Source organism: Microcoleus sp. LAD1_D5, from assembly GCF_036702115.1.
Lineage (GTDB): Bacteria > Cyanobacteriota > Cyanobacteriia > Cyanobacteriales > Microcoleaceae > Microcoleus.
In genome coordinates, this window is sequence record NZ_JAUBSA010000015.1 from 1 (window position 1) to 57,671 (window position 57,671).

Consider the following 57,671-nt stretch of genomic DNA (forward strand, 5'->3'; position numbering starts at 1 on the left):
AGAAAAATCCCTGGCGAGTTTCTATCAATTTTAGAGAAAATAGCAATCAGGGCGCTGTTTTTGATTATACCCGACAATCCATCAAGTTATTTATTTTTCAGTCCTAATTAATACTGGTAATGGGAGAATGTACCTCATCGATATTGACAAAATGGAGATATCAGATGAACTTATTTTAATCGGTCACGAACCGCGTCCGTGTAAAGAACTTTATCCTACTCTTAAGGATCTTAAAGAACAGCTTTGCGGTGATTTGCACCATTTCTATCGTTTTGATTCAGATAGCATTGTGTCGGTTCACTCACAACTGCCGAGTCAAGAACCTGACTCTAAACAGAAGACATTAGTTATCTTCGGGGGAAAAGAGCTGTTTGGTTCGCTGGCGAAGGTACAACAATCCGCACCCTACAGTAAATTATTCATTCAATCTTTAGGCTTTTCTTAAGGATTTTCAATACAAAACGCTTCTTGTGCCGTGTTAGCTTTTCACTCGCTTTCCCACAATCCGACAGGGGTTTCAACCCCTGCCTCATAGCGAAAGTCGGTTAAAACCGACTGGAGATTTTGACGGGAAGTGCGATCGATTTTAGTCCTCTTTCAGAGGACTTTTGCTATGAGACAGGGAATTCATTCCCTGTCGGACTGTCGGACTCACAAACAATATCACTCCTCCATTTGATGTTAAGCTGACGCACCCTAATAAAATCAGCCAGTAAGGTGCATTTGACATCATCAATTATTGATGCTACAATATGTACTACACAGTAATAAGCAAAATAAATCTCCATAAAAATGCCCTACGAAAAATTAGACATATCAGCCCCAAAACCAGTCCTATCTTGGGCAAATCACGCCCTGGGCGAAAAAGAAACCAAGATGACCGCAAACGTAGCATCTTTGCCATTTGTATTCAAACACGTCGCACTAATGCCCGACGTACATTTAGGAAAAGGCGCTTTAGTCGGTTCAGTAATTGCTACAAAAGAAGCGATTATTCCGGCTGCTGTCGGAGTTGATATTGGTTGTGGCGTAATTGCTATCAAAATGCCTTTCACCGCCAACAAATTAGAAGGCAAACTCAAACAAATTCGCCTCGATATCGAAGCCGCAATCCCTGTGGGATTTTCAGAAAATAAAGAAGTAGAAAAAACTGTCACTAACTGGCAAAAATGGGGGGAGTTTAAGGAACTTCATCAAGGCGTGCAGCATCAAAACAATAAAGCCTTAAAACAAATGGGTTCCCTCGGCGGCGGTAATCATTTTATTGAGGTTTGCGTTGATACTGAAAACTTTGTTTGGCTGATGCTGCACTCTGGTTCTCGCGGCATTGGAAATTTGCTCGCACAGCAGCATATCGAGACTGCTAAAGATTTAGCTAAACTGGCAGAAATTAATCTGGCTGACAAAGATTTGGCTTATTTTGTAGCGGGTACGCGGGAGTTTGCGGCTTACTGGCACGATTTGCAGTGGGCCCAAGATTATGCTCGTTTTAATCGCGATGTGATGATGAATCGGTTTAAGCGAATTGTGGAAAAGCACGTCGCGGGCGGCAAATCTGTTAAGCCGTTATTAGAGGTGAATTGCCACCACAATTACGCGGAAAAAGAGGTGCATTTTGGCGAAAATGTGTATGTGACTCGCAAGGGTGCTGTACGCGCGGATGTAGAGGATTACGGGATTATTCCGGGTTCGATGGGGGCGAAGTCTTTCATTGTTAAGGGTAAAGGTAATGCGGAAAGTTACTGTTCCTGTTCTCACGGTGCGGGCCGCTTGATGTCTCGCACTCAAGCTAAAAATGTATTCACTCTCGATGATTTTGTGCGCCAGACTGAGGGGGTTGAGTGCCGCAAAGATGAGCAATTTTTAGATGAAATTCCGGGGGCTTATAAGTCGATTGATGAGGTGATGAGTCAGCAGTCGGATTTGGTGGAAGTTGTGGCGACTTTGAAGCAGGTGGTTTGTGTCAAGGGGTGACAGAAACTGGTTTATTTGTACTTCTACCTGGAAAGTGCTTTATGGGAAGAGGGGGAAAATCAAGTCGCTGTTGATTTCCCCCCTCTTTACAAACGCTTTGTTTTCTGAAGCTTTTTCTCTAACACACCATCTGTCTCGACTCAATTTCTAGCAAGCGCAGCAGTGTTTCATCGCCCTTGGCTTTGGCTGCTTGCTTTCTACGATCGAGAATATTGCAAATATTCGCCTGGTGGACTTGCGCCACTTCCACAACTGTTGGGTAATATTCCACCGTCGCTGAGGCGCTAGCTGCTGCGACATCCCGATCGCCAGCTTGAGCATCTCGCTTTTTGGTATAGTTTGTGCCGCCGTATTTTTTGGGGTTGGGAATGTGTCGCGGATACCGATAGTTCCAGTTTTGGCCCCGGTATTTGCCCGCGACTTCGCCTTCGATCATATCAACTGTCGGAATGTCGTACTCGTAGTTTGCGCCGCGATAAGTGAGTTTCATATTTTTTGATCCTTATATGTATGGAAATAAAAAGGGCAGTCAGGTCAGCTTGGGTTTTCTTGGCTAAAACTTTTTTAGTTTCTGTATTCAATTATACTGTTTTTTAAGATTAATCCGTTAAATTTACAAAAATTAATTTTTTGAGGGGGAAGCGGCAAGAAAAAACCCGCCGCAGCGGGTTTAATCGAGTTTTTGACTAATTCGAGCGGCACCCGGAGCGAAACTGCTTCGGTTCCGAAGAACTAGCCAACTGTCACCTGATCGGTTTGCACGCCTGCAGCACCTTCTTCAGCAGAAGCGATCGCCACCAACTTGTCGAGAATTTCCTGACTGGGAACTTGACCTTTGAGAACCACCGTGCCGCTGAGCTGAGCCACATAAACAGTCTCGATATCAGCAACTTCTGGATCGCCGTCAAAAGCTAAAGCAACCCGCTTCGCGAGGCCGCTTTCGTCAAAATTTCCGTCTGGGCCGACTTTAGCAGGAGCGATGGATTGCGCTTGGGCTGCTTGCTGTACTACTTGTGCCATCGGTTCAGCCTGGGGTGCAGGCTTTTCGAGTCCGAACAGTCTTTTAAACCAACCCATAGTATTTGAGTCTCCTGAAAATACACTTTTTACACAATAGCTCTAGAATTCCAAAAGACTTGTAATTGTTGCAAAACTCAGTGAAATTTCTCACAATGTTTTCCGGCAGACTTTCACAATCTCAAATCTCCTCTGATATCCAGATGTTGATTTGGCTATTTTATGTATAGGACGCTACGCCTTGGATTGCAGGCCAGTAGTGGAAATAGTTCCCACTTTTACCTTGAAAAAACTTCACAGCGCGCCGGAATACATTCCCGGTTTGTTTCACTACCGGGGACATCTCGTGCGGGTCATCGAAGTGTGATCACTGATACAGGGGACGCTAACCCGCGCTTAATTGGGGGTAGCCCTGCATATACGCTGTAAATCTAATTCTTAACTTTTTAGATAATATTGTTCTGCTTCCGACCAATTGAGTTTAAGCAACGAATCATCTCCCCATGTCAGCTTGAGACTCGGCTTAATGGCTGTCACGCCCAAAGCGCTAATAATCTGCGCTGCTACAGCTTTCGCCAGTAGTGGCGGTACAGAATTTCCGACTTGGCGAAAACCGTGCCATTTGGTGACGTGAAATCTAAACCAGTCAGGATAGGAATGCAGTCGCGCAGCTTCTCTGACTGTAATGCACCGAGGGGCGATCGGGTGAATTGGTCTCGGCGAAGTATAAGCCCCCCTCGCCCTGTCGGTTCCCGCCCTGAGAGTGTTGCAAACTCCGTCGGGGTGAAGCTTGTAAAAACGGCTGATCGGCTCTTTTTCGCCGTGTTTGGCAGCATGAAACCTTTCCATACATTCCTGAGAATGTTTAGTTCGCAAACTACAAGAGAGGATTTGTCGATCGTACTCGCGATCGTAGGAATAATCATCATCCAAACCATCAATTCCGCGCATTATACTCGCATAAGTGCTGCAGCAGTTTCCGTACTCCGCCATCACCCAATCTCGGTGCAATAACTCGCTGTACTTTTCCACATCCGGCAAATCTCCAATCGCATCCCAAACTGTCGGGACAGCAGGTAAATTAATTTTTTTATAGCGTTTAGGAATTTTAACTTTAGGCAGTATAGTAGTTTGATGAGGGTATTTGGGTAGCTCATAACCTTCTTTGCACCCAATCAAAAATAATCGTTTGCGAGCTTGCGGCACTCCATAGTGAACAGCGTTGAGAACTTGATAATTTTCTTCTACTTTATAGCCACGTTTCAGAAAAGAGCTAATTAAAACATTCAGGAGTTCTTTGTGTTCTCCTGATGCAATTCCCGGCACATTTTCCATTACAAAAAACTTGGGTTTTAGCTCCAAAACTAAGCGCTGAAAGTGAAAAATTAGAGAATTTCGTGGGTCGTCCACATCGCGCTTGCCCATCATCGAGAATCCTTGACAGGGCGAACCGCTGATTACTACGTCTATCTCGCGCCGCCCGATCGCCGATTTTTTCCGAATTTCTGAGCCCGTAAGCTGTGTGACATCTTTGCACAAAATAGAACACAGCGGGAAATTAAACTCGTGAGTGGCGCAGTGAATAGGGTCAATTTCGACTGATGCAAGTACATCAAACCCTGCTTGTTCAAAGCCCAGGGTCATGCCGCCCGCGCCTGCAAATAAATCAACAGCGATCGGTCGCTTTTTCCGATTGCTTGGCATAACATTTCAATAACAAAGTTGCTTTAATTTGCTGTATTTAATTTAACATTTTTCATTATTTCCGCAGCCGCCCGATCGCACACACCTACATCTCCGAGACTTTCGCGCATTTCCCGATAACCTGCCAAAGTTTGCTGGCGTCGATCGGCATTTTGCAGCAATTCCAGTGCGTGATTCACTATATTTTCCGCAGTAGCGTCGTCTTGCAGCAACTCCGGGACGATCGGCTTCATTTGCACCAAATTGGGCGGAGACATAAAAGGAATCGAAAATTTCAGGACGTGGCGAGCAATAATCGCCGTAATCGGACTGACGCGGTAGGCGACAACTTGCGGAACGTCGAGCAAAGCTAGCTCCAGATTAACAGTACCAGATTTAGCGATCGCCAGATCGGCAGCAGCCAAGATTTCCAGAGTTTGATTTTCTAACAAAGTAGCCCGCAAACCGTAATTCTCGATCGCCTGTTCAATTTTGCTGCGAAAAGCTTTGTTAGCAAGCGGAATCCAAAAATGAACTTCCGGCAATTTAGCTTGAATAATTTGAGCGGCCTCAAATATAACCGGCATCAGGTACTTCAGTTCTTGGTGTCTAGAAGCGGGAATTAGGGCGATCGACACCTGTTCCGGCACAATTCCCAAAGTTTTGCGGGCAACTTCCCGGCTGGGCGCAGATTGCATTCTATCCACCAAAGGATGACCAACCCAACTCACTTGAGCTCCTTTTTTTTGATAATAACAAGCTTCCTCTGGGAAAATTGCCAAAAGTTGGTCGCAAATATTGACAATCAGATCCGTATTGCGAGGAGAAATCGACCAAACCCATTCTTGAGGTGCGATGTACCAAACCACGGGCAAATCAGGCAAACAGCGCCGGATATAGCTGCCAATACCGAGATTTGGAGTCAAATAATCAATCAATACAACAGCATCGGGGCGGAAGTTTTTGAGATATTGTTTAGCTTTTTGCTGAACTTTGATGGTGGGCCAAATATACGGCACTGATTCTATCAAACCCATAGAACCAATGCCCACAGTATCGCCTAAAATAGTAGCCCCAGCTTCTGCCATACGAGGGCCACCCAATCCGGTTATTTCTAACTCAAAACCAGCGACGACAGCGTGACGTTTTAAGGCTGCAACTAACAAAGATCCTTGCAAATCGCCAGAAACCTCACCAGTGCTGATAAAAATTTTCATAAACTCCTCAATATCATCGGTAAGGTCGTCAGACTAAAAACTCTTTGAGTTACCTCTAGGTGGTGACTGACGCACCCTACAGATTCCTTCTTCTTCTTCTACTTCTTCCTTCGTGTCCTTCGCGTCTTCGCGGTTCAATAATACTAATTCTTCTTGCCCGAAAGAATTAATATAAGCCTGATTCACTTTTTGCCAGGAATCAAACCGCGCCGCCCTTTGGTTATAGACTGCTGCACAAATCTCTGCAGGTGCTGCAAGTGGGGGTTTTCGGGCAACAAATCCAACTGTTCCAAAGCTTGATTTAGAGTGTAGCCAGAATGGTATAGAATACGAAAAGTTTTCTTCAAAACTAGCAAATCTTCTGGGGTAAAACCGGCGCGTTCGAGGCCTATTTTGTTGATTGCTCGCACTCTCGAAGGATTCCCCTCGACTAGCATATAAGGAGGTACGTCTCGATCGATCCTGCTCAACCCGCCCACCATAGACAAGCGGCCGATGTGGACAAACTGGTGAACGCCCAAAACACCGCTCAATCGGGCTTGAGACTCGATTTTAACGTGTCCGGCTAAGGCTACAGCATTGGCGATAATTACTCGATCGGCGATCGCGCAATTGTGTCCCACATGAACATAAGCCATCAATAGATTATGATTGCCAATAGTCGTGCTTTCCCCGGCTCCAGTAGCGCGGTTAATTGTCACGTATTCCCGAATGAGATTGTTGTCGCCAATTTTCACCCTAGTCAGAGAACCCTCGTATTTCAAATCTTGAGGTTCCAAACCAATCGCCGCACCGGGGAAAATTTGATTGCGAGCGCCTATTTCTGTTAGCCCGTCGATAATTGCATGGGCGCCAATCTTAGTATCCGGCCCGATTTTCACTCTTTCCCCAATTACAGCATAAGCTCCCACTTCTACAGTCGGGTGAAGTTCGGCGCGGGGATGAATCACAGCAGTTGGGTGAATCAAAGTAAGCATTTTTTATTAGTCAGTTTTCAGTTTTCAGTTTTCAGTTTTCATACAAAATCAAGCTTAAATACCCCGTTTATTTCTTAGTCCGCGTCGGCCGACTTCGTTTGTGTAGTAGCGATTTTAATCGCCGAATCATCAGGGAGTAACAAACCAGGATTTAGTATCAGTAGTCCCTTGTCAATTGTCAATTGTCAGTTGTCATTAGGAATAGAGAGAAATTCCCAAATAACACATAACCAATCACCAATCACCAATCACCAATCACCAATCACCAATTTAATCTACCATCGAAAACGTCAATTCTCCTTCACAAACTTTTTGTCCGTCTACTTCAGCCAGAGCCTGCATTTTTGCGAAGCGGCGGCGTTTTACCCACAGCAATTCTACAGTCATCAGCAACTGATCGCCTGGTACAACCTGACGACGGAACTTGACTTGATCAATTCCGGTAAACATCCACAATCCTTGCTTAATGTCGGGCAACTGAGCCAGAACAATACCGCCCACTTGAGCCATCGCTTCGACAATTAATACTCCAGGCATAATCGGCCGTCCCGGAAAATGCCCTTGAAAATGCGGTTCGTTGAAAGTCACATTTTTAATTCCTACAGCCTTCTCGGAAGGCACGTAATCAACAATCTTGTCAACCAGTGCAAAAGGATAGCGATGAGGCAATAATTTCTGAACTTCTTCGAGAGTAAAAGTAGATTTAACCGCTGGAGAATCTTCACCGTTTTTGGTGGGGACGGATTCAGAATTAGCAGTATTGAGGGTGTTAACTTCAGTCAGCGTAGACATTGCTTGAAGACTTTTGAGTGTGGTATTGCAGAAGGCAGAAGGAAGATGCAATCTTAACAGAAGATCACCTGTTTTTTCCTAACTTTTATCTAGGGTAGCTAGAGCTTCCGATTTCAGGGCTTGGGCGAGTTGGACGTGCAGGTTGTGACTGGCTTTGTAAGCCAAGTAGTGAGCTTTTGGCCAAGTTCCGAGCAGACTGAGGTCGCCTGCTAGGTCTAGGATTTTATGGCGCACTGGTTCGTTGGCAAATCTCAAAGGCGGGTTGAGCCAGCCGGATCGATCGCAAACTAGGGCGTTTTCTAGGGTACCACCTTTGATCAAACCTGCTTGTCGCAATTGGTCAACTTGGCGAGCAAGTCCAAAAGTGCGGGCTGGGGCGATCGCCGTCGCAAAACTTTCTGCCTCTGGCGACCAACTGTACCATTGATTGCCGATCGCCTGTTCCTCAAAATCAATTCCGTAACTAAATCGAGTTTCGGCTGACGGTAAAGCCGCTGCAAAAGCATCCCCGTGACGCACCCAAATAGGCTGTTCTAGGACGAAGGAGGAAGTGGGGCCTTGCTTCGATTCTTGAGGAACTAAGCCGGTATGGGCGATCGCCTCTACCCAAACCTGGGCTGAACCGTCCAGCAGAGGCACTTCCGGCCCATCAACCTCAATTCGAGCATTATCCGCTCCCATCCCCGCCAAAGCGGCTAATAGATGCTCTACAGTGCGAATTTGAGCATCTATACCTGCGAGTTCCGTTGAAAGTGCCGTCTGACAAACCGCCTCAATTTTTGCAGGAATTCTCGGAGCACCAGGCAAGTCTATTCTGACAAAATAGCGGCCTTCCCCAACCTCCGCAGGCAAAACTCGGACGCGAGTTTGTGTGCCGCTGTGCAAACCGATTCCCGACAGTTCAAATTCAGATTTTAGGGTGTGAATAGTCATTAGTCATTAGTTAGTAGTCAACTCTCAACTGTCAACTCTCAACTGCCAACTGTCAACTGCCAACTGTCAACTGCCAACTCTCAACTCTCAACTCTCAACTGTCAACTTAGAATCGCTCACCAATCCCAAAGTGAATTTGATTGTCGCCAGTGTCGTTGATACCGTAATCGATCCGGATCGGCCCTAAAGGAGATTGAATCCGCACGCCGAGGCCGTAACCGTAACCGCTACCCGGCTTTCCGCGGATACCGGCAGGGTCGCCCGGGACATCTTCGCCCGTGCCCAAGTCGGTGCCAGCATCCAAAAATAGCGCTCCGCCGAGAAAGGAAATAATCGGGAAACGGTACTCAACGCTGGCTTCTAGGAAGCTGCGGCCGGCTCCCATGTCGCCTTCGTCGTATCCGCGCACCGAGTTGGCGCCGCCCAAGGCAAACGCTTCGTAGGGAGGCAAATCTCCGAATACGGTGCCGCCTCTAAAACTGAATGCCAGGGTTTGAGGGCCGGCGGCAAAGTTAGTGTACTGGACTGGTAGGTACAAGCTGTAGCTGGCCCGCAGGCGGTTTAACAGGATGCTGCCGGAACCTACAGGAATCGATTGTTCCATCCCAAACCGGAGCAGGGAACCGCTAGTCGGGCGGAGGGGGTCGTTGCGCCGATCGCGCACAACACCTGCTTGCAGTGTTGTCAAGTCGTCAGAGCCGGAATCGCTAAAACTTAACAGGTTGCCAAGTTCGTCCTCGGACTCGCGCCTGCCTTTGCGATCAGTAATTGAGACTCGCTGGTACTGCAAGCCGACTGAAGCAGTCCACTCAGAATCGGCAAAAGGATTGCGCGACAGGGGACGGGTGAAATTGATACCGGCACCGGTGCGGACGATGCGGGGTCGATCGTCGTTGGGCAATCTGACTTCCCGTTCCCCGCCGTCAAAAATCACGCTGATCGATCGTCTTCTAAACGCATTAATCGTGTAAGAAGTCCGGTAAGGATCGCCCGCAATCCAGGGGTCAGTAAAACTCAGGTCAAACAGCGTTTGGCGTTCCCCGATTTGTACTTCAGCCCCCAATTTCTGGTTCCTACCTCTCAAGTTTTGCTGCTGGTAACTCACCGTACCGAACAACCCCGTCGCGGAACTCAAACCCGCACCCGCCGCCAGAGAACCGGTATTTTTCTCGATGACGTTGACAATTACTCTTGCCTTGCGGGGGTCAGTCGTTCCCGGTTCCAAGGCAAGTCGCACGTCTTCAAAAATTCCCAAACCAAACACCCGCCTCAAGTCCCTTTCCGCCTTGGTGCGGTTAAAGATGTCTCCGGGCTTAAGTTCTACTTCGCGGGTGATGACAAACTGACGGGTGTTGCCTCCGATCGGCTGACCCGTGGCATCTGTTGCCTCTCCCTCCTTGTTCAGGAAGCGGACATCAACGGATTCGATCTGGCCTTCTGCCACTACCAGGGTGACAGTGCCGTCGTCTGCTACTTGCGGGGCATCAGTGATTTGGCCCAAAACATAGCCGTTCTCTTGATACCACGCATTAATTTTTTTCACTCCCTCCTCAAAGCGGCGGAGGTTGAGAATTTTGCCGTATTGATCGCGGAAGCTTTCGTCAATTACGCTTTGGGGCAGCACTTGCTGACCGGTGATTGTCACTCCCCGCAGCACTGGGTTTGGCTGCACAATAAAAGTCACCCGGACGCCCAACGGGGTGTCTTCGGGTACTGCGCGCACGTTTCTGAAAAAGCCCGTGGCAAAAATGGCGTTGATGTCTTGTTGCAGTTGGCTGCGGTTGGTCGTGCGTCCCGGTTGGGTGCTGATGACTCGGTAAATTTCGCTTTCCAGGTCTTCCGTCGCCCCGGTTACTGTAACTTCTGCAACTAGCACTTGCGGTTCGGCAGCCCCAGCGGGTGCGGGGGTTTGTCTCGGCTGCGGTGCTGGGGCAGAGGGCAATTGGGGAACGGTGTTAGCGGGCGGCCTGGTCGGGGCCGGTATTGTCGGAACTTGGGCGTTTTGAGCGATCGTCCCTGATTCCTCTGGTTTCCCTAGCTCTGCTGCGATCCAGGCGGGCGTTACAGCCGATACATCGGGGGGGAGCGAGCTGCCCTGTGGCGATCGCCCGTGCAGGGCGTTTTGGCTGCTAGAGGCGGGGGAGGGGTTGGATGCTAGCTCGGGTTTGAGTTGAAGGCTCGAAGGCGAAACCGGGGAGGGCGTGTCTGTGAATCGGTCTGGGGGTTCGTTGGGTGCTCCTCTGGCAGGGGCCGCAGCTATTGTTAGAGCTTCGGCTTTGCTGGTTTTAGGGGCTTTGCGATTTTGAGGAGGGTTTTGGGTTAATTCTGGAATGGGGCGATCGGGTAGTTCGATCGAATCAACGGGGGTAACGGCAGCCAAAGTTTCCTCTGCTGATTCAGAGTAGGATGTTTGGCCGCTTGCAGAATTTGATAACCCGAATGTTGCTGAGGCAGTAAAAACTGCCACCAATACAGCAGATAAACGCATTTTTGTTCACTTTTTTAGGCAATCCACACACCACATTAGCCATCAGTCATCAGTCATCAGTCATTAGTCATTAGTCATTAGTTATTGAGTCGGTTGAATTTGCCGCTGACTGCTAACTGTTGACTGCTGAGTGCTGAATGTCCGTGACAAACTGTGCAATTGTAGCGCATTACCAAGGCCTCTAGACTTTCTGAGCGAGAACCCGTTGGAGAACTTGCTGGTAAGCGGTTTCTACCGATCCTAAGTCGCGGCGGAATCGGTCTTTGTCCATCACACGGGCATCGGGGTCGGCTTCTGCGTTGTCCCAGAGGCGGCAAGTGTCGGGACTGATTTCGTCAGCGAGAATCAGATTTTGATGTTGGTCGATACCGAATTCTAGTTTGAAGTCTACTAGAGTGATGCCACACTGGCTGAAAAATTCCTTGAGTATTTCGTTAATTTCGCGGGCGGCGATTTCTAGTTGGTCTACTTGTTCGGGGGTGGCTAGCTGCATTAGCAGCAGTCGGTCGCGGGTCAGCAGTGGGTCTCCCAAATCGTCGTTTTTGTAATAAAACTCCACCAGCGGCGGATTGACAATTGTGCCGAGAGCGAGTCCCGTTTGCTTGCAAAGACTGCCGGCGGCAATGTTTCTGACTACGACTTCTAATGGCAAGATTTGGACGCGACAGACTCGCATTTGGTTGGGGGCCGGCGTGTCGATGAAGTGGGTGGCAATGCCTTTGGCTTCTAGCATCCGAAACAGGTGGGCGGATACGGCGCAGTTGATTTCGCCTTTGCCGACGATGCTGCCGCGTTTCTGGGCGTTAAAGGCTGTGGCGTCGTCTTTGAAGTGGGTCAGCAAAATTTCGCTGTCTTCGGTGGAGTAGAGGATTTTGGCTTTGCCTTCGTAGAGTTTGCGATCAGCTGACATGGCGATTAATAATAAGGTAGATGAGTTTTAGATTTTACAGTAGCTCGATCGGGCGTTATTGGCGAGTTTTTGGATCTCGGCTGCCCCGCTTATGTCCCTGACCGGCGAGTACCCCTACAGGTAGATACCGTGATGGGTGAGGCATAAATGATTCTTTACAAAGGAAAATAGAGATGAGACCTGCTGGGTTCGCGATCCGTGCTGCCTAAACCTCGCCAACGAGACGGGCGCTTAAAAAACATCTATAAAATGGCTGATTTATGCAAGACAAAAAAATTCATATTCTCTTGGTAGAAGATGATGAGGTTGATGTGATGAACGTCCGGCGAGCTTTCAAAAAAAATAACATCGTCAACCCCCTCTACATTGCTGCCAATGGATTAGAAGCTCTAGCCATATTGCGTGGGGAAGGAAAAATAGACCCTCCGATGCCTCAAGCGCGCCGGTTGATTTTGCTGGACTTGAATATGCCGAGAATGAGCGGGATCGAGTTTTTGCAAGAATTGCGACTGGATGAATGTTTGAGGTCGATTCCGGTAATCGTCCTCACAACTTCTAATGAAGATAGAGATAAAGTAAAAGCTTATAATTTGAATGTAGCGGGTTATATTCTTAAACCTGTGACTTTTTCTAATTTTGTGGAAGTGATGGCTACCCTAAACAGATACTGGATGCTGAGCGAAATTCCCTAAAACAGGGAAATTTTAATACAAAATTTTTTTTTATGTGGCTTTGGGATTTTTCAGCGATGCAGTTGTTTTAATTCCTTTTTTCAGACAGCAGATTTTTCGGAGTAATCCACAATTCGATTGTTATGGACAAAATTCTCACAATTCTGATAGTAGATGACGATGCAGTCGATCGAATGGCGATCAAACGCTCGCTCAAGTCCGCTGGTGTTTCGGCAGAAGTTACTGAAGCAGAAGACTGCGCGGATGCCCTGACCCAACTCTCGGTCAGCAAAAATTCTACTCAGGCTACCGCAACACTCTCCAAATACAATAAATCTCAACTTTTAAGCGAGGTTGAGGAGACAGAAAAGGGGCTGCTATTAAATCAAATATTTGAGTGCAAATTTGACTGCGTATTCCTCGACTACGGATTGCCCGACGGAGACGGGCTGAGTTTGGTAAAAAATCTACGAGAAGCTGGGCTGAAAGTTCCCTTAATTGTACTCACAGGTCAAGGCGACGAACAAATTGCTGTGGAATTGATGAAGGCCGGAGCTTCTGATTATATCGCTAAAAACAAGCTTTCTCCCGATAGTTTATCTCGCAGTTTGTACAATGCGATGCGCGTTTACAGCGCCGAATATCAAGCGTTTCATACCAGTCAAAAGCTCAAGGAAAGTGAGGAACGATACAGGTTAGTGTTAGAGGGAGTGAACGACGGAATTTGGGATTGGGATTTAAGTAAAAATGAGGTTTATTGGAACGATCGCCTTTTGGAAATTATTGGTTTGTCGCGGGAGGAATTTGGCAGCACGATGGAAGCTCTATACAACCGCCTGCACCCCGATGACAAGGAGGGAATCGTCGCGGCGCTCGCCGCTCACTTGGAACAAGAAATAAACTATAATGTAGAATTCCGGCTACTACACTCGAACGGTGTTTACCGCTACTGCACTTCTCAGGGAAAAGCTCAGCGCAATTCCCAAGGAAAAGCGCTGCGAATGGCCGGCATGATTAGCGACATTACTGAGCGGAAACAGGCAGAATATGCTCTGGAAAGGGAACGGCAGCAACTGAAACAAATTATTACTTGCGTGCCGGTAGCAATGGCGATGTTCGATACGGAAATGCGCTATTTAGCTAACTCGCACAAATGGCTGACTCAATTTAATTTTGAGTGGCAGTCGCTGACTAACCTCAGTCATTACGAATTGTTTCCAGATACCCCGAATCGCTGGAAAGTAATGTATCAACAAGTGCTGAGAGGTGAGGTAGTTTCTGTGAGCGAAGATGCTTGGGAACGAGCAGATGGCTCTGTTATTTACCTGCGCTGGGCCGCTCACCCTTGGTACAATCCCGACGGTAAAGTAGGGGGAATTGTGATGGTTGCCGACAAGATTAATGAGTTGGTGGAAGCGCGGGAAACTGCCTTAGAAGCTAGCCGGGTGAAGTCACAATTCTTGGCGAACATGAGTCACGAAATTCGCACTCCGATGAATGGGGTTTTGGCAATGGCTCAATTGCTGCTGCGCGCTCCACTGGAATCGAAACAACGGGACTGCGCTCAGACTATTTACCGCAGTGCTGAACATTTGCTGAACGTTATTAATGATATCCTCGATTTCTCTAAGATTGAAGCTGGAGAAATGCGGCTGGAAAAGTCTGATTTTGATTTGGATAACTGCGTTGAGTCGGTGATAGAAATCATAGCGCATTTGGCTGAAGAAAAAGGTATTGAATTGAATATTTTAGTGGACAGTTCAGTGCCCAGAAAGTTGGTGGGGGACTCAGGCAGATTGAAGCAAGTTTTGCTGAATTTGACGGGTAATGCCATAAAATTTACCGATCGCGGTCAAGTTCTAATTCACGTAACGGTGAAACAGGGCAACCGACTGGCAGAGGGTAGACAAGGGGCAAGATTGCTATTTTCGGTGCGGGATACTGGCATTGGAATTTCGGCCGAAGGGCAAACAAAGCTGTTCCAATCTTTTTCTCAGGTAGACGATTCTCCTACTAGACCTTACGGCGGGACGGGTTTGGGTTTGGCTATTTCCAAGCAGTTAGTGGAGATGATGGGAGGCGACATTGGAGTTCGTAGTTTGCTAGGCAGCGGTGCGACTTTTTGGTTTGCTGTACCTTTGGAAAAACAGTTACAAGTTGAGCCTAATGAACCCGAACTTGTGGGCAAGAAACTGTTAGTAGTCTCTGGAAGTGCTTTGAGGAGGGCAGCGGTGCGATCGATCGCTCAAAGTTGGGGCGCCCGCTGCGATGAGGCAGAAACTGCTGCTGAGGCTTTGAGGTGGTTAAAAAATGCCCAGGGCGGGATTTCTCAGCATTCAGGGCAGGCGGGAAAAAGCTGGGATGTGGTGCTTGTGGACTTGCAAATGCCGGAGTTGAATGGGGAGGAATTTGCTAGGAAAGTGCGATCGACCTCGACAGTTGGATTGTTAATCGCCATGACTGCTTTACGAGAACAGCCGAAGGCTGAAGCGCTTTGCAGTCGGGGTTTTAACGGATATTTGATCGAGCCGGTGCGGCCAAGCCGCCTGCTTAAAACTTTGCTGGCGCAGGTGAAGGGAACAGGAGATTTTGGGAGATTGGAGGCTGCTAATACTTGCAAGTTGCCAGCAGTTGATTCTCAATATATTACTCCCAATTCGCCGTCACCCCTGAAAATTTTGGTGGCGGAAGACCACCCGATCAATCAACAAGTTCTTGTCGAACAGTTGGCAGTTTTAGGCTATCAGGCTGACTGCGTGGTCAACGGTCAAGAAGCGCTGGATTTGCTGGCAAAAAAAAGCTATGATTTAGTGCTGATGGACTGTCAAATGCCGGTACTTGACGGTTATAAAACGGCACAAAAGTTAAGGCAAATCGAAGGAAGCGATCGGCATACTGTTGTGATGGCTTTAACTGCTCATGCTATGCCGGGGGAACGAGAAAAGTGTCTGGCGGCGGGGATGGACGATTATCTCAGCAAACCTGTAGATTTAGATGCTTTGGCGGCGGCTCTGAAAAAGTATGAAGCCCGAAACGTTGACGGTGAAAATAAGTATGGAGTTAAAAGTATTAATTCGGAAAATAAATCTCAATTAGCAACAAATTATACAGAAGTTGTGGAAAAAGCGCAGGTTGTGGCTGGGCCGGCACCAAGGGCGATCGCACTTCAAACTTGGGAACATAGAGACTACGACGGACTGTTCGACAAGAGCAGATTGGAGCAACTCGGACGAGTTAATATTAAATTGCCAGAACGACTTTTGCAAGCTTTTGTGGCAGACGCGCAAGCTGATGTAGCTGCTGCCAAAATAGCCGTAGAAGCTAAAGATTGGCAAGCTGTGGAATATCAAGCACACCGTCTCAAGGGAACTTCGGCTAATGTGGGAGTTGCTCTGATGTCGGATTTGGCAACACAATTGGAGCATCAAGCGCGAGGCTTTCAATCTGAAGCAACAGGGGTGGAATTGTCAAATATTGAGAGGATTGAAAACATATTAGTGAGTTTGTCAAGTCATTTAGCCCGGGTTCAAGAATTTGTGGAAACTCGAATGTTTGGTTAATATCTTACTCGCTCGGAGTCGATCGTAGTCGGCGATTTTAATCGCCCTTACAAAAACGAAGTCCCTCTCTAAGAGACTAAGAAATAAAGCGGTGCGGTACGGAGTGTGCATCCTAGATATAGAAATTTTAGGAAAATTTTGTTTTTTTATTTATTCACTCCGTGTCCTCTGCGTTCTCTGCGGTTAATTTAAAAAACAATTAATTTAGCTATGAATTACGATACCCGTACAAACACTATTTTAGATAGCACTTCATTAGAAAATGATGAAAAACTGCTAACGCCTTTGATGATTTTTGCTCAAGAAGTTTTATTATACGAAAACGAGGCTATCTCAGAGCAAGATTCTATAAAGGCTGTGCCGTACTCGCCCGATGAAATCAATAATTTATGTGTTGACAATTGGGTGGCAAAAGTGGCTCGCTGCTGTCGGGAAAGCAAGGTGGGAAAAAAATTACCGACGGCTTTTTACGTTCACGTTTCGGCTTTGCAGACACTCAACCCTGTCCTCGGAATTTACGAAAATTGTGCCAGACGCACTCTCGAAAATATTGATGAAGCAACTTTAGTTAAATTTTCACTCCATCAACCTAAAATATCTTATCTTTTTTACCCTGATTTCGATACAGATGCTCATCCTGCTTTGCAAACCAGCATCCAAATTAATCTAGCAACAGGGGAAGTTAAATGTTTCGATTACAGCAACAGCGAAAATCCTCCTGTTTTGCACCGCAAGGAAACTTTTGTAGCTGCGGATTATCCCCATTACGAAAAGTTTTCGAGGCTGACTCGCTGCGAGGAAGGATGGGGACTGCTTGACAACACTAGCGTTATCGGCACTCGTGAGGGTTGGCTCAAATACTTGGGATATTGCGGTGTGGAAATCCAAGATCATGCTGTTGTCGAGCGTTTGAAACAGGAGAATAGCGAGCTATCAATTCCCAAAATCGAGCGACACAAAGCTGCGATGGTACGCAACTCTCTTTCTAAACCTTTGCGTCTGGTTTTAGAAGCTGATTTAGCGATCGATGGGGCGACTTTTTTTGACTACGGTTGCGGTTACGGCGGGGATGTTAAATATATTGCACAAGAGGGTTATGCTATTTCTGGTTGGGATCCATACTATCAGCCGGATACTCCGCGAACTTGTGCAGATATTGTGAATATTGGTTATGTGATTAATGTAATTGAATCTTTGGCGGAACGCCGAGAGGCTTTACTGAATGCTTGGGAATTAACTAAGAGTTTATTAGTTGTAGCGGCTCAAGTTTTGATTGATGATAGCGACAGAGGTCAAATTGCTTATGGGGATGGGGTGATTACTTCTCGGAATACTTTTCAGAAGTATTACGAACAGGAAGAGTTGAAGGTTTATATTGACCAAGTTTTGAATGTTGATGCAATTCCTGTTGCTTTGGGGATTTATTTTGTGTTTCGGGATGCGGCGGAGGGTGAAAGTTTTCGTGCTTCTCGCTTTCGATCGCACTTATCGACTCCCAGAGTGCGATCGCAAGTTAAGCGGTTTGAGGATTATGCGGAAATGTTGGCTCCTTTGATGGCTTTTGTGAGCGATCGGGGCCGCCTTCCGGTAAAAGGCGAACTAGCGGAAGAATCGCCAATTAAGGAGGAATTTCACAGTTTTAATCGCGCTTGGAGGGTGATTTTGCAAGCAACCGACGCGGATGATTGGGAGAAAATCGCCGACAAGCGCCGCCAAGATTTGCTGGTGTATCTCGCTCTCAACGGTTTGGGCGATTCCCTACGGGATAGCTACGCTTCACGACCTTCAATGCGCCGACTCCCGGCTCAAATCCGCAACGACATCAAAGGTTTGTTTGACAATTATCAAAAAGCTTGCACTTTGGCAGATTTAATGCTATATAGTTTGGGCAAAGCTGATATTGTTGCGGATTGCTGCGAAGATAGTGCGATCGGCTACAAACAGCCCGGTTCCCTTTCCGTTCACGTCTCTGCATTAGAAGAACTTGACCCTTTGCTCAGGCTCTACGAAGGCTGCGCCAACCGCACAATTGGCAGGCTTGACGGCGCGACAATCATCAAATTTTACGCTGGCCAACCTCAAATTTCCTATTTATTTTATCCCGATTTTGACACTAACCCGCATCCAGCCCTCCACACGGCTATGCACATACATTTGCGCGACCTTTCTGTCAGCTATCAAGATTATTCCGATGTGTACAATCCGCCCATTTTAGTGAGAAAAGAAGCTTTTGTTAGTCCTAATTATCCCCATTACGAAAAGTTTGTGAAACTCACCCGCCAAGAAGAAAAGTTAGGGATTCTCGATGGTGGCGCAGTTAAAAAACATCGGGAATGGGTGAAGTGTTTGGAGGAAAATTGCGTAAAAATTAAGGGTCATAAGTTGTTTTGGCGATCGAATGCTGACCCCGAAAAGTTGAAGATGCTGAAAACAAATGCGTCGGAACGCCAGCAGAAAAAGATTGAGCTTAATGCGGGAAAGATTGAACAAACCGCAGAGGGCACAGAGGAGGGAAAAGAAGATGGACAAAAGGTTCAGATTTAAGGAGTTGAGCGTGGTTAGGATTGCTATAATGACCTGAGCGATCGTTAGAGTCAAAAAGTAGCAGGGAAAGAGAGTCAGCACCCCGCTTTAATTTTAGGCGGTTAAAACCGCTATCTCGCTTTCCTCTGAGTTCTCGTATAGACTGAGTTTCCAGCTTCCGAGGTTGTCTCATGAAAATAATTTGGGAAAGAATTGATAATTGGCTGGCAGCCAATGCACATCAAGTGCTGAAAAGTCTCAGACCGGGCGCTACTGATGAGGAGCTCGATCGGGCAGAAGCATTCTTTGGTGTAGAGTTTCCCGAAGATTTCAAGCTGTGTTACCGCGTGCATAACGGCCAGGATGAAGAATCTTATTCCCTGTTCCCCAACTTGGAGTTCCTCTCTCTCCAAAGCGCGATCGAAATATCTGAAAAATGGCAGGATTGTTCAGACGATAATTTTAGGTGCGATCGCGACGACATTTTTGAAGGAATCTGGAACGGTTGGTGGAACCCGAATTGGATTCCATTCACAAACGAAAGCAATGGTGCTTGCGAATGCGTAGATTTAGCCCCAGCAGCAGGCGGAAATGTTGGACAAGTCATTATTGTTGAGTGGCAGGAGCCTACTAGAGGGCTTATTGCACCTAATTTTCGAGTTTATCTGGAGATTTTTGCAGATGCACTAGAACGAGGAGAATATCGGTTCTCTGAGAATGGTTATGGGTTAGTCGATCTAGTTGACTTTGAAATACTCGATCGCGCAGTTGATACTGGTCGATACCGCCCATAAACTGCACCCAGCGCCTGAGCCGTTTGCTAAAGTGCTCGATACCTGTCTAGCAATCGTCTAACTAAAAAAACGTATTGACATTGTACATATATTTTACCTATACTAGGGAGCCTGAATGTATACTTCGTGCTCAATGGCATTACCTTCGTATGGGACGACTCAAAAGCGCGGATCAATCCCACAAATCATCATGGGGTTACTATTTACAACAAGCTGCTGAATCCTTCTTTGACCTATTTCTAGTTGTCGTTGATGCCAGCCGCAATCAGGAAGCGCGTGATGCTGTGATTGGGCTAGATAGTCGGTGGAATCTACTGTATGTGGTTCACATTGAGCGCGAAGAGAATGTCATTCTGATTATTTCAGCACATAAAGCAACTCGTCAGGAGAGGGTAGAGTATGAAGGTTGAAGCATTAAAGCAGCGATTAGACCGAAACCGTCCAATGACTAGCGTGACGATCCGTATGCCCGAAGATGTTGTGGAAGATCTAAAGAAAGTGGCACCATTGTTGGGTTTTTCGGGTTATCAGCCATTAATTCGTGCTTATATCGGTCAAGGTTTGCGCGTTGATTTAGAACGATTTGAGAGCGAGACAGTGACAGCCTTAGTAGCAAGTTTGAAGCGTCGAGGTGTCAGCGATGAAGTGATTGATGAGGCATTAAAGGAAGTCGTTAATGCTAAATCATGTTAATTGTATCTAGCCAGCAGTACAAAAAGGTGATCGATACCTGCACGCGAGGTCAAAAACCCGGTTTATGCCTCAATATCTCAAGGGAGAAACCGGGTTTTTTAGGTTGATAGTGCGTAAGTCTTGTTAAGCAAACTTAATCTTCAAATAATCATCCTCCATCTTCGCCCCCGAAGGTTGCAGCGCCGCTAAAGCTTGCGGCAACACCAAATTACGGCGGTGGTTCCCAATCCGAACATTCAACTCATCTCCCGTTTTGCTCAACTGAATTTGATCCTTAGCAATTCCTGGCAAATACAGTTCAAGACTATATTGATTGTTTTCCTGCACGATCTTAATCGTATTTTCTTTGTAATAAACTTGACTGGGGTCTTCGTCTTTGTAAAGAGTTTCTTTCAACCGTTCCAAAGCTGCCAAACCGCACATTTCTTCTGAATAAAGTGGCACCTCCTTAACTGGCAGTGGCATGAAATCTGAGTGAATTTCCTGACGGTACTGCTCCTGGCTTTCTTTCCAACGTTTGAAAAATGGGTCAGTTACTTCTGCGGGAATAATCCGGTTAGCTACTACTAAATCAGTGGCTACATTGTACAAACTCAAATAGGCATGAGCGCGCAGAGACTCTTTAATTACCATTTTTTCGGGATTAGTAACTAACCTTACCGAAGTGACAGTATTGTCAGTTAAAACCTTTTCCAAAGCTTCGATTTGTTCGTAAAATTCGTAAGGTGCATCCATCACCTCTTTGTCTGGTAAAGAAAAACCCGCAAGTGGTCTAAAAATAGGTTCAACTAAAGGCCGAAGGGCGGCTGATATGCCTTGCAGTGGCTTGTAAAATTTTCTCATGTACCAGCCGCCAACTTCCGGCAAACTTAGCAGTCTCAATGCAGTGCCAGTTGGGGCAGAATCGATAATTAAAACATCAAATTCGCCTTCGTCATAATGCCGCTTCATCCGCACTAAACCGAAGATTTCATCCATTCCTGGCAAGATGGCTAATTCTTCAGCTTGCACCCCTTCGAGTCCCTGCGCTCGCAACACTTGAGTAATGTAGCGCTTAACGGCTCCCCAATTGCCTTCTAATTCCCTGAGAGCGTCTAATTCGGCTCCCCACAAATTCGGTTTCACCAGCCGCGAATCGTGTCCGAGTTCCATGTCAAAGCTGTCGGCTAAGGAGTGAGCGGGATCTGTGCTCAGCACTAGGGTTTTGTATCCCAATTCGGCACACCGCAGCCCAGTCGCCGCGGCTACGGAGGTTTTGCCGACGCCGCCTTTTCCGGTCATTAATATTAAACGCATTGATTGTTTAGCTCGCCTGAAAATTCTTTACTTCTTTATTGTAACGTTCTGTAACAGATATTAATTTAGTGGGGGAATTAATTTTGGCGACAAGCAGCCGCCGGACACAGCACATTTTCGGTCATTCACGAAATTCCTGCCATGTCAAGATAAGTTAAAATTATTTATTTCAGATATCACTTGCGATACATAAAAATCCATCAGGGTTCATCTGTGTTTATCTGCGGTTAAAAAAGGGCTATCGCTCTTGAAACACTACTTTTTATTGCTAAAAAATCTAAGAACAATTCTCAAACATTAGTTTTCACGGGAAATACGAGTTGTTTGAGCACGTCCAACCGCGAACAGTTCCAGTAATCGACGTGCGAAACGATTAAACCGTCGTTGTTGACTTTCAGTTCGCTCCTACCGGCGATCGCCATTTTCGGTTTCCAAGGTAGCGGTGCGCTCCACCTCAAAGTCCAGCGAGTTTCTATAATATCGGACGATCGCGAAATGCCGTGCAAGTCTAGTTTAATTTCTTTAAAAAAAGTCCCCATAAACCCGATCATTTGGCGGTAGCGCTCGATTCCTGTAAATCGATTCACTGGGTCTTCAAAATAAACATCTTTGGCGTAAATGCTGTAAGTCTGATTTTGGGGAAATTTTTGATAATCGTCTTTGAGAATTTCAATAATATCCATTATGATTAGCTATTTGCCTTAAATTATTATAATATAGTTTATACCTGCTTGAGAAAAGGCGGACAACTTATGATCGACCTGTACACTTTTACCACACCGAACGGTCGCAAAGTCTCGATCATGCTTGAGGAAATAGGTTTACCCTACAACGTGCACGTCATCGACATCACAAAAAACGACCAATTTAGCCCAGAGTTCATAGCAATCAACCCCAACAGCAAAATTCCGGCGATAGTCGATCGAGATAACGGCATCACCGTCTTCGAGTCGGGCGCTATTCTGATGTATCTTGCCGAAAAAAGCGGTAGATTTCTGCCCACAGACAAACAAAAATACTTTCAAGTTATAGAGTGGCTGATGTTTCAAATGGCCAGCGTCGGCCCGATGTTTGGTCAGCTAAACCACTTCAAACGCTTTGCACCCGAACAAATTCCCTATGCGATTGGGCGTTACGAAAAAGAAACCTTGCGCCTCTACGGAGTATTAGATACTCAACTAGCAAAATCTGAATACATCTGCGGCGACTATTCTATAGCCGACATTGCTACCTATCCCTGGGTGGCTATTTACGAATTTCAAGGATTGAGCCTCGACAACCACCCCCACCTTAAACGTTGGGTAGAAACCTTACAGAAGCGTCCCGCTGTTGAGCAAGGCATGGCTGTTCCATCATTATAAACCCCGCATCTAAATTGTATTTTCGGGCGGGCGGGCCCCCCCACAAGCAAGTTGACTTTTGTGGAACGGCCTTCTAGCCCGTTCTTAAGAAATAGCGGGCGGGCTAGAAGCCCAACCCCCTACTCCCCACAAGCAAATTGACTTTTGTGGAACGGCCTTCTAGCCCGTTCAAAAAAAGCCCTCAAACTCAATCCGCGAAATGCTTAATAATCGCCTCACCAAACTCCGAACACTTCAACTCAGGCACCGGCGGTTCCATCAACCTCGCCAAATCGTAAGTAACTTCACCATTAGAAATTGCCGCTCCCAAACCCTTCTTAATTAAGTCTGCTGCTTTCTGCCATCCCATGTATTCTAACATCATCACCCCGGACAAAATCAGGGAACCGGGATTGACTTTATCCAAACCAGCGTGTTTCGGTGCAGTGCCGTGAGTCGCCTCAAAAACTGCACATTCATCACCAATATTCGCACCAGGGCCCATACCCAATCCACCCACAATGGCGGCGGCCGCATCGGATAAATAATCCCCGTTCAGATTCATGGTCGCCAAAATCGAATACTCGGCCGGTCGCGTTTGAATTTGTTGGAAAATACTGTCAGCAATTCGGTCGTTGACCATGATTTTTTCTTTCCACTGACCGCTGCCGTGAGTCTCCCAAATTGCAAACAGAACGTCGGCAACTTCTTGACGAATTTTGGCTTGTTTTTCTGGCGTCAAAGCATCGTATCCAGGGTCTATTTGACGAGCATTATCTTCTAAGCTAATGTCAGGATTTTTTTCTTTGTTGCCAAGAATCCAAGACTCTCTTTCAGTCACGCACTGAGCACGAAATTCGGTGGTTGCTAATTCATAACCCCAATCTCGAAAAGCTCCTTCGGTGTATTTCATGATGTTGCCTTTGTGTACCAAAGTTACTTGCTGCTTTTCTTTTGGTAACCGCAAAGCGTGGGTAATGGCGCGCCGTACTAAACGCTGAGAACCTGTTTTGCTAATGGGTTTAATTCCGATTCCAGAATCGAGGCGAATTTGTTTTTTGCCATGTTCTGGTGTTGCTGGGATTAACTCATTATTGAGGAATTCAATCAATTTTTTGCCGATTTCGCTGCCTTTTGCCCATTCAATTCCGAGGTAAATATCTTCTGTATTTTCCCGGTAAATAATTACATCTAGGAGTTCAGGAGTTTTGTGTAGCGATGGTGTTCCAGGATAATATTTGCAGGGCCGCACGCAGGCGTAAAGGTCAAAGATTTGCCGCAAAGCTACGTTTAGCGATCGAATTCCGCCACCTACGGGCGTTGTCAGCGGCCCTTTGATGGCGACTCCGTATTCTTTGATGGCGTCTAAGGAATCCTGGGGCAGATATTGGTAAGTACCGTAGACATCGCAAGCTTCGTCGCCTACATAGATTTTAAACCAGTTGATTTTTCGATCGCCACCGTAAGCCTTTTCTACCGCAGCATCCATGACTTTCTGGGATGCTGGCCACAAGTCAACGCCGGTACCGTCGCCGCGAATGAAGGGAATAATTGGGTCATTGGGGACGATCGGCGAACCGTCTTTGAAAGTAATTTTAGAACCTGTTGTTGGGGCTACAATCTTTTCGTACATATCTTAACCGTGGGGATAGGAATGTTCCCTATTTTGCCACGATTGTCTGCCTAAACCTCAATTAATCCTAAATATTTGTATAAATTTTTGATAAATTGATTTTTAAGCGCAGATAACAGCAGATAAACGCAGATAAACGCAGATGTTTTTGGGATGTCTGCATTTATCTAGCATTCTATTCTTTTTGCATATTCTTCTTCACAATCCACAAAATACACCAGATGACTATAATCACCGCAACTATTTTGGAAACCGGGCCCAGATAATCCTCTACAAGTGTATAATTTTCCCCTAGTTTATATCCGGCAAAAGTCAGAAAACTTACCCATAAAAGAGTGCCGCCTGTTGAGTAAATTAAAAAAGGAATTAAAGGCATATTATTGATGCCAGCGGGCAGGGAAATTAGGGTGCGAACTCCTGGTACTAGGCGACACAAAAACACGGCTTTGTTGCCGTGTCTGTTAAACCATCTATTTGCTTTGTCAATATCAGCCCCCGATACTGTGATCCACTTACCGTATTTGTCGGCTAAATTCCTCAAGCGTTCTTCGCTCAATAATTTACCGGCATAGTACCAGGGCAGAGCCCCCAGAACTGTACCGATTACTCCTGCTGCGATCGCCGGTGAAAACTCCATTCTGTTCTGGAATACCGTGAATCCTGCCAGCGGCATAATCAATTCTGAGGGGATGGGAGGGAAAAGATTTTCTAAAAACATCAACAGGCCAATTCCGAGATAGCCCATCGACTGCATTGTGTTAGTTATCCATTCAACCATTTTGATTTAATAATTGGTAAGAAGAAGTCATGACTCAGTAGTCATTAGTCAGTAGTCATTAGTCATTGCTCGTTCCCAGGCAGAACCCGGGAACGAGAATACTATGATTAAGTTCCCGAAGTCCAAGAGTTTGTGTACTCAATTTGCTCGGCCGTCAAGGTATCAATGTGAATACCCATTGCTTCCAATTTGAGACGGGCAATTTCTTTGTCAACTTCCACGGGGATTGAGTGAATACCAGGCTCTAGTTTGCCTTTGTTCGTAACCAGATATTCGCAGGCTAAAGCTTGGTTAGCAAAGCTCATATCCATCACGGCGCTGGGGTGTCCTTCGGCTGCTGCCAAGTTGATCAAACGACCTTCGCCCAACACAATAATCGACTTGCCATTATTGAGGTGATATTCTTGAGTGAAAGACCGGACTGTTTTCACGTCGGTGCTTTTTGCGCCGAGGGATTTGAGGTCAATCTCAATGTCGAAGTGACCGGAATTGCAAACAATTGCGCCGTCTTTCATGGTCTCGAAATGTTCGGCACGAATGACGTGTTTGTTGCCCGTAACGGTAATGAATATATCTCCGACTGTTGCTGCTTCGTCCATCGGCATGACGCGGAAACCGTCCATCACTGCTTCGATCGCCCGAATCGGATCGATTTCGGTGACAATTACGTTAGCACCCATACCACGGGCGCGCAGTGCCGTGCCTTTGCCGCACCAACCGTAACCTGCAACCACAATATTTTTACCGGCTAACAAAATATTGGTAGCGCGGATAATGCCGTCTAGGGTAGATTGACCGGTGCCGTAGCGGTTGTCAAAGAAGTGCTTGGTGTCGGCGTCGTTGACGTTCATTGCGGGGAAAGTCAGCACGCCGTCTTTCAACATGGCGCGCAGGCGCACGATGCCTGTGGTAGTTTCTTCGGTAGTTCCAATTAAGTCGGAAATTTGGTCCGGGCGGTGCTGGATCAGTGCGGCTACCACGTCGCTGCCGTCGTCGATGATAATATTGGGGCGGTGGTCTAGGGCTGTGTAGACGTGACGTTCGTAGGTAGCCGCGTCTTCTCCTTTGAGGGCGAAGACGGAAATGCCGTAGTCTTCAACTAAGCAAGCCGCTACGTCATCTTGAGTGCTCAAGGGGTTGCTGGCGATCAGTACGGCGTCGCCACCGCCGAGTTTGATGGCGATTGCCAAATGAGCGGTTTCTGTGGTTACGTGGCAGCAAGCAGCCAAGCGAATGCCAGCGAAAGGCTTTTCTTTAGCGAAGCGTTCTTGAATTTGCCGCAAAACGGGCATTTCCCGGCCGGCCCACTCGATGCGTTGCTTTCCCAAGGGGGCGAGGGACAAGTCTTTGACTTCGTGTTTAATCTTGACGGATGTAGCAACCATGTATGTTATTTCTCAGAAATCATCAAACTTTGTTAGTTTTAGCAGATTAAGTCATCGACGGGCAAGTGCTGTGATTTTACTCGATCGGCGTCGGCGGTGCTAATCTTAAATTTTGATTGTATTTTAACGATTAGCGAGCGAGTCAATGGAGTTACCCGCACAGCGAGAGTCAAACATTTCTGTCGGCCGATGGAGCTCAATCTTTTGTGTTAGCGTGGCGTTCTGGAATTATTTGACACTCTCACTTGGGCTGCTGGCAGTTTGAGCGCCTTCGTGATTGCGTTCCCGGCTTGGCGGCCTGCAGATATCATCAGTTGGTTAGGACTTGGTTCAGCAGGGATTAGTTTCGCGTTCCAAGACATCTTCAAATACTTTTTAGCGGAAATATTGTTGCTGTTGCACGAACCGTTTCTATTGGGCGAGCGGATAATTGTAGAAGGCTTTGAAGGTACTGTTGAAAAGATTTTGCTGCGTTCAACTCAAATTATTAGTGATCGGGGAGAGCGAGTTATCGTGCCGAAGGCGATCGTATTTACCAATTCAATGCGGGTACTAACAACCATTCCACACAGGCCAACCAACCTGCGTTTAATTTAAGCCTACGATACCGGCTTTCCTGAGCAATTGAAACCTTGGTTAAAGCTATTTCCGAAGTCGAAGGCGTTTTGTCCCAAACAACTCCAGAAGCTGATACTTCATCCATTAACCAAGATTCTTTGCATCTTATTGTCCCCTATTGGAAGCTGCTGGAACAAGCACCGGTGCGATGGACAAAAACCCTGGTTATGGTGGCGATTAAAGTAGTGTGCGTCTGGGCGGACATTAAAATTTTTCAACCGGTAGCGGTGACTTTGTACGATCGAACAATTTACCGTGAGTTTTGAATTTTGAGTTGGGAGAGGGAGAGAGTGGGAGAGGGCGAGAGTGGGAAAAATCCTCTTGCTTCAGGCTTGACTTCTTCACCCTTGAGTTCTTCCCTCAACACCCATCCGTTAAATCCCGTACACTGCGCGTTCCCGAACTTCACCCTGATATCAAATCCGCGCTTCATCGTCGGGCGTAAAATCGAGTCAATATCCAACACTCAACCATTATTCAGTTTGGCGACCCGGAGTCAACAGTCAGCAGTCAACAATTCCGGAGGAGTGTAACCAGAGTTGATATGACTTCTCCCTTCTGACTTTTCAAATCAAGCAAAAGGCGAGCCTCTTTCTCATTAGCGCGCCTCCTAATTGAATTTTATTTTGTTGTCAAACGTAATTGAAGAGAGGGTTCCGGTTGAAACAAATCATGAAGTCGTCTTGCTAGCACGGCGGCGACGGGCTGCAACCAAGCCACCTAAACCGAGAGCCAAACCAGTCATTGTCATCGGTTCGGGAACTGCTTCTGCGCTCACTGTGAAGTCTTGGAAGTCTGAGTCGTTGCTGTTACCGCGATCGTCGAAGCCAATTAGCGTGCCTCCGTTAAACAGAGAATCCAATCCGTTTGTGAATTGTCCGGCTGCTTGGAATGTGGCAGTTGTTTCTTTGTCGAGCGCGTTCCACAGTTGCGATTGCCCGCCAAACACCGCTTGCTGGCTGCCGCTGTTCAAGCTTGAGGTCGAGTAGACACTGCCACCCCAGCCACTGTCGAGCCCCAAAGTGTAAATTTGATTTGCCAGGAATGTGAATACTGCCGAGCCAGAGCCCACGACTGTATTGCCCAGAGTTCCTTTCCATTCGTTTTCCCACTCGTTGTCTGAGGATTTAGTTTCCGAAAACAGGGTGCTAACTAGAGAGACCGCCGAGTCCTTCACACTGTAGATTCCCACAGAGGATTGGTACATACCGTGAGATTGTTTGAAGTTAAACTTGACACTGGTATCTTGGCTGAATGTGATGCCGTTGGTACCAAAGGAGAAGGCTTGAGCTGGAGCTCCGGCGCCAAACAGAGCTGTGGCGGCTGCGGTAGCTGTGAGGGCGGATAATAGTTTGGTATTCATAACCTGTTCCTTTTGTGCGAGGGTCTTAATAATTTCATTATGCGATACTTTTTTGTATTTGGTTCACTTTAGGTAAAGTTTGACATATTCTTTATCAAGCCTTTACATAACCTTCACAAATGCTGTCTATCGCCTCGGCTCGCGGGCGATCACTCCCTAAAAATACCTCCTAAATAATTATAAAAACTGTGGATTGAAACCTTGCAGTAGCGGGCATGGGAGCGCGGATCAGCCAAACTGATTTGGATCTGGCTTATGCTAATTTTTTATTTGATTTTCAAGTCTAAATCCTCAATACCAAACACTTAAGTATAAATACGGTAATATTTGTGTGTACTGACAGTTAGAGTAGTTTTATATTAACCAGAAACTGGGAATATTTGTTTTTTGGGACTTTTGTAGGGGAGTTAAAGTAGTTTATCTATCGGGTAAATTACGTACAAAATGCGATCTTTGGGTTTACGTATTTTGGTTAAATTAAGTAGATACGGTGGCGTGAGATATCCCAAAGATGCGATCGACGAGATGCGATTTCTGCAGATTGAAGCGGTAAAAGAGCGGATTGCGCCTCCACAAAGATTGTATAGAGAAGCTCTGGCCCCGTCCTTGCTCCCGATCGCCCGCATCAAAACAGACCGCTGTAGCGTTCCTCGGCCCAAGGTTCGCCCCGCGGGTGGTAGCCGTTGCGTTCCCAAAAACCGAGTTCTTCGGTTTCTGTAAATTCCAGGCCGTTAATCCATTTAGCGCTTTTCCAAGCGTACAAGTGGGGAACTACGAGCCGCATTGGGCCACCGTGGTCTGCGGATAGAGGTTCGCCGAAGACGGTGTGGGCGAAAAAGTTTTCTTCTCGGAGGAAGTCGGCGATCGCAATGTTGGTAGTGTAGCCGCCATAGCAGTGTTCCAGGACGTGCAGAGCTTTTGGATCGACTTCTACATACTTCATAAAATCTGTGACTTTGACTCCCGTCCACTGCACGTCGAGTTTTGACCACCGAGTGACGCAGTGAAAATCCGCAGTAAAGTTACTTTGGGGCATGGCCTGGAAGTCCGACCAAGTGAAGGTTTTTGGTTGTGCCAATCCCCAGACTTTAAATTCCCAACTCTCAATGCTAACGGAGGGGGTATCCCCGTAGGTCAACACGGGAAAGCCGTTGGCGAGGTATTGACCTGGGGGGACGCGATCGCTGTTTTCTGATTCTGGCTTGCGAAAAAATTTGCCCAGCATTGATTCACGCTCTACAGTAACCGACTGCAATCCTGAGTATAACTTGCAGAGATGAGCGCATCGCAATTCATCTCAAGGTAGAAAGCTTTCATCACTTCTGCCGAAATAAAAATCCCACAATCCTGCCTGATGCCAACCTACTTATGCCTTCTGAGAGAGGCCAAGCTAAAAATTACAAAATATATCACCCCAGAGTATGAATTACCTAACCTTAAATTTTATCGCAATTAATGGTGCATTTCCGAACCTTTGATGTATGGTTACAATATGCTCAGATGCCATATGTAAAAAAATTGATGGGGTAAAAATCATGATCAGAAGTTGCTTGATTCCGTTGACGGTATGCTTGATTGCTTGGTGGGTGACTGCCGGGACTGACAACAGAACGCTAGACGGAATTCCGGCTCCCATAGCTGCAATTATTGGAATGTGTTCGTTAATTTGGTTGGTCGCAGTGTGTCCTTGGCCTGTTGAACTCGCTCTAGTCTTGGCAGTCGTGGTTTTGGGCAAAGCTTACCTGCAAAAAATCTTGAAAGTCGGCTGAATTTTCAGGGCGAGCGCTCCTATAGTTTGCGGGAGCGCGATGATCGAGTGCTGCTACTTTGTTGAAATTCTTCGCGATTTGTCTGGCTAATTTGTCAGATGGGGTCCCAAAGGCGGAACCAACCCTAGAATTAGTGAAATTCAATTTAGATATTTAGGTTAAAAATTAGAACATAAAGATCGACAGAGAAACCCGGTTGACTAAGATCAACCGGGTTTGTGAGGACCTGAAATTTTGACACATCCCGCACCACTTGCTGAGGGCTTCGACACTGGGAACCCAAGAAACCGGGTTTCTGAGTCCAGAAGTGTTGCTGTATGTGCATAAAATGGCGAGCTGTTAAATTGGCAAGCGATTGATATCTTTATTAGAACCAATTACTACCATCACCTCGCCTTTGCTCAAGCGTTCGCTGGGCTGCGGATTGATCTCGAACTTGTGGGCACGACCGACTGCTAGCAAGTTCAAACCATACCTGCGCCGGAGTTCCAATTCGGAGATGGTTTTGCCATCAAACTTTTCAGGAACGAGCAACTCAACAATGCTGTGATCTGGGTCGAGGTCAAAGCGTTCTAAAATGCTGGGTTTTGTAAGAAGGCGGGCTAAAGAGCAGCCCATTTCTCGTTCGGGAAAAACTACATGATCTGCGCCGACTTTTTTCAACAGTTTTAAGTGAGTTTCCGAAGAAGCTTTGGCGATTACGTTACTTACCCCGCCTTCCTTAAGATTTAGGGCGGTGGTAATGCTTTCTCCTAGGTAATTGCCGATCGCAACAATCACTGTTTCAAATTCAAATATACCGGCTTCCGCAAGAGCGCTAGGCTCAGTAGAATCTAACTGCACAACGTGAGCAGCAATGCGATCGTTCAAAGCTTGAGTCACTTTTTTTTCATCGGTGTCAATTCCCAGGACTTCGTAACCCAAACCGTGCAGAGTAGAACACACAGCTTTGCCGAAGCGTCCCAAACCAATAACTGCAAACTGCTTGTTTTCGGCGCGCAAAGTCCGAAAAAAATTTAAAGATGACAGGTTCACTGAATATCCAGCGCTAAGCGTCTTGCTGTTTAAATTTTAGCAGAGACAGCGCCGCCTCCTTTTGGTTTTTGGGTAAGTAGTAAAAGTTGATTTGGGTTGTCACCCATTGTTTAGATTATCAGCAACGAGGCAAGATTTTTTTATCCCACTAACAAACTTTCCTCAGCATACTTAAAAGACCTGGGTTTTGGGTCGCCGAATGCAGCACTCATCAGCAGCAGCACGCCAACACGACCTATGTACATTGTAGCAATCAAAACCAGCTTACCGATCGCTGAAAGCGTGGGTGTAATCCCAGTGGAAAGACCGACCGTGGCAAAAGCTGAAACTGCTTCATACAGCGCTGCGATAAATTCTACTTGGGGATTGGTTAGCTCGATTAAAATTGCAGATGTGAACGCGACCAACAGGGAACCGAAGACTACGCTAATGGTTTTCAGAATCATTGCTGGCGGGATTTGACGCTGATAGCATTCCACATCTTCCTGGCCTTCGATAACTGCTGTGGTACAGCAAAACAATATCCTAAAAGTTGTGGTTTTGATTCCGCCACCGGTGCTGCCAGGACTGGCGCCGATAAACATCAGCGCGATAGTCAGAAATAGCGAGGATTCGGTCATTTGGCCAATGCTAATGGTATTGAACCCCGCCGTGCGGGGGGTAACAGATTGAAACCAAGCTGCCATCACCTTTTGAGGAAAATTTAGAGCACCGAAAGTGTTTGGGTTGTCGTATTCCAGCACCAAAAAGGCTAGCGTTCCTAAAATTAAAAGGACAGCGGTTGTAGTGGTAACAACTTTGAAGTTCAGGGAAAAAACTGTGCAGATAGGGCTTTTGTTGAAGCGATCACGCAGCCACAGGTACATTTCCATAATTACTTGATAGCCGATTCCCCCAAATATGATTAAACCGCTGACGGTGAAGTTAACCATAGGCGAACTGATGTAGCCGATCAAATTATCTGAATAGATGCTAAAACCCGCGTTGTTAAAGGAATTAACGCTGTGAAATATAGCAGACCACACACCCTCTTTAAATCCGTATTGGGGGACGAAAACCGTCATAAGCAAAAACACTCCTGTTAATTCAAACAAAAGCGTTGTTGCTAGAATTGACTGCACGAGTTGTACTACGCCGGCTAGCCCGGATTTGTCGAGAGATTGTTGCAGGGCAATTTTGTCTTTCAAACCAAAGCGGCGGCCCAATAACAGCAGCAAGAAAGTCGTGGCTGTCATGTAGCCCAAGCCTCCTATTTGCACGAGTAAAACTAGGCACAGTTGCCCCCAAAAAGAGTAATATTTTCCGACATCCACAACCGACAAGCCCGTGACGCAGACAGCGGAAGTAGAGGTAAACAGTGCTGTTATTGGATCGCTCCAAGTTCCATCAATTGTGGAAAAGGGCATCATAAGTAATAGAGCACCTGCGAGGATGACAGCGAGAAAGCCCAAAGCAATGGTTCGCGAGACAGTCATTCGATTTTAGATTTTAGATTTTAGATTTTAGATTTGAGAGGGAACCACAAATGGATTTTAGATTTGAGGTTTGAGAGGGAAGCCACAAATCGATCCTCGGGCTTGAAATCAGGACATCTCTATCTGGCCAATGCCGGAGACCGATCAAACTCAATCACCAAATTCGATGACAACAGCGGGAAAATAACGGTAGAATTCCTTTAATAACTTGCGATCCGGCGATGACATCAACACTTTACCAGCAAATTCAGCAACTTTACGACGCTTCTAGCGGTTTGTGGGAGCAGGTGTGGGGCGAACATATGCACCACGGTTACTACGGCCCGGATGGCAATTTGAAAAAAGAGCGCCGACAGGCTCAGATAGATTTGGTAGAAGAACTGCTGGGCTGGGCTGGAGTGCCGTCAGAGAAGGCACTCTGTGAACCTTACCGCATTCTCGATGTCGGTTGTGGGATCGGCGGCAGCACGCTGTATTTAACTCAAAAGTTTAGTTCGATCGCTCAAAATAATTTAAAGTTCGATGGCGGGGCGGATCAAGATTATAGCCGATCGTCCGAACAAAATAAAACGGGCGCTAGCGTTACAGCGACCGGGATTACTCTGAGTCCGGTACAGGCCAACAGAGCGACCGAACGCGCTAAAATTGCCGATGCTCAAAGCAATGTGAACTTTTTGGTGGCCGATGCTTTGAATATGCCTTTTCCTGACGAGTCTTTCGACTTGGTTTGGTCGCTCGAGAGTGGCGAACATATGCCCGACAAAATTAAGTTTTTGCAGGAATGCTGCCGCGTGCTCAAGCCGGGAGGAACTTTGATTTTGGCAACTTGGTGTCACCGCCCGCTGGGAGAAACGGCGGGTGAATTAACTGATGAAGAGAGAAAGCAATTGGCAGAAATTTACCGGGTTTATGCTTTGCCTTATGTGATTTCTTTGCCGGAATACGAGGAAATTGTCCGCAGTTTGCCTTTGACAAGTATTCGCACCGCTGATTGGTCAAAAGCTGTTGCTCCTTTTTGGGATGTGGTGATCGATTCTGCTTTGACTCCGAGCGCGATTTGGGGTTTGCTAACGAGCGGTTGGACGACTATTCAAGCAGCACTTGCTCTTGGATTGATGAGCCGTGGATATCAGAGCGGGTTGATTCGTTTTGGGATGATTTGTGCTGTAAAATAACAGGGATAGATCAGAGAAGTTTTGAGTCTTGAGTTGATGAGTAAGGTGCGTATTACGCACCTACAGAATATTATTTGTGTGGTGCGGGTGTGAGATTTATGGGCAATGATTCGATTGGCAAGTCTTGGATTGATAAAAATGGTTCGGCTCCGCAAAGCTGGGTGAGGGCATTTTGGGAGTTTTCTCGGCCGCACACAATTGTGGGTACTAGCTTGAGTGTATTGGCTTTGTACGCGATCGCCCAAAGCGCGCGACTGTTTGTGAATCCTGTATTTTTGCCCCTAGCTTTTGCGTGGTGGGCTTGCATTTGCGGCAATATTTATATTGTGGGATTGAACCAGTTAGAAGATGTTGAAATTGATCAAATAAATAAGCCGTATTTGCCGATCGCATCGGGAGTGTTTTCTCGGAAAACCGGCGAATTAATTGTAATTGCAACGGGAATTATAGCAATTTTGACTGCTGTTTTACAAGGCCCGTTTTTGCTGGCTACCGTTGGCGTTAGTTTGGCGATCGGGACTGCTTATTCTCTGCCGCCAATTCGGCTGAAGCGGTTTCCTTTTTGGGCGGCGCTGTGCATTTTTACGGTGCGGGGCGCGATCGTAAATTTAGGGTTATTTTTGCACTTTAATTGGGTGTTAGGTTCGGGAAGGGCGAAAAGCGCTTTTTCTGGCTGGAGTTTGGAGAGTGTGTCTTTTGAGATTCCTGCGGAAGTTTGGGTGCTGACGGTTTTTGTTGTGGTGTTTACGTTTGCGATCGCCATTTTTAAAGATATCCCCGACATGGAAGGGGACAAGCAATATAATATTACTACGTTTACGATTGAGCTGGGCAAGCCGGCCGTCTTTAATTTATCTCGCTGGGTGTTGACGGTTTGTTATTTGGGCGCGACTTTGGCGGGAGCGATCGTATTGTCTAATGTTAATTTAGTGTTTCTGGCAGTTTCTCATTTGGCGGCTTTGGGTTTGATGTGGTTTTGGAGCGCGAAAGTGGATTTGGACGATAAAATAGAAATTGCTGCATTTTATCAGTTTATCTGGAAGTTGTTTTTCTTAGAATATCTGATTTTTCCCGCAGCTTGTTTGTTGGGGTAGAAGGGGAAGAAGGAAGTTCGGCAACGGATTCGCTCCACGGATGTAACGGATGTCAGGAAGAAGGAAGAAGGAAGAAGGAAGGGGGAAGAAGGAAGGAAGAGTTAACACATTAGAACAAGTTGGCAATTACAAGTTAGCGAACTCCCAAACAACCAAGACAACTATGGCTTCTCAAAAAAAATCGCGGAAATCTGGCTGCAAACTGGGTGCCGAAGACTCTTTGAAATTAGCTTGGGAACATCACCAAGCGGGACGTTTGTTAGAAGCTGAGAATTTGTACCGGCAAATAATAGAAGTGCAGCCGGAGTCAGCAAATGTGCTGTGTTTGTTGGGAATAGCGGCGAGACAGCAGGGAAAGATTGCAGAGGCGATCGACTTTTACGAAAAGGCGATCGCCCAAAACCGCGATTTTGTAGAAGCACATTTAAATAAGGCTAATGTTTTGCTGGATATACGCGAGTATCAAAGGGCGATCGCCAGTTACGAACAAGTAATCAAAATCCAGCCCCATTCCGCACTCGCCTACAATAATTTGGGCTGGGCAAAACAGCAATTAGGCGAAAGAGACGCGGCTATTTTATATTACCAAACAGCCCTGCAATTGGATCCAAATCTGCACGAAACAGCACACAACTTAGGACATTTATTTAAACAAAAAAATCACTTAAGCGAGGCGATAGCTTATTACCTCCACGCTTTAAAAATAAATCCCAACTTGACATATTCCCTGATGGGCTTGGCAACAGTTTTGCAGCAGCAAGGTAAATTAGCCGAAGCTTTCAACTGTTACCAGCAAGCGGTAAAACTTGACCCCAACAATCCCGAGGCTCACAACAATGTAGGAGCATTTTTCTACGAACAAGGCAATGCAAAAGCAGCAATATCCTACTACAGACAAGCATTAAACTTAAAGCCCGACTTCGTGGAGGCAATTAACAATCTCGGACACGCTTTGGTCGATTTAGGAGAGTTTCAAGAGGCTTTTTCTTGTCACAGTCGAGCCTTGGAATTGCAGCCCGACAACGCCACCGCCCACCTGGAATTAAGTTTAACTTTGCTATTGTTCGGAGATTTTCAGCGCGGTTTTGCTGAATATGAGTGGCGGTGGCGCACTCCGCAACTACAACCGAGGCAATTTAAACAGCCGGTTTGGGATGGTTCGGATTTGCAGGGGAAAACTATTTTACTCCACGTCGAGCAAGGCTTTGGCGATTCTATTCAGTTTATTCGCTACGCGCCGATTCTTCGGAGCCGAGGCGCTACAGTTATGGTGGCTTGCTATCCAGAACTGATGCGGTTGTTTGCGACAGTTCCTGGTATTGAATATTTATCAGTTAGTCTGGAAGGTTTGCCAGAATTTGACGTTCAGGCACCTCTGATGAGTTTGCCGCGAATTGTGGGGACAACTCTGGAAACAATACCAGCAAATGTTCCTTATTTAGAGCCGCCTGCTGAGTGCAAATTTGCGCTTTCTTCCGATGCAAAATTGAAGGTAGGGATTGTTTGGGCGGGGAGTCCGCAGCGCCGGAAAGACAATCAGCGTTCTTGCAGCTTGAGCGATTTTATTCGATTTTTAGATGTTCCGGGAATTGCTTTTTATAGTTTACAAAAAAACTTGTCGGAGATCGATCGCACTTTGTTGAACCAACACTTAGTGCCGGATTTGAGTCCACATTTGAGCGACTTTGCTGATACCGCTTCGGCTATATCCCAACTGGATTTAGTGATTAGTGTCGATACGGCTGTGGCGCACTTAGCCGGTGCTTTAGGAAAACCGGTTTGGGTGCTGCTTTCTTTTGCTCCTGACTGGCGTTGGCTGCTGCACCGCGAAGATAATCCTTGGTATCCAACTGCGAGGCTTTTCCGCCAAATTCAGCCGGAAAGTTGGCAAGAATTGTTTGAGGAAGTACAGGCGGCTTTGAGTTTATTTGCGATCGCCAATACTGCTAGTTATTCCGATGATTCTACTCACAAGCAGCTTGACTCCCTTTCGCTTGCAATGACTGGTAATAATAAGCCTGACCTCGATTTTGTGGCTCTCAAAAGGACAGGTGCAAGCGTGGTTAAAGAGAGTAAACAAATATTTTTGAGGGCGAGCGAAGGGTTAGCGGAACGCTCCAGCGCTAAGCAATCGCAGGGGATTGAGACATCGGTTGCGATCGCAACGGGTGGCCATAGCCCGGTTGTTTTAGAGGATTTGTTGCGACAAGCAGAACAGTTAATGGAAACAGGAGATCGGGAAGAGGCGATCGCCCTTTACGAACAGATCATATCTCTTGACCCAAATTGCGTTCAAGCGCGGATTAATTTTGGTTTTCTCAAGCAAGAAAAGGGCGAATTAGACGCAGCTATTCCGCACTACCGAGAAGCTTTAGCACTCGATCCAAATATTCCTCAAACAGCTTACAATTTGGCAAAGATTTTTGAGGAACAAGGTCAAGTGGAAGAGGCGATCGCACATTACGAACAAGCTCTTGTCGCGGAACCGAATTTCGTACCCGCCCTGATTAATTTAGCCGTGGCGCTGCAAGAAAAAGGCGAACTTGTAAGGGCGATCGAGCTGTACCGGCGAGCGCTGGAAATTCATCCGCATAGCTGGGAAGCTTACAACAATCTCGCAACAGTGTTGCAAGAACAGGGCAATTTAGAAGATGCGCTGGAGTATTATCACAAAGCTCTAGAATTGCTGCCGGATTTTGTGGAAGCTATCAACAATTTAGGCAGGACATTTCTGGAAAAAGGCGCGGTAGAAAATGCAATAGCCTGCTACAGACGAGCGATTCATTTAAGTCCAAATCACGCTAGCGCTCACCTGAATTTATCCTTGGCTTTGCTGTTGGTGGGAGATTTGGAAAATGGTCTCGCTGAATATGAGTGGCGCTGGCAAATTAAAGAATTTCACACTGGTCATTCCTGTTTTTTGACGGGGCCGGATAATACTGTTTCGGCCAGAGAATACCGGCCGCTATGGGACGGTTCTGATTTGGTGGGAAAGACTATTTTGCTGCACGCCGAACAAGGTTTAGGCGATTCGCTTCAGTTTATTCGCTACGCTGCGATCGTCAAAAATAAAGGCGGTAGGGTAATTGTTGGCTGTTACCCGCAATTGCACCGTTTATTTGCAACGGCTGACGGCATTGATTTGCTAATAGTTAAAGGCGAGCCACTGCCGGAATTTGACGTGCAAGCGCCGATGTTGAGTTTGCCGTATATTCTTGGTACAAAGCTGGAAACAATACCGGCAAATACTGCTTATTTATCTCCGCCAGCGGGTGCTGAATTTGGACTTTTGCCCGATCGCAATTTGAAAGTTGGGATTGTCTGGGCGGGGAATCCAAAACACCGCAAAAACAAGCAGCGTTCTTGCAGTTTAAGCCAGTTTATGCCGCTTTTGGACGTTTCGGGGGTAAGTTTTTACAGCTTGCAGAAAGAGGTTTCCGAGGCCGATCGTGCGCTGTTGAATCAAACGTCGATCATAGATTTGAGCCCGCATTTTGGTGATTTTGCCGATACTGCGGCTGCGATCTCCAAACTGGATTTAGTCATTAGTGTCGATACCGCTGTCGCCCATTTGGCGGGCGCTTTGGGCAAACCAGTGTGGATTTTGCTGGCGTTTTCGCCGGATTGGCGGTGGCTGTTGGAGCGTGAAGATAGTCCTTGGTATCCAAGCGCAAGGCTGTTTCGCCAGCATCAGCGGGGCGACTGGGAGGATGTTTTCGATCGGGTGGCGGAAGCTCTAGGCGCGGTTGCTGCAGCATTTGTGCCGTCGGATTCGGCGGATGCAGAGTTTCGGCGGGGCGTGGATTTGCAGCAGCAAGCCGATTTTGGCGGTGCGATCGCTTGTTATGAGCGGGCGATCGCGATCGATCCTAATTACGCAGCCGCGCACAGCAATTTAGGCGTTGTCAAACAGCAAGCGGGCAGGCTAACAGAGGCGATCGCGCACTACCGACAAGCCCTAGCAATCGACCGGAATTTGGCTGAAACTGCAAGCAATTTGGGCAGCGCGCTGGCGGAAGCAGGGGAGACTGAAGAGGCGATCGCAGAATACGAGCGGGCGCTTTGTTTGAACCCGAATTGTGCGGAAGCGCTGATTAATTTAGGCCTGTTGCGGGAAAAACAAGGAGATGTTGCGGAGGCTGTAAGGTGCTACGAGCAAGCGATCCAAGTCAATCCTAATTGCGCGGCGGCTTATTTGAATTTGGGAATTGCTTTGGAGGAACAAGGGGAGGAAGCGGGCGCGAATTACGAACTGGCGATCGCGAATTACGAACGGGCGATCGCGATCGAGCCTCATTATTTCGATGCCTTGCACAACTTAGCATACGCCTCGATCCGACAGGGCCGAGTTGCAGATGCGATCGCATACTACGATCGAGCTCTGGCGCTGCAACCGGATTGGGCAGAAACTGATCTCGCTTTCGGGAGTTCGCTGTCTAGCCCCGATAAGTTGGATGAGGATTTAGCTGTTTGCCAGCAAGCGATTCAGGCATCGCCAGCCAGTGCACAGGCTCACGGCAATCTAGGAATTGTCCTGCATAAACAGGGCAAAATTGAAGATGCGATCGCCTGCTATCAGCAAGCTTTGCTCCTGAAACCCGACTTTCCACAAGCTTTGAACAATCTCGGCAAAGCTTTTGAGGAAGCGGGAAAAATGACAGAGGCGATCGATTGTTACCGTCGGGCGATCGAACTCAAACCCGGTTATATCAATCCTCTCACCAGTTTGGGAAGTGCTTTGCACGATCGCGGCCAAGTTGCAAATGCTGTCACCTGCTACAGCCAAGCAGTAAAATTTAATGTCGCTAACCCGGAAGCTCACCTAAATTTAGGTTTAGTTTTGCTGCTGTCGGGAGACTTGCAGCGTGGTTTTTGCGAGTACGAATGGCGACTCCTAGTTAAAGAAAAACAGTTCCGAACCCACAACTTTATTCAGCCGCTTTGGGATGGCAAAGATTTGCAGGGAAAAACTATTTTGCTTTGCCCGGAACAGGGTTTAGGCGATGCAATTCAGTTTATCCGCTATGCAGATTTAGTCAAACAAAAAGGCGGTAGGGTAATTGTTTGGTGTTTCCCGCACTTGCAGCGCTTGTTTGCACAAGTTTCGGGAATCGATGGGTTAATAGTTAATCCAGAGGATGCGCCGGATTTTCAAGTGCGCGCGCAACTCATGAGTTTGCCTCACCTTCTGAGAACAACTTTAGAAACTATACCCGCCAAAGTTCCTTATTTAGCTCCCCCGCCCGGTTGGGAATTTACTCTCAATTCAACTACTAATTTGAAAGTAGGGATTGTGTGGTCTGGGAATTCTCAATACTCCCAAAATAAGGTGCGATCGTTACCCCTAAATTTGTTGACAAAACTGTTAGATATTCCCGGAACACAATTTTACAGTTTGCAAAAGGAAATAACAGCAGACGAGCGCGCTTTGTTAGAGCAAATGGCCGTAACAGATTTAAGCTCTTATTTGCACGACTTAGCGGATACTGCGGCGGCAATCTCGGCTCTGGATTTAGTAATTTCTGTAGATACTTGTGTGGCACACTTGGCTGGTGCTTTGGGCAAACCCGTGTGGATTTTGCTCTGTTTTGTGCCGGATTGGCGGTGGATGTTGCATCGCGAAGATAGTCCTTGGTATCCTACGGCGCGGCTGTTTCGCCAGTCAACAGCGGGAGATTGGGAAGGAGTTTTAAAAGAAGCTGCTTTGGCCCTGAGAGAAAGAATTGTCCAGCATAAACCAGCTATACCGCCAAGAGAAATTCAAATCAATATTGAATTATATCAAAAACAGTTTAATCAGGGAAATATTCTCAAGTCGCAAGGAAGATTTACCGAGGCGATCGCTTATTTTAAAAATGCTTTAGTTTTGCACCCGAACTCGATAGAGGCCACAACTAATTTGGCCGTGACGTTGCACCAAACAGGCGATTTAGCCGAAGCTACTACCTATTATCAGCGCGCGATCGAGATAGATCCTAACTGCGCTCAAGCGCAGAATAACTTGGGTATTTTGCTGCAAGATCAAGGCAATATAATGGCTGCTATATCTTGCTTTCAAAAGGCGATCGCCCTGAATCCGGTTTACGTCAAAGCTGTCAACAATCTCGGCGCCACACTCCAGCAGCAGGGCGATTTGGCGACTGCGATCGCCTGTTTTCATCAAGCACTTTCTGTCAATTCCAATTATGCGCCAGCCCTGGTAAATTTGGGTGCGGCGATGCAAACACAATCTCAGCTAGCCGAGGCTGAACGCCTTTACGAGCGTGCAATTGAAGCAGAACCTAACGATCCTACAGGACACTATCACCTGGGAACGTTATGCTTGGCTGCGGGAAAAATAGAACAGGCAATTTCTAGCTTGGAACGAGCCATATCTTTGAACCCTAATTATAGAGAAGCTATTACTAATTTAGGCAGTGCTGTTGAACAATTAGGAGACGTAAATCGAGCCATTTTGTGTTATAATCAAGCTATAAAAATTGATGCAAATTGTGTTAAAGCTCATTTCAATTTAAGCTTAGTCTTGCTGTTGACTGGGGATTGGCTGCGCGGTTTAGCAGAATACGAGTGGCGCTGGCAAACAGAACAGGCGAAAAAATTGCCACGGTTGAATTTTGACCAACCAGTTTGGGACGGTTCAGATTTGAATGGGCAAACTATTTTGCTCCGCTCCGAACAAGGTTTGGGCGATGCGATTCAATTTGTGCGATACGCGGCAATTGTGCAGCAAAAAGGCGGCAAAGTAATCATTTCTTGCTATCAAGAACTGAAGCGTTTATTTAAGCAGATTCCTGGCATCAAACAAGTGGCTGTTCGGATGGATGAATTGCCGGATTTCCAAGTGCAAGCACCTCTGATGAGTTTGCCTCATATTCTGGGAACCAATTTAGAAAATATACCCGCAAATGTTCCTTATTTAGCTGCGCCGCCGAATTGGCAATTTTCCCTAAATTCCGATCGCAATTTCAAAGTTGGGATTGCGTGGGCGGGAAGTTCGGAACATTTGAAGGATTTTCAGCGATCAAGCGATTTAAGCTACTTCCTGACATTGTTAGATATTCCCGGTGTAAGTTTTTACAGTCTTCAGAAAGAAGCGTCGGCGGAAAATCGTACTTTGTTAACTCAAATTCCCGTGATAGATTTGAGCGACAATTTGAACGATTTTGCCGATACTGCGGCAGTGATATCGCAACTAGATTTAGTAATTTGCGTGGATACTGCTGTCGCGCACTTAGCCGGTGCTTTGGGTAAACCCGTATGGGTTTTGCTGTGTTTTATGCCGGATTGGCGGTGGATGTTGGAACGCGAAGACAGCCCTTGGTATCCTACGGCGCGACTGTTTCGGCAGCAAACACCGGGCGATTGGGAGGAAGTATTCGATCGCATAAAAACAGCTTTGCAAGAGTTAACAAGCTCCTTGGTTATTGCGAGGGAAACAAATCAATCGCCAAGCCTCCTCACTCCCAACGTAATCACAGAAACTGACGGACAATTTTACATAGCAAATGCCTTAAAAAAACAAGGTAAAAAAGCAGAGGCAGCCGCTCGCTACGAACAAGTAATTGCCGCCTCACCCCGCCACGCAGAAGCCCACAGTTATTTAGGTTATCTCAAACAGGAAAACGGGCAAATAACCGAGGCTATTTCGCACTACAAACAAGCGCTAGAAACCAATCCCAACCTGAGCGAAACAAACTTATACTTGGGTTCTGCCCTCGAAGAACAGGGAAAAGTCGCAGAGGCGATCGACTTTTATAATAAAGCAATTCAACTACGTCCCAACTCGCCAAATTGGCGCTTGAGACTAGCCTTAGCTTTGCTTTTAACTGGAAATTATGAGCGCGGTTTTGCAGAGTACGAATCGCGCTGGCAAACTCAACAATTGGATCAGCGCTCTTTTGAGCAACCGCTGTGGGACGGCTCGGATTTGCACGGAAAAACAATTTTATTGCACCCTGAACAAGGTTTTGGCGATACGATTCACTTTATCCGCTACGCACCTTTAGTTAAGCAAAAAGGTGGCCAAGTTGTTGTTGCGTGTCATGTCTTGCTGAAGCGTTTATTTGAAGGAATTGCAGGAGTCGATCGAGTAGGAGTCAGGCCGAGCGATTTGATAGATTTTCAAGTGCAAGCCCCGCTGCTAAGTTTGCCGCGAATTCTGGGAACCACTTTGGAAAATATACCGGCGAATATTCCTTATTTAGCTCCGCCACAGGAGTTTAAATTTTCCCTAGAGCCGAACAATAAACTAAAAGTAGGTATTGTGTGGGCGGGCGGCCCGCTGCACCGCAACAATCATCGGCGATCGTGTAAATTGAGCGATTTTCTGAAATTTGTAGATGTTCCGGGAGTGAGTTTTTACAGTCTTCAGAAAGATTTGTCAGCGGGCGATTCCCTACAGGATAGCTGCGCTTCACGCACTTTATTAAAGCAACACAAAATTGAAGATTTAAGCGAACATTGCGTCGATTTTGCCGACACCGCAGCAATTATTTCGCAACTCGATTTAGTAATTTGCGTAGATACTTCTGTGGCGCATTTGGCTGGTGCTTTGGGCAAACCCGTCTGGATTTTGCTGTCTTTTGTGCCCGATTGGCGCTGGATGCTGGAACGCGAAGATAGCCCTTGGTATCCCACCGTGCGGTTGTTTAGGCAGCAAAAACCGGGTGATTGGGATGGAGTTTGCGATCGTATAAAAGCAGCCTTGCTAGAGAGGGCGGGTACGGGGGCATCGCCCCTACAATCTACTCGTCCCCAGACTCAGCCTGGTAACGCAGATTGTGATACTCCGCCTCAAATTCAACCCCCAGAAACTCCCCCACAAATTACCGGAATCGGCATTAGTTGGCCCCTCAGCATCACCAGCGGCTGGGGAATTTACGCCATGAATTTAACACTACAACTGCGGCAAAATCCCGCCTGGGAAGTTGCACTTTTAGCACCGCCATCAATCACCTCAGAATCGATGAATCCGCTGCATAAATCGCTGTTATTACCTGTAATTGAAAAGCAAAAAACTTTTCAGGAATTAGTAGCAGCCAATTCCGACAAACAAATCAGTTGTAATTTTCCCGTACTTTACGCTTTGGGGAATAATTTAGCATCCTCTGGAGTTGACAATCAAATTACCAGCGCTTGTCAAATAGGAGTCATATTTTTTGAAGACACGCGAATCACAGCAGAAGCACTAGAAACAGCCAAAAAATATAGCGTGATTGTGGCCGGTTCCAACTGGAATGCCGATGTTTTGAGAAGCCACGGCTTGACTAATGTGGCGATGGTAAATCAAGGAATTGACCCCACAATTTTCCATCCTGCACCCAAATCTAATCTATTTGGCGATCGCTTCGTCATCTTCTCTGGCGGCAAACTGGAATATCGCAAAGGTCAAGATATTGTAATTGCCGCTTTCAAACGATTTCGCGCCAAACATCCAGAGGCTTTGTTATTAACAACATGGCACAATTTTTGGCCTCAGTATATGTTAGGAATCGAACAAACCGCCAACGTTGCGGGACTTCCCAATATCAACCGCGACGGAAGTTTAGGAATTTCCCAATGGTTAGTGGCTAACGGTTTGCCGATTGACTCTTTTATCGACATCGGCTTAATTCCCAATCACCTCGCTGGACAAATTTTGCGAGAAGCCGACTGCGCTGTTTTCACCAACCGCTGCGAAGGCGGCACTAATTTAGTCGCGATGGAAAGTATGGCCTGCGGAATTCCGACTATTTTATCAGCAAATACTGGTCATTTAGACTTAATTTACAGCAACATTTGCTATCCTTTGTGGAGTCAAGGACGAGTTAAACCGACTGCTCCTTTTTCCGGTGTAGAAGGTTGGGGAGAGTCTGAGGTTGCAGAAGTTGTCGAGGCTTTGGAACAAGTTTATACTAATCGCGAAGAATCAAAACGTCGCGGTTTAGCTGCGGCTAATTTTATGCTGGATTGGACTTGGGAAAAACAGGTTAAGCGCTTTCTTGATGTGATACTTAATGTGATGAGATAAGACGGCGGTTTCAACCGCGTCTACACAAACGAAGTCCCTCTCTAAGAGACTAAAGAATAAAGGGGGTAAAAAGCCAAAATTTAGTATTATTACAGGTAATCTGCCGCACTTAATATGATTTAAACTTTTGAAACCACACTCCTGTTTCATCAATTGTATGCAGAGAAAATGACTCGTCTTTCATCACCTCAAAATCGTGTACTGCTTGCTTGCAGCCCTCCCAGTGTCCGTAATCATCAACTTGAATAAAACCCTTAGAAATCACGCTGTCATAAAGCGTATTAAATATATCCATTGTTGACTCATACCAATCTCCATCAGCGTGCAGAAATGCTATACTTCCTATTGCTAACTTGTATGTGGGTAAAGTCTGGGCAAATAATCCCTTAATCGGTACAACAATATCTCTAACTTGCAGTAATTCACAGATTTTATCCAAATTTTCACTAATTGAAGCTTTGAGAGTTCCTTCGCCAAAATCGGTAAGATTTGCAGGTATTCCCTGATGTCGATCGATCTCCGTAGGCGCCGGCATTCCTTCAAAGGTATCAAAAGCATACAGCACTCTGGGACGGCGACTGTAATGTTTAATTACAAATGCCATTAAGGCTGCCGATCCGCCTTTACAAGTTCCGCATTCTACAAAATTTCCCGGCAAATCTTCCACACATATTTGCTTTGCTAGGGAGTATAGCGAGAACAGTCGGGCTTCACTCAATAATGTGTAAGGTTTGATAACTAAGAGTATGGCTTGAAACTCGTCATCAAACAGCTTATTTGACAATAGAGCCCCTCGCAATGACGATGCTTTTATTTTCTTTAAGAAACCATTGGTACACCAAGTCATGTTATAGCCAAAGTAATCGCAATAACTGCTATCAATTTTATATTCATCTTCGTGTTCGGACAGAAACTTTTTCAATGCTTTGTGAGGTCCGCTATTATATGAAGCATCTTGAACTAAATCCGAAATAATTCCGTCTTCAATCACAATATATTCTTCCGGCTTAAGATACGAATGGAAGAACTCCAAGACGTGCTTGCTGGTTTCGTAGGTATGGTCGGCATCTTCTATTACCAGCAAGGGACGCGGCAATGAGTTGATAAAATCTGGTGTCAATATTTGCTGTAAAGCTCGTCCGTTTCCTTCCATGTAAGTGACGCGAGGATGTTGGACTGAAGTAACTTTGAAAATATCAATAGAATAAATGTGGCCGTCAATGCCAAAATTATTTAGCATATCTCCGAACCACAAAGCACTACCACCATGTTTTGAGCCAATTTCAATAATTGTGAGCGGTTTTAAGTTCCAAAATAACAGGGGGTACAGTGTAAAATCGAAGGGATTTTTCAGCATTGGTACGCCTCGGTATGAATAGTTCAGAGTGGCGTTTTGAATTAACAGCATATGTTCGCGAGGAAGAGTTGTATTCCACGAGCGTTGCTGTGTGGGTATTTTTATTTGCAATAAAGTCATAGTTAAATTTTCAACTTGCACTTGTGCTTGGCGGTGCGTGGGATCGATCGCCAATTCCGCTTTAGCCGCTGCAAGTGCTTCTTGGTACCGTCCCGCATGGCTCAAACAAACAGAGCGCAGGTAGTACATTCCTGGAACATTGATATTTAGTGAGGCGACTTGTTCAGCTAGTCGCATAGCTTGCACCGGATTATTGCTATTGAGTAATGCAACAGCTTGTTGCATCATTTCATGCACTTGTCGTACAGTGATTTCTCCATCGACCAACTGATTGTTTGACATACCGCTGATTGAATAATCCTGCAAATGTACTGGCAACTGCCAGGAAATATTGGGATCTGGTTGATGTTTTACTGGCTCGACATTGCCCCGCCAAGCAGCCCCCATAATTTGCATTGTTTGATATACTACTGTTTGCCATCCCCTTTGCTTCAAGTAATCCAAACCTCGTGCAACAGCGGGAGCCGCTAAATCGTGAAATAAAATTATCGCATCTTCTTCAGCCAATTTTTCACACGCAATGGCATCATTTAAGGGGCCTTCACCTTCGTGTTCCCCGTCAATAAAAATTAACGACCATTTGTGGTTAAATTGAGCGGAAAATTCTTCGACTCTTTGGGGGCTGTAGCCTGGTATTAGCTCGACTGATGTTTGCACGCCCGACGCATTTAGAGCACCTTGAATTGAGTCTATTACGCTTTGTCTAATGTCCTCTCTTTCTAATAGCGGATCGACGACATCTAACTCAACTCCTGCCAGCGCTAAGTGACAGGCAGACCACCCTAGCCAGCAGCCTATTTCTAAGGCTTTTTTACCTTTGAATTGCAGAGCCGTATTGTAAAGAATATGTGCTTCGTCGCGGCTGAGAAATCCGACTGAATTAGCACGGCGATCGACATACCAATTGTGCTTAATTTCCCGGCGCAAATAAGACCACGAACAAGTCTGAGTATCCCCAACAATCATGTTGGGAAAGTACGCATCTGGGAGAATAACTTTCAATCCGGGCGAGACGTAATCTCCGGCGGGCAGCAAAGTATTGTTTGTGATTTCAGATAACGGCGGTAATGTCATTTTTTCTGGTGTTAAATTAGGAGAATTGGGCTTTTTTTTCTGTTGGTAGCGGAGACTAATTTCTATTTGATTTCCGTCCGTTGTTGCTAATTTTACCAAGTCGTGTTTGTGGCCAGTCATGTGCAGAATGCCGATCGCCTCCTGTGGCAAATACGGCTCCACAAAACAGGCTTGGTGCTTGTCCCAAACGGGCAAACCAAAGTTGCAGCTCCAGTTGCACCGAGCCGGCAGCATCTCTGTTTTGTCAAACATTTCAGTGCCGTAAACTAACCGATTTAAAGCTATTTGGTCGGTCATTAAAGAAACGTGCCGCTGCAATCCCTGTTCCAGATATTCGGCCCAAATTTCCCAATGGGGGGCGTCTTTTTGCAGCGCGAAAATACCTGCATTTATGGTTGGATAGCTGTGCAAATGTTGGGCTACTTCTTCCCCAAAGGCTGCTTGATAATCCCGGTAAACAAATTGCCAGTACCAAGGCAGTTTGCCGTAAGCTAAATAATAACCCCGGTCGAGTTCTGCAACAACTGCTAAACCCCGTTTAGCCGCGCCTTTAACTAACAGTTCAACAGCTTGCCAATCTTGTACCCAAGCATCGGCATCTATCCAAAGGTAGATGTCAAAATTGGGAAAATATCGACGGAGAAACGGACGCGCTAAAAGTCCTTTGAGATAGTGAGGGGCTTCATTTTGACCCGGAAAGTCAAAGTCCCAATCGGGCTTTTGAATGATATTAACTTGTGTTTTTAACCACTGCAACTGTTCGGGAGTGCAGCCGAGATCGAAAAAGCCGATCGCCACATTTTCGCCCTCTGGTTTTTCCCGCACCGATAAAATAGTACCTCGCACCAATTCAAAGTAATTTGCATCGGCGGCCGTGATGATGATAATCTGCATAAATAGCTTTTCTTATACAATAAACTGCTGAGTATACCGTAGGGTGCGCCTCGGCGCGTCTTACTATAGTGTAGGGTGCGCCTCGGCGTGTCTTACTATAGGCTAGCAATATTCATAAAACTATACTATCGAGGAGGAATTGTGAAAAACCACAAAGGGAAAGTTTATCTAGTCGGTGCGGGGCCCGGAGATTGTAACTTGATGACAGTGCGATCGCACAAACTGCTATCCCAAGCCGAAGTCTTAATCTACGATGCTCTCATCGACATCCCGCAACTCGAATTAATCCCAGCAACTTGTCGGAAAATCGAGGTCGGCAAACGCGGCGGCAAACCTTCCACGCAGCAGCAAGAAATTAACCGTTTGCTGGTAGAACATTGCCAACTAGGCAAACAAGTAATCCGCTTAAAAAGTGGCGATCCGTTTATTTTTGGTCGTTCTAGTTCCGAGATTCAAGCATTAATCACAGCGGGCTGCCAGTTTGAAGTAATACCCGGAATTTCGTCCGCCTTAGCCGCACCTTTACTAGCAGGAATTCCCCTCACTGATCCGGTGATGAGCCGCTGTTTTGCAGTGATGAGCGCCCATGAACCGGATGCTCTGGAATGGGAAGCTTTAGTGCAGATAGAAACTTTGGTAATATTGATGGGAGGGCGCAATTTAAGCGAGATCATCTGGCAATTGCAAAAGCACGGACGATCGCCCGAAACTCCGATCGCCATTATCCGAGATTGTGGCCGCCCCCAACAGCAAATTTGGCTCGGCACTCTCTCCAACATTGTACAGCAAACAGCAGGTCAATCTCTATCGCCTTGCGTGAGCGTAATTGGGGAAGTAGTCAGATTGCGCGAATATTTAATCCAGCCAGAAAGCACACATATGATCGATACACCAGTCACCACTAATAACAGCCAATTGCCGCTAGCAGGAAAAACCATTTTAGTCACGCGATCGGTTTCTCAGTCTGCTGAATTTAGCGATCGACTCCAGCAACAAGGAGCCCGCGTTATCGAAATGCCTGCCTTGGTAATTGGGCCGCCTTCGAGTTGGGAACCATTGGATAGTGCGATCGCACAATTGTCAAGCTTTCACTGGTTAATTCTCACTTCCCACAACGCTGTAGACTGCTTTTTTCAACGATTACAAGCAAAAGGCAAAGACGCCCGCAGCTTATTTGGTATTAAAATCGCAGTTGTCGGCAAAAAAACAGCAGAAAGTTTGCGATCGCACTCTTTACAACCAGACTTTATTCCCCCCAACTTTGTCGCCGATTCCCTAGTCGAGAACTTCCCCGACAACTTGCCAAACTGCAAAATCCTATTTCCGAGAGTAGAAAGCGGCGGCAGAGAAGTTTTAGTTAAAGAATTCACCGCCAAAGGAGCGCAAGTAATAGAAGTGCCAGCTTACCAATCTTGCTGTCCCGAAACTATCGATCGGATCGCCCTATCCGCACTCCAAAATCAAGCCGTAAATATCATAACATTTGCCAGTTCAAAAACCGTGCATAACTTTTGCCATCTCATAGAACAAAGCCCGCAATTGTCCGGATCTCAGGATTGGTTGGAAAGCGTTTGCATCGCATCCATCGGGCCGGAAACTTCCAAAAGCTGTCAGAATTTATTGGGGAAGTTAGATGTGGAAGCCAAAGAATACACGTTAGACGGATTGACTGAGGCGATCGTCCAATGGGTTACAAAATATCAAAATTTGTAAGTGCCATCGAACAGCAGTTAATTATCTAATCTGTAGGTGGTAAAAGGGTTATAATACCAATTTAAAAAATTTCCGGGTAAGGACACGGCAGTGCCGTGTCCCTACAAATGCTCGCGTACAATCTCTCGGTTGCAAAACTTTTATGAATTAGGACAATACTCCGGACAATTTTTGGAACGATACTACAAGCTTTACAGGGCAAGGATCGTAAAAAAGTCGAATTAAATGTAAGTCAGGGGTGGAGCTGACATTGATTTAATTATCCACAGTGGCTCAAAGTCAAGCGAGCATAAGCCATTGGGCTATATAAAAACTGTCCGGACTATTGTTAGGATACAATAGTTGTAAAATAACTAGGAGTAAATATGACCGCAAAAGATCAACTTCTTCAAGAACTAGACCAAGTACCAGAACCTATGTTGAAAGAAGTGCTTGAGTTTGTACTAGCCCTGAAGGCAAAACAGCCTGTAAAATCAGAAAAAAGTGATGTTTGGAACGCTTACCTAGCATCTAAAAAAGAACGAGAGGAGGTTTACCGTCGCCTTGCCAACTCCTAAATTTCTCTCTCTCGATGAAGTGCTAGAACTTCATGCAGACCAGATTTCTAGCTTTGGTGGCACTCCCGGCGTTAGAGATGAAGGCTTGTTGGAGTCGGCTTTGGCTCAGCCACAAGCAACTTTTGGCGGGGATTTTTTGCATCCAACGATTAGCGAACAAGCTGCCGCCTATCTCTATCACATCGCGATGAATCATCCCTTTATTGACGGCAATAAACGAACGGCTTTTGCGGTGACAGATACCTTTTTGCGTTTGAATGGTTGCGCTCTGAATTTGACGGACGATCGAGCATATGATTTAGTCATGCGAGTCGCGCGGGGAACGATGACTAAGGAAGAATTAAGCAGGGAGTTCGAGTCATGTATTGTTTAGTTTTAATAAGAAAGTTGGGCAGCCTGCAGGGAGATTAATTAAGGTACGCAGTGGGCACCATACAGTGAAATAGGGAATCGCGGAACAAAAAAGCGAGTAAAATTATCACTAAAGAACAAAGCCGAGATCCTTTGCGTCAAATCACCAATAAAACTAAAAACAAAAAAAGTACCAAGGATCGATCGCCCTTTCTCCCGCAAATCCCGCTACCCAACTACTAATTAGCAATACCCATGAATATAAACTTTTCTCGTTATGACACCTTAACCACGCTGCTAGCAGGAACAACCGCAGCCTTAACCATAGTCATCAGCCAACCCGCGATCGCCAAAACGCCCCAAGAAGTCGCCAGCATTGCCGGTCCGCTGACAGTACAAATTAACAGTTCCCTCGGAGACGGTTCTGGCGTAATTATTGCCAAAACAGGCAAAACTTACACAGTTTTAACAGTCAACCACGTCGTAGAGAAAGCAGACGTGAAATACACCGTTCGCACGTCTAAAGGCAAAAACTATCAAGCAACCTCCGTCACCCGCTTGCAAACCGCCGAAACTGACCCGGATTTAGCCGTAGTCAAATTTGAAAGCCCCGAAGAATATCCAGTCGCGACGATCGCAGATTCCGATCAAGCCGTCATCGGCACTCAAATCTTCGTTTACGGCTATCCCGCTACCGGCGGACTTTTCGGCGCCGAACGAGAACCAGAACTCTCTCCCGGACTCGTTACCAGCCGCCCCGGCAACCGCCCGGAAGGTTACACTTTGCGGTATCAGGCAGTAACTTGGAGTGGCATGAGTGGTGGCCCAGTTTTTGACTCCGAAGGCCGAGTCATCGGTTTACACGGACAAGGAGAATTCGGTTTCGCGCAAACGAGTTCCGGCGAAGTCGCCCCGATTAAAACCGGATTTAACGCAGCAGTTCCAATCAATACATTTATCGCGAAGCTAGTGGCGGCGGGAATCAACAAATCCGAGTTGAAAGTAGACAATACTCCCGCCACGATCGGCCCGGTATCCACCGCCAATCCGCAAGACGCCCAAGCCTATTATTTTCGAGGACTTTCGCTGTTAGATCAAGGAGATGCTTGGGAGGCGATCGCGGATTTCAACAGAGCACTCGCTTTCAAGCCCAAATATACCCCTGAATTGTATTTTAATATCGGTAATGCCCGCACTTTCATCACCGCCAGCTTGCCCGAACTCGATCCCACTCGCGGTTCCAATGCTATTCAAGCATACACGCGGGCGATCGCAACCAATCCCGGTTTTGCCGACGCCTACTACAACCGAGCTTTAGCTTACCTGGACAACAAAGACCAACCGAAAGCAATTGCTGACTTTCAAAAAGCAGCAGAACTTTACAAGCAAGGCGGAAGAACAAGTGCGTATCTAGACGCGCTCAACAGAATCAAACAATTGCAGTAGAATTAGAAGTTAACAATTAAGAATTAAAAATGGGATTATTCATTTTTAATTCTTAATAAACTTTATACAAACAGCAGGTAAATAACAATGACTGCTATAACCTTAAACCTCAACTCCATAATTAAACTAAATTCAGAACAGTTTTATCAAGTGTGCGAAGAAAACCCGGAATTGAAATTAGAACGGAATGCCAACGGAGAATTAATTGTCCTGCCACCCACGGGAGGAGAAACGGGAAGAAGCAACTCCAAATTTAACTTACAAATTGGACTTTGGAACGAACAAACCCAACTCGGTGAAGCCTTTGATTCCTCCACAGGATTTACTCTGCCCAATAAAGCCGATCGCTCTCCCGATGCGTCTTGGGTAGAAAAATCGCGCTGGGAAGCTTTAACACCTCAACAAAGAGAAAAATTTATCCCGCTTTGTCCCGATTTTGCTGTGGAAATTCTCTCTCCAACTGATAGCTTGAAAAAGACTCAGGAAAAAATGCAAGAATATATGGAAAATGGCTGTCGTTTGGGTTGGCTGATTAACCGCAAAAAACGGGAAGTTGAAATTTATCGCCCCGGCCAAGATGTGGAAGTTTTACAATCTCCTCTCACTCTTTCTGGGGAAAATGTTTTGCCGGGATTTGTTCTCAATTTGCAAAAAATTTGGAATTAGCAGAATTCAATTATCAATTATATCATCTTCGGTAAAATAAGCGTAACCAGTTCGTAGTGAGGAATGCAAGTCCGAGCAAGTTGGATTCAGATTAAAGCGGGTTACTTCAACTTGCGATCCTATCCGCCCATGCTAGAAAAAATTATCAGTTTATCGATCGTCTCTCCGCTGTTATTTGCGGGCGAGTTTTATCTGCATCATTTCTACATTAAACCCAAAAAATTCCTCGAAATTTCCGAAGAAGATGAAGGCGTTATCATCAAAGACAGCATCGACACTTTAGTGTTAAAAGAGCAGTTGTGGCTGATGGTAATAGAATCAAATTTGTCCTTGAACTCGATAACTAAACTGGATTCGGGAGGAGAGGTCGAATTAACTCCACAATTTGGTCATACTTAAAGTTATTGACACAATCAATTAGCGCACTGGAAAGGGTTGATTGAGATGCGGGAATTTGTTTGATTAGCTCGTTCATGACATCAGGATCAACATAGTAGGCAGCTTGATACATTTCTTCTAACCACTGAGAGGACATCACGGCTAGATCTTCTGGAGATAAAGAATCCACAAATAGTTTTTGGCAATCTTTTCCTACAACTGTGTAGATGTACTCTACTCCCAAGTGTTGAGCGAGTTTGTCAAAGACGAGCCTTTCCTGAAATGGCTTGCTCATAAAGTCGTCACAACCAGCCATAAGAGCTTTCTCTCGCTCTTCTTCAAAAGCACTGGCAGTTAAAGCAATAATGACAGTCTCTTGTCCATGAGGGTGTTCTCTAATGCGTTTAGTAGCTGTGTAGCCATCCATAATCGGCATTCGTAGATCCATCCAAATCAGGTGTGGGGACCAACTTTCCCACAGGGATAGTGCTTCAACTCCCTGTGTTGCTTGGCGCACTTCAAAACCGACTGAGGTAAGGAGTTTGACCAACAAGCGGCGATTTTCCTCTACATCTTCAACAACAAGGATGCGGTAAGTTGGTTGTCCTGGAGCTATACCAATCACTCTTTGTTTAAGCAATTCTGAGGCAAGGCAGACTGCTTGAGGTAACTTTACCCCAAGTTCAAAGTAAAAAATGCTGCCCTGATTCAATGTGCTTTGAACCCGAATCTGACTACCCATGAGTTGGACAAATCTTTGGCTGATAGCTAGACCTAGACCAGTACCTTGATTCAATTTAGTCCCAGCTTCAGCTTGCACGAACACCTGAAATAAGCGGTCAACTTCTGTTGGAGCAATTCCCACTCCAGTATCCTCAATTTCAAAACATAGGCGACAGGACGTTTGGTCGCTCTGTTCTGATCTTACTCGTAAGGTGACGCTTCCTTGATGAGTAAACTTAATCGCATTACCGAGCAGATTGACTAAGACTTGATACAGTTTTTTCTCATCGCTATGCACAAATTGGGGCAGATTGGGTTCTTGCTCGACAATTAATTTCAATCCTTTCGAGTGGGCTTTAACTTGCAACATTTCTTCAAGAGAACTCAGCAAATTTTTTAGGTCAAAGTCAGAAAGATAGAGTGTCATCTGTCCGCTCTCAATTTTAGATAAATCTAAAATGTCGTTAATCAATTCCAATAAATGTGTGCCACTACGATTGACGATCGCCAAATCTTGTTGGAGTTCGGGAGTCAGAACAGGATCGTAACTCATCAATTGCGTAAATCCCAAAATAGCATTGAGAGGAGTACGGAGTTCGTGGCTCATATTCGACAGGAACATACTTTTGGCTCGGTTTGCTGTTTCTGCTGCTTCTTTAGCTTGCTTAAGTTCCAACTCGGCTTGTTTGCGATCGCTAATGTCAATTAAAGATCCCACCATTTCCACTGGTCTACCTGCCCGATCTCGAATTAGTCTGAGTTGAACGAGTATCCAGCGATAAACCCCATCAGAGTGACGAAGACGGTATTCATGGAAATAAAAATCATTGACGAATATATTGGCTAAGCCATTAAGCACTCGTTCTACATCATCTGGGTGTAAGTTATGCACCCAAAATTCAGAATCTTCTAAAAACGCAATGCTTTCATAGCCCAATACATCTTTGATATTTTCGCTGATGAACGTTGCTGCATAGTCGCCATAAGGTTTAGAGCTAAAAATAACGATGGGGCTGTAGTTCAGGAGAAAGTTGAGGCGACTGGTGGTATCTCGCAAAGCTTGCTCAGCTTGTTTCAGCTCTGTCACATCCTCCTGAACGGCAACATATACAGTTCCGTATTCAGGATGCTCAAACCTAGACGTATGAGCTCTGCACCAAAAGAGAGTTCCATCTTTTTTCTTATTGTAGATTTCAGATTGTGCTTCTCCGTTCTGATCAATTTGAGTAACAAGATCTAGCAAGCTTGCGTCTGGTGTTAGCTGTTGATCGATATAATTCAAGACACCAACGGGTTGACCTGCGAGTTCGCCCTCTGTGTAGCCAAACATAGAGTCAAATTTGGGATTGGTGTAGACGATCGTGAGGGCTGAGGCTTTAATTAAACACACTCCACCTGCCATGTTCTGGATAATAAGACTCTGAAGAGCTAGCGTCTTTTGAGCTTCTTTTCGAGCGGTAATGTCTTGGATCTGAGCAATAAAATGCAGTGGAGTTCCCTGTTCATCTTGTACTATCGAGGCATTAAGAACAATCCAAATTATAGGTCCTTGTTTATGGAAATACCGTTTTTACATTTGGTAACTTAAAATTGTTCCTGCTAATAGCTGATGTACATAACTAAGATCCACGTTTAAATCGTCAGGATGGGTAATGTCTTGGAAACTTAACGCTGACAACTCTTCTGAGGAGTAGCCAATAATCCGAATTAAGGCAGGATTGACTTTAACCCAGTACCCATCAAGTGAAACGATCGCCATTCCAATTGACGCATTTTCAAACGCATTGCGAAACTGCTCTTCACTGTTTCGTAAAGCCTCCTCAATTTGTTTGCGTTCCTTTTTAGCCCGCTTGCGCTCATTGATTTCCTTCTCTAAGGCTTGATTGGCCGCAATAAGTTGAGCTGGACTAGGTAAAGCTAAGGCTGAGGGAATTAAAAACACTAGCTCAGATGCAGTATATATAGAAATCAGAGCAGTAATAGCTTTAAGTCCTCCCGAAAGCCAATAAGTAGGAAACCAAAGCGTCCAAATTTCCATGATATGAGTTGTACCACAGGCAATTATGAAGGCGCCAAACAGAAAAAATACTTTCTGAAAAGGAGTATCTTGGCGCTGTCGCACAAAGTAGATTAGCATGATGGGGATGGAGTAGTAAGCTAAAGCAATTAAACCATCGGATAAAATATGTAATCCTACTAAATTTGTTTGCCAGAGATAGCAGTGACCATGAGGAATGAATCCTCCACTTTCAAAAAATTGTGTAATCATATCTAACCTGCATTATTCATGAGTGCTGAAGTGCTTAGCGATTGAGTTCTGCCATTGCCCGCTTCATGGTCGAAGTCTTACCGGGAAAACCACTTTTGAGTAGGGAGATGTCAAATTGCGAACCCAGCAGCACGAGACATCCGATCGCAATGAGGAGTAGACTTGCCCTTTCAGAAATGTGCTTGTTCATACAGCAGATTGCGTTGAAAAAATGTTCTTTTAAGGTTAGCCCAAATGAAGAAGGGCCACCACGGGGCGATTATCCCTACCTCAACAAGTCAGATTGTGTAGGGGCTGTGCCAGTGTGCCAGTCCTCGAACTCTGCGATCGCAGGACTTCTGGCTGCGTAAAGTGAGTTTATAATTTAATAATTCAACTATACTCTTATTCATAGGCTTATAATCCTTTTGCAAGAAAGTATGGAAAGCAGTAGGATTCTCGTCGAGAGAACTAGCGATAGAGTTAGCGATCCACATACCAACTACCGCGGCAATATTTTAATTGTTGACGATCTGCCTGATAACCTGCGTCTTCTGGGCCGTACTTTGAGCGCACATGGTTATAAAGTTCGCTGTGCCACAACAGGCGCAATGGCGATCCGAGCCGCCCAATCGCCATGGACGGAACTAATTTTACTCGACATTAAATTGCCGGATTTTGATGGCTATGAAGTTTGTAAACAATTAAAATCTGACGAGCAAACCACAGGCATTCCGATAATTTTTTTGAGTGTTCTCAAGGAAACTTTCAATAAGGTTCAGGGGTTTGCTGTTGGTGCCGTAGATTATATTGCTAAGCCGTTTCAAGTCGAAGAAGTATTAGCTCGTGTCGAAACTCACCTAACCATCCGACGGTTGCAACAAAGCCTCCAAGAGCAGAATATACGTCTCTTGAGAGAAGTGGAAGAACGCCAACGTCTCG

The 57,671-nt window shown here is 46.1% G+C and carries 45 protein-coding genes and 1 pseudogene (1 of these 46 running past the window's edge); 23 read left to right on the forward strand and 23 right to left on the reverse strand.

The features are described 5' to 3' along the window. The first annotated feature begins 127 nt into the window (after positions 1 to 127). Together QUA70_RS09365 and QUA70_RS09370 are read left to right on the forward strand one after the other, a co-directional pair. Positions 128 to 445, forward strand: a complete 318-nt coding sequence (locus tag QUA70_RS09365) for a hypothetical protein (RefSeq protein WP_333346566.1) — start codon at positions 128 to 130, stop codon at positions 443 to 445. Positions 446 to 792: 347 nt separating this feature from the next. Continuing rightward, positions 793 to 1,974 carry an RtcB family protein gene (locus QUA70_RS09370; protein ID WP_333346564.1) on the forward strand — a complete coding sequence of 394 codons (1,182 nt, stop codon included), beginning with the start codon at positions 793 to 795 and terminating at the stop codon, positions 1,972 to 1,974. A 118-nt stretch (positions 1,975 to 2,092) separates the two neighbouring features. Here QUA70_RS09370 and QUA70_RS09375 read toward each other — a convergent pair whose 3' ends face one another. Further along, positions 2,093 to 2,464: a DUF4278 domain-containing protein gene (locus QUA70_RS09375; protein ID WP_333346562.1), complete on the reverse strand. Its 372-nt coding sequence runs from the start codon at positions 2,462 to 2,464 to the stop codon at positions 2,093 to 2,095. A 242-nt stretch (positions 2,465 to 2,706) separates the two neighbouring features. Further along, positions 2,707 to 3,051: a BON domain-containing protein gene (locus QUA70_RS09380; RefSeq protein ID WP_333140664.1), complete on the reverse strand. Its 345-nt coding sequence runs from the start codon at positions 3,049 to 3,051 to the stop codon at positions 2,707 to 2,709. A 151-nt stretch (positions 3,052 to 3,202) separates the two neighbouring features. On the opposite strand from QUA70_RS09380, the gene QUA70_RS09385 reads away from it, so the two are divergent. Continuing rightward, positions 3,203 to 3,358, forward strand: a complete 156-nt coding sequence (locus tag QUA70_RS09385; RefSeq protein ID WP_333346559.1) for a chemotaxis protein CheW — start codon at positions 3,203 to 3,205, stop codon at positions 3,356 to 3,358. A 71-nt stretch (positions 3,359 to 3,429) separates the two neighbouring features. On the opposite strand, the gene QUA70_RS09390 is transcribed toward QUA70_RS09385, so the two are convergent. The 8 genes from QUA70_RS09390 to purC all read right to left on the reverse strand — a co-directional run bounded on the left by QUA70_RS09390 (position 3,430) and on the right by purC (position 11,991). Beyond that, the gene (locus QUA70_RS09390) at positions 3,430 to 4,695 is read right to left on the reverse strand and encodes a DNA cytosine methyltransferase (RefSeq protein ID WP_333346557.1); all 1,266 of its coding nucleotides are present in this window, start codon (positions 4,693 to 4,695) and stop codon (positions 3,430 to 3,432) included. Positions 4,696 to 4,718: 23 nt separating this feature from the next. Continuing rightward, positions 4,719 to 5,891 (reverse strand): lipid-A-disaccharide synthase, encoded by a 1,173-nt coding sequence (gene lpxB / locus QUA70_RS09395; RefSeq protein WP_333346555.1) that lies wholly within the window; start codon positions 5,889 to 5,891, stop codon positions 4,719 to 4,721. 33 nt (positions 5,892 to 5,924) lie between these two features. Then, positions 5,925 to 6,077: a hypothetical protein gene (locus QUA70_RS09400; protein WP_333346553.1), complete on the reverse strand. Its 153-nt coding sequence runs from the start codon at positions 6,075 to 6,077 to the stop codon at positions 5,925 to 5,927. Then, positions 6,074 to 6,868: an acyl-ACP--UDP-N-acetylglucosamine O-acyltransferase gene (gene lpxA / locus QUA70_RS09405; RefSeq protein WP_333041218.1), complete on the reverse strand. Its 795-nt coding sequence runs from the start codon at positions 6,866 to 6,868 to the stop codon at positions 6,074 to 6,076. The genes QUA70_RS09400 and lpxA overlap by 4 nt, the downstream gene beginning before the upstream one ends. Before the next feature lie 270 nt (positions 6,869 to 7,138). After that, on the reverse strand, positions 7,139 to 7,660 hold the full coding sequence (fabZ, locus tag QUA70_RS09410) for a 3-hydroxyacyl-ACP dehydratase FabZ (RefSeq protein ID WP_333041219.1): 522 nt from the start codon (positions 7,658 to 7,660) through the stop codon (positions 7,139 to 7,141). Positions 7,661 to 7,738: 78 nt separating this feature from the next. Beyond that, the gene (gene lpxC, locus QUA70_RS09415) at positions 7,739 to 8,593 is read right to left on the reverse strand and encodes a UDP-3-O-acyl-N-acetylglucosamine deacetylase (RefSeq protein ID WP_333346549.1); all 855 of its coding nucleotides are present in this window, start codon (positions 8,591 to 8,593) and stop codon (positions 7,739 to 7,741) included. A 106-nt stretch (positions 8,594 to 8,699) separates the two neighbouring features. After that, positions 8,700 to 11,081 (reverse strand): BamA/TamA family outer membrane protein, encoded by a 2,382-nt coding sequence (locus tag QUA70_RS09420; RefSeq protein WP_333324277.1) that lies wholly within the window; start codon positions 11,079 to 11,081, stop codon positions 8,700 to 8,702. Positions 11,082 to 11,262: 181 nt separating this feature from the next. Beyond that, on the reverse strand, positions 11,263 to 11,991 hold the full coding sequence (gene purC / locus QUA70_RS09425) for a phosphoribosylaminoimidazolesuccinocarboxamide synthase (protein ID WP_333324275.1): 729 nt from the start codon (positions 11,989 to 11,991) through the stop codon (positions 11,263 to 11,265). A gap of 260 nt (positions 11,992 to 12,251) precedes the next feature. Between purC and QUA70_RS09430 the strand changes: the two genes are divergently transcribed. The 6 genes from QUA70_RS09430 (at position 12,252) to QUA70_RS09455 (ending at position 20,232) form a co-directional block, all read left to right on the forward strand. Beyond that, positions 12,252 to 12,683, forward strand: coding sequence for a response regulator (locus QUA70_RS09430; RefSeq protein WP_333076249.1), 432 nt, complete (start codon positions 12,252 to 12,254; stop codon positions 12,681 to 12,683). A gap of 122 nt (positions 12,684 to 12,805) precedes the next feature. Further along, positions 12,806 to 16,222 (forward strand): response regulator, encoded by a 3,417-nt coding sequence (locus QUA70_RS09435; protein ID WP_333346546.1) that lies wholly within the window; start codon positions 12,806 to 12,808, stop codon positions 16,220 to 16,222. Between the two features lie 210 nt (positions 16,223 to 16,432). Further along, a complete protein-coding gene (locus QUA70_RS09440; RefSeq protein ID WP_333346543.1) occupies positions 16,433 to 18,766 on the forward strand; it encodes a DNA phosphorothioation-associated putative methyltransferase in 2,334 nt (777 codons plus the stop codon). A gap of 170 nt (positions 18,767 to 18,936) precedes the next feature. Then, positions 18,937 to 19,539: an SMI1/KNR4 family protein gene (locus QUA70_RS09445; protein ID WP_333346540.1), complete on the forward strand. Its 603-nt coding sequence runs from the start codon at positions 18,937 to 18,939 to the stop codon at positions 19,537 to 19,539. Positions 19,540 to 19,688: 149 nt separating this feature from the next. Continuing rightward, a complete protein-coding gene (locus QUA70_RS09450) occupies positions 19,689 to 19,949 on the forward strand; it encodes a BrnT family toxin (protein WP_333346537.1) in 261 nt (86 codons plus the stop codon). Beyond that, positions 19,939 to 20,232, forward strand: a complete 294-nt coding sequence (locus QUA70_RS09455) for a hypothetical protein (RefSeq protein WP_333410383.1) — start codon at positions 19,939 to 19,941, stop codon at positions 20,230 to 20,232. The genes QUA70_RS09450 and QUA70_RS09455 overlap by 11 nt, the downstream gene beginning before the upstream one ends. Before the next feature lie 123 nt (positions 20,233 to 20,355). Here the strand turns inward: QUA70_RS09455 and QUA70_RS09460 are convergent, their stop codons facing one another. Both QUA70_RS09460 and QUA70_RS09465 read right to left on the reverse strand, forming a co-directional pair. Next, complete coding sequence (locus QUA70_RS09460) at positions 20,356 to 21,528, reverse strand: TRC40/GET3/ArsA family transport-energizing ATPase (protein WP_006631786.1); 1,173 nt, start codon at positions 21,526 to 21,528, stop codon at positions 20,356 to 20,358. A gap of 290 nt (positions 21,529 to 21,818) precedes the next feature. Beyond that, on the reverse strand, positions 21,819 to 22,211 hold the full coding sequence (locus QUA70_RS09465) for a DUF2358 domain-containing protein (RefSeq protein ID WP_333346531.1): 393 nt from the start codon (positions 22,209 to 22,211) through the stop codon (positions 21,819 to 21,821). Positions 22,212 to 22,280: 69 nt separating this feature from the next. On the opposite strand from QUA70_RS09465, the gene QUA70_RS09470 reads away from it, so the two are divergent. Beyond that, complete coding sequence (locus QUA70_RS09470; protein WP_333346528.1) at positions 22,281 to 22,889, forward strand: glutathione S-transferase N-terminal domain-containing protein; 609 nt, start codon at positions 22,281 to 22,283, stop codon at positions 22,887 to 22,889. Between the two features lie 187 nt (positions 22,890 to 23,076). On the opposite strand, the gene QUA70_RS09475 is transcribed toward QUA70_RS09470, so the two are convergent. The 3 genes from QUA70_RS09475 to ahcY form a co-directional block, all read right to left on the reverse strand. Next, a complete protein-coding gene (locus QUA70_RS09475) occupies positions 23,077 to 24,501 on the reverse strand; it encodes an NADP-dependent isocitrate dehydrogenase (RefSeq protein WP_333324256.1) in 1,425 nt (474 codons plus the stop codon). A 175-nt stretch (positions 24,502 to 24,676) separates the two neighbouring features. Beyond that, entirely contained in the window at positions 24,677 to 25,279 is a 603-nt protein-coding gene (locus tag QUA70_RS09480) for a DedA family protein (RefSeq protein ID WP_333324254.1), read from the reverse strand. A 107-nt stretch (positions 25,280 to 25,386) separates the two neighbouring features. Further along, positions 25,387 to 26,664 (reverse strand): adenosylhomocysteinase, encoded by a 1,278-nt coding sequence (ahcY, locus tag QUA70_RS09485; RefSeq protein WP_190734016.1) that lies wholly within the window; start codon positions 26,662 to 26,664, stop codon positions 25,387 to 25,389. A 273-nt stretch (positions 26,665 to 26,937) separates the two neighbouring features. On the opposite strand from ahcY, the gene QUA70_RS09490 reads away from it, so the two are divergent. Then, a complete protein-coding gene (locus QUA70_RS09490; protein WP_333324252.1) occupies positions 26,938 to 27,261 on the forward strand; it encodes a mechanosensitive ion channel domain-containing protein in 324 nt (107 codons plus the stop codon). Positions 27,262 to 27,296: 35 nt separating this feature from the next. Continuing rightward, complete coding sequence (locus QUA70_RS09495) at positions 27,297 to 27,548, forward strand: hypothetical protein (RefSeq protein ID WP_333324251.1); 252 nt, start codon at positions 27,297 to 27,299, stop codon at positions 27,546 to 27,548. Here the strand turns inward: QUA70_RS09495 and QUA70_RS09500 are convergent. The 3 genes from QUA70_RS09500 to QUA70_RS09510 form a co-directional block, all read right to left on the reverse strand. Beyond that, positions 27,533 to 27,748, reverse strand: coding sequence for a hypothetical protein (locus QUA70_RS09500; RefSeq protein WP_333324249.1), 216 nt, complete (start codon positions 27,746 to 27,748; stop codon positions 27,533 to 27,535). The genes QUA70_RS09495 and QUA70_RS09500 overlap by 16 nt on opposite strands. A gap of 204 nt (positions 27,749 to 27,952) precedes the next feature. Beyond that, on the reverse strand, positions 27,953 to 28,645 hold the full coding sequence (locus QUA70_RS09505; RefSeq protein ID WP_333324247.1) for a PEP-CTERM sorting domain-containing protein: 693 nt from the start codon (positions 28,643 to 28,645) through the stop codon (positions 27,953 to 27,955). Positions 28,646 to 29,270: 625 nt separating this feature from the next. Further along, positions 29,271 to 29,870: a sulfite oxidase-like oxidoreductase gene (locus tag QUA70_RS09510; RefSeq protein ID WP_333324245.1), complete on the reverse strand. Its 600-nt coding sequence runs from the start codon at positions 29,868 to 29,870 to the stop codon at positions 29,271 to 29,273. Between the two features lie 310 nt (positions 29,871 to 30,180). Between QUA70_RS09510 and QUA70_RS09515 the strand changes: the two genes are divergently transcribed. Then, the gene (locus QUA70_RS09515; protein WP_333324244.1) at positions 30,181 to 30,414 is read left to right on the forward strand and encodes a hypothetical protein; all 234 of its coding nucleotides are present in this window, start codon (positions 30,181 to 30,183) and stop codon (positions 30,412 to 30,414) included. A gap of 339 nt (positions 30,415 to 30,753) precedes the next feature. Here QUA70_RS09515 and QUA70_RS09520 read toward each other — a convergent pair whose 3' ends face one another. After that, a complete protein-coding gene (locus QUA70_RS09520; protein ID WP_333324242.1) occupies positions 30,754 to 31,449 on the reverse strand; it encodes a TrkA family potassium uptake protein in 696 nt (231 codons plus the stop codon). A 140-nt stretch (positions 31,450 to 31,589) separates the two neighbouring features. Then, a complete protein-coding gene (locus QUA70_RS09525; protein ID WP_333324240.1) occupies positions 31,590 to 32,924 on the reverse strand; it encodes a TrkH family potassium uptake protein in 1,335 nt (444 codons plus the stop codon). Positions 32,925 to 33,145: 221 nt separating this feature from the next. On the opposite strand from QUA70_RS09525, the gene QUA70_RS09530 reads away from it, so the two are divergent. The 3 genes from QUA70_RS09530 (at position 33,146) to QUA70_RS09540 (ending at position 45,202) form a co-directional block, all read left to right on the forward strand. Further along, a complete protein-coding gene (locus QUA70_RS09530) occupies positions 33,146 to 34,099 on the forward strand; it encodes a methyltransferase domain-containing protein (protein ID WP_333324238.1) in 954 nt (317 codons plus the stop codon). A gap of 98 nt (positions 34,100 to 34,197) precedes the next feature. Then, entirely contained in the window at positions 34,198 to 35,193 is a 996-nt protein-coding gene (locus tag QUA70_RS09535; protein WP_333324236.1) for a homogentisate phytyltransferase, read from the forward strand. A gap of 163 nt (positions 35,194 to 35,356) precedes the next feature. Further along, entirely contained in the window at positions 35,357 to 45,202 is a 9,846-nt protein-coding gene (locus tag QUA70_RS09540) for a tetratricopeptide repeat protein (protein WP_333410385.1), read from the forward strand. 109 nt (positions 45,203 to 45,311) lie between these two features. On the opposite strand, the gene QUA70_RS09545 is transcribed toward QUA70_RS09540, so the two are convergent. Next, entirely contained in the window at positions 45,312 to 48,647 is a 3,336-nt protein-coding gene (locus QUA70_RS09545) for a CmcI family methyltransferase (RefSeq protein ID WP_333346522.1), read from the reverse strand. Positions 48,648 to 48,788: 141 nt separating this feature from the next. On the opposite strand from QUA70_RS09545, the gene cobA reads away from it, so the two are divergent. The 6 genes from cobA (at position 48,789) to QUA70_RS09575 (ending at position 53,779) form a co-directional block, all read left to right on the forward strand. After that, entirely contained in the window at positions 48,789 to 50,360 is a 1,572-nt protein-coding gene (cobA, locus tag QUA70_RS09550; protein WP_333346519.1) for a uroporphyrinogen-III C-methyltransferase, read from the forward strand. Positions 50,361 to 50,725: 365 nt separating this feature from the next. Next, positions 50,726 to 50,917 carry a DUF2281 domain-containing protein gene (locus QUA70_RS09555; RefSeq protein ID WP_333152845.1) on the forward strand — a complete coding sequence of 64 codons (192 nt, stop codon included), beginning with the start codon at positions 50,726 to 50,728 and terminating at the stop codon, positions 50,915 to 50,917. Then, entirely contained in the window at positions 50,904 to 51,290 is a 387-nt protein-coding gene (locus QUA70_RS09560) for a type II toxin-antitoxin system death-on-curing family toxin (RefSeq protein WP_333324228.1), read from the forward strand. The genes QUA70_RS09555 and QUA70_RS09560 overlap by 14 nt, the downstream gene beginning before the upstream one ends. A gap of 233 nt (positions 51,291 to 51,523) precedes the next feature. Further along, complete coding sequence (locus QUA70_RS09565) at positions 51,524 to 52,714, forward strand: tetratricopeptide repeat-containing serine protease family protein (RefSeq protein WP_333324226.1); 1,191 nt, start codon at positions 51,524 to 51,526, stop codon at positions 52,712 to 52,714. Between the two features lie 87 nt (positions 52,715 to 52,801). Continuing rightward, positions 52,802 to 53,380: a Uma2 family endonuclease gene (locus QUA70_RS09570; protein WP_333324224.1), complete on the forward strand. Its 579-nt coding sequence runs from the start codon at positions 52,802 to 52,804 to the stop codon at positions 53,378 to 53,380. Between the two features lie 63 nt (positions 53,381 to 53,443). After that, on the forward strand, positions 53,444 to 53,779 hold the full coding sequence (locus QUA70_RS09575; RefSeq protein WP_333324222.1) for a hypothetical protein: 336 nt from the start codon (positions 53,444 to 53,446) through the stop codon (positions 53,777 to 53,779). On the opposite strand, the pseudogene QUA70_RS09580 reads toward QUA70_RS09575, so the two are convergent. Further along, positions 53,724 to 56,750, reverse strand: a pseudogene (locus tag QUA70_RS09580) (PAS domain S-box protein). The gene QUA70_RS09575 and the pseudogene QUA70_RS09580 overlap by 56 nt on opposite strands. Before the next feature lie 34 nt (positions 56,751 to 56,784). Then, positions 56,785 to 56,940: a hypothetical protein gene (locus tag QUA70_RS09585; RefSeq protein ID WP_333346516.1), complete on the reverse strand. Its 156-nt coding sequence runs from the start codon at positions 56,938 to 56,940 to the stop codon at positions 56,785 to 56,787. Between the two features lie 229 nt (positions 56,941 to 57,169). Here QUA70_RS09585 and QUA70_RS09590 point away from each other — a divergent pair, with 229 nt between their 5' ends. Then, positions 57,170 to 57,671, forward strand: partial view of a diguanylate cyclase domain-containing protein gene (locus tag QUA70_RS09590; protein WP_333346513.1) — the 5' end (the start) only. Its footprint extends 926 nt past the window's final position; 502 of the gene's 1,428 nt are visible here — the first part of the coding sequence; its start codon is at positions 57,170 to 57,172; the stop codon falls past the right edge of the window.

Coding starts and splice junctions, on each gene's coding strand:
- QUA70_RS09365 (WP_333346566.1), top strand. CDS start 128: ATGTACCTCATCGATATTGACAAAATGGAGATATCAGATGAACTTATT.
- QUA70_RS09370 (WP_333346564.1), top strand. CDS start 793: ATGCCCTACGAAAAATTAGACATATCAGCCCCAAAACCAGTCCTATCT.
- QUA70_RS09375 (WP_333346562.1), bottom strand. CDS start 2,464: ATGAAACTCACTTATCGCGGCGCAAACTACGAGTACGACATTCCGACA.
- QUA70_RS09380 (WP_333140664.1), bottom strand. CDS start 3,051: ATGGGTTGGTTTAAAAGACTGTTCGGACTCGAAAAGCCTGCACCCCAG.
- QUA70_RS09390 (WP_333346557.1), bottom strand. CDS start 4,695: ATGCCAAGCAATCGGAAAAAGCGACCGATCGCTGTTGATTTATTTGCA.
- lpxB (WP_333346555.1), bottom strand. CDS start 5,891: ATGAAAATTTTTATCAGCACTGGTGAGGTTTCTGGCGATTTGCAAGGA.
- lpxA (WP_333041218.1), bottom strand. CDS start 6,868: ATGCTTACTTTGATTCACCCAACTGCTGTGATTCATCCCCGCGCCGAA.
- fabZ (WP_333041219.1), bottom strand. CDS start 7,660: ATGTCTACGCTGACTGAAGTTAACACCCTCAATACTGCTAATTCTGAA.
- lpxC (WP_333346549.1), bottom strand. CDS start 8,593: ATGACTATTCACACCCTAAAATCTGAATTTGAACTGTCGGGAATCGGT.
- QUA70_RS09420 (WP_333324277.1), bottom strand. CDS start 11,081: ATGCGTTTATCTGCTGTATTGGTGGCAGTTTTTACTGCCTCAGCAACA.
- purC (WP_333324275.1), bottom strand. CDS start 11,991: ATGTCAGCTGATCGCAAACTCTACGAAGGCAAAGCCAAAATCCTCTAC.
- QUA70_RS09430 (WP_333076249.1), top strand. CDS start 12,252: ATGCAAGACAAAAAAATTCATATTCTCTTGGTAGAAGATGATGAGGTT.
- QUA70_RS09435 (WP_333346546.1), top strand. CDS start 12,806: ATGGACAAAATTCTCACAATTCTGATAGTAGATGACGATGCAGTCGAT.
- QUA70_RS09440 (WP_333346543.1), top strand. CDS start 16,433: ATGAATTACGATACCCGTACAAACACTATTTTAGATAGCACTTCATTA.
- QUA70_RS09445 (WP_333346540.1), top strand. CDS start 18,937: ATGAAAATAATTTGGGAAAGAATTGATAATTGGCTGGCAGCCAATGCA.
- QUA70_RS09450 (WP_333346537.1), top strand. CDS start 19,689: ATGGGACGACTCAAAAGCGCGGATCAATCCCACAAATCATCATGGGGT.
- QUA70_RS09455 (WP_333410383.1), top strand. CDS start 19,939: ATGAAGGTTGAAGCATTAAAGCAGCGATTAGACCGAAACCGTCCAATG.
- QUA70_RS09460 (WP_006631786.1), bottom strand. CDS start 21,528: ATGCGTTTAATATTAATGACCGGAAAAGGCGGCGTCGGCAAAACCTCC.
- QUA70_RS09465 (WP_333346531.1), bottom strand. CDS start 22,211: ATGGATATTATTGAAATTCTCAAAGACGATTATCAAAAATTTCCCCAA.
- QUA70_RS09470 (WP_333346528.1), top strand. CDS start 22,281: ATGATCGACCTGTACACTTTTACCACACCGAACGGTCGCAAAGTCTCG.
- QUA70_RS09475 (WP_333324256.1), bottom strand. CDS start 24,501: ATGTACGAAAAGATTGTAGCCCCAACAACAGGTTCTAAAATTACTTTC.
- QUA70_RS09480 (WP_333324254.1), bottom strand. CDS start 25,279: ATGGTTGAATGGATAACTAACACAATGCAGTCGATGGGCTATCTCGGA.
- ahcY (WP_190734016.1), bottom strand. CDS start 26,664: ATGGTTGCTACATCCGTCAAGATTAAACACGAAGTCAAAGACTTGTCC.
- QUA70_RS09505 (WP_333324247.1), bottom strand. CDS start 28,645: ATGAATACCAAACTATTATCCGCCCTCACAGCTACCGCAGCCGCCACA.
- QUA70_RS09510 (WP_333324245.1), bottom strand. CDS start 29,870: ATGCTGGGCAAATTTTTTCGCAAGCCAGAATCAGAAAACAGCGATCGC.
- QUA70_RS09515 (WP_333324244.1), top strand. CDS start 30,181: ATGATCAGAAGTTGCTTGATTCCGTTGACGGTATGCTTGATTGCTTGG.
- QUA70_RS09525 (WP_333324240.1), bottom strand. CDS start 32,924: ATGACTGTCTCGCGAACCATTGCTTTGGGCTTTCTCGCTGTCATCCTC.
- QUA70_RS09530 (WP_333324238.1), top strand. CDS start 33,146: ATGACATCAACACTTTACCAGCAAATTCAGCAACTTTACGACGCTTCT.
- QUA70_RS09535 (WP_333324236.1), top strand. CDS start 34,198: ATGGGCAATGATTCGATTGGCAAGTCTTGGATTGATAAAAATGGTTCG.
- QUA70_RS09540 (WP_333410385.1), top strand. CDS start 35,357: ATGGCTTCTCAAAAAAAATCGCGGAAATCTGGCTGCAAACTGGGTGCC.
- QUA70_RS09545 (WP_333346522.1), bottom strand. CDS start 48,647: ATGCAGATTATCATCATCACGGCCGCCGATGCAAATTACTTTGAATTG.
- QUA70_RS09555 (WP_333152845.1), top strand. CDS start 50,726: ATGACCGCAAAAGATCAACTTCTTCAAGAACTAGACCAAGTACCAGAA.
- QUA70_RS09565 (WP_333324226.1), top strand. CDS start 51,524: ATGAATATAAACTTTTCTCGTTATGACACCTTAACCACGCTGCTAGCA.
- QUA70_RS09570 (WP_333324224.1), top strand. CDS start 52,802: ATGACTGCTATAACCTTAAACCTCAACTCCATAATTAAACTAAATTCA.
- QUA70_RS09575 (WP_333324222.1), top strand. CDS start 53,444: ATGCAAGTCCGAGCAAGTTGGATTCAGATTAAAGCGGGTTACTTCAAC.
- QUA70_RS09585 (WP_333346516.1), bottom strand. CDS start 56,940: ATGAACAAGCACATTTCTGAAAGGGCAAGTCTACTCCTCATTGCGATC.